This is a genomic window from Bradyrhizobium jicamae, assembly GCF_018130695.1.
In the GTDB taxonomy this organism is placed as follows: domain Bacteria; phylum Pseudomonadota; class Alphaproteobacteria; order Rhizobiales; family Xanthobacteraceae; genus Bradyrhizobium; species Bradyrhizobium jicamae_B.
In genome coordinates this window covers 113905-167702 of sequence record NZ_JAFCJX010000018.1, presented here as the reverse complement: position 1 = coordinate 167702, position 53798 = coordinate 113905, and the positions used below count along the sequence as shown (strand labels likewise).

Below are 53798 nucleotides of genomic sequence, written 5' to 3'. Positions count from 1 at the left end.
CAGTGAGGTTTGCTACTTAGCCGACGGAACCGATTCTTCAGGGAATTTCACATGCGCACGCTTTGGCTCTGCCTGTTCGGTCTGCTCACGGTGTCCGATCTCGCCCTCGCCCAGACCAAACTCCCGGGCAAGACCACGCCGGGCGGACCCGAGACACGCTACTTCACCGCAATCGACGGGCTGATGGACGGCAATGCCGATGTGGTGCTGAAGGAGACGCGGCAGGGCAAGACCGTGACCGCGGCCGTGCTCGACGTCTGCTATCCCGCCGACAAGACCTCCGACCGCAAGGACCGCTTCGTCGCCAACCTCACGGTCAACGGCCAGACGCTGACGGGCAGCACGCAGAGCCTTGCCGACAAGCAGCCGGTCACCATCAAGCTGACGCGCAAGCAGAGCGGCGACAGCTTTGAATTCCGCGGCCAGATCACCATCGGTCAGGCCGTGACCGAGGTCGCCTCGTCGGACAATTCCGACCTCAGCGAGAAGGAATTCCAGGAGAACCAGACCACCGACGACGGCATCACGCCACAGCCGAAGGATTTCACCGAGGTCTCGCCGGAATCCGTCGGCGTGCGGATCAAGCTCGACACCGCGCTCGATTTCCTCAAGAGCCTGAAGGGTGAGCCGGTCGAGGTCGGCGTCTCGAGCCTTGCAGTGTCGTGCGATGCGATGCGCGCCGGCGAGCAGACCATCAACCTCACCGTCGATCCGGAGCGTGCGAGCGCGCTGATCGCCAAGGCGAAGTCGACGCCCGGCGTGGTCGCTGCGGGGTGGACCAGCGGGTCGGTGGAGATGGACCGCACCATCCGTATTGCCGCTGCCGACTGGCGCGACGGCGACAAGATCAACAAGGACAAGATCGCGACCGCGATCGCAGGCGTGCTGAGCCGGACGCTCGCCGCCAAGCCTGCGGCGGCCACCTGGAACGCCAACACCGGAAAGCTGAAGCTGACCCTGAAGCGGCCAAGCCAGGTCTATCCGGCGCTCGGCCTCACCGAAAATCTCGAGATCACCGCGCTGGTCGCGCCCGACAAGCCCGGCAGCAGCGACCGCCTGCTGCTGTGGGTCTCGAGCCCAGTGACCTCGACCTCTGACGAAAGCGCGGGTGCGAAGCTGAACCTGTCGGAAGAGAGCAGCGGCGACGAGGAAGGCGGTGAGCCCAAGGACGACAACGGCGCGATCGAGGCGCTGGCCAAGGAGCTGAAGGGCCAGCGCTGGGATGCCGACAAGTCGGTGTGGAAGTAATCGCTCGCCGTTGTGCGGTTAGGCCGGGAAGATCAGGCACGTCGTCGTGCCGTGGGCAAGCAAGCGGCCTTGCGCGTCAGTCACACGTCCATCCGCCGTGCCGATGCGACGGCCGCAGTTGAGAATCCTGCCCTCAGCCCTGATCTCGCCGGTTTCCGGCGTGATCGGGCGGATCAATGAAATCTTGAACTCGAGCGTCGTCTGCGCGGTGCCCTTCTCCAGCGTCGACTGCACAGCGAGCCCCATGCAGCTGTCGAGCAGGATCGCCGTGAGTCCACCATGCACGGTGCCTGCCGGATTGAGATGCGTCGCGTTCGGCACCAGCGTGATGACGACGCGGCCGCTCTCGGCTTCGACCACGTCGTAGCCGAGGGTTTGCGCGATCGTGTTGAGCGGCAGCGCGCCGCTCGCGAGACCCTGGACGAACTCCAGTCCGCTCATCTGCTGGCGTTGTTCGGTGCTGACGGTGCCGTAGGTCTTGCCGGTCATCGAGGATCTCCTTCGAGCGCTGCCGGATGGTCTCACGGCATGCCTTCGCCATAGCGGCTCGCATCTGTCGTGACGACCCGATTTCCGACGCGGATTCCACCGGGTCAGAGGCGCTTGGTCATGAACAGGCTGAGCGGGTCGGGCCGGTAGTCTCCGAATGGCGGGCAGTCCTCATAGCCGGACGTGCGATAGAGCCCGATCGCCTCCGGCTGCCGGATTCCCGTCTCCAGGCTGATGCGGTCGATGCGCTGCTCGCGCGCCACCTGCTCCAGGGCTTCGAGCAGGCGCCGGCCAAGCCCGCTTCCGCGTGCCTCGGCCCGCACGAACATGCGCTTCATCTCGGCATGGCCGGGCGTGATGATCCGGAAGGCGATCGAGCCGACGGCCTCGCCGTCACGCCGCGCGACCAGGAACACCGTGTCGGCGGAAGCCAGCGCATCGACGCTGACGAGGTGATTGCTGTCGGGCGGATACAGCGCCTGCATCAGAGCATCCGACTCGGCGATCAGCCGCCGGGCGTCCGCCTGCCTCGGGTCTTCGGGGGCGATGCTGATCTCAGGCTTGCGCATGCGTCGCGGACATCATTTGCCACAGTTCGGCCGCCGAACGTTAAGGGCTGATTCAGAACAAGGGAACATCATCGCCTTGTCCGAATCCCTGGTCCGACCCCTTGGCGATGCCATGCACGACCGCGAGCCGACGTTTCCCGGAAGCATCTGGCCAAATGACGCGGCCGGCGCGCCGACGCCGTCGGCGGACCTTTGGGACCTCTCGAACGCCAATCACGATGCCGCAGCCCTGCTGCAGGAGCCCGCGCGCGATCGCATGCGCATCGCAGCCCTCGGGGCTGCCGCGCTGGCGGCAACCTTTGCGCTCGGCTGGGCCGGTGCGCTGAGCTGGCACGAATTCACCGATACGCCGGCGCCGAGCCAGGTTGTGCAGAAGGCTGCGCCCGTGCCGCGCGTGGCCGAGGTGCGGCCGAGCAGCAAGAGCGAGGGCCCCCGCCGCGCCGTCCCCGCCTCCGGGCCATCGATCACCGGCAGCATCCCCAAAACCTCCGCCAGTCCGCGCCTGCCGGCGCTCGCTGCCGCGCCCGCGACTGCGAATGCGCCGAGCATCGCGCTGGCGATGCCGCAACCTCTGGCGCCGGCGCCGGAGACGCGGCCGAGCACCATCCCCGGATGGTCGGTTGTCGAAGTTCGCGACGGGACTGCCGTGCTCGAAGGGCCCGACGGCGTCCGGATGGCCGCCCGCGGCGATGTCGTTGCCGGGCTCGGTCGGGTCGACTCGATCGTGCGCTGGGGCAATCGCTGGATCGTCGCGACCGCAAGCGGATTGATCGCGACGCCGTGACGCGCGGTGCCCCTCGCCAAATCTCTAGTTAGTGTTGATCTGGAAGCGCAGCGTCCTGGTGCCGATCAGCGTGACGAAGTCGCCCTGCCGCTTCCAGGTCGCGATGCTGTTGAGTGCAGCCAGCAGATCGTCGTCGGCCTGCTTGCGGTCCGGCGGGCAGTTGCGGTTCTCCATCGCGCCGGGGACGAAGATGATGGTGTTGCCGGCGACCGAGAACTGGCCCTTGCCGCCGTTGCACCACAGCTCGATCGAGACCTCGCCATTGTCGCCGATGTCGAGCGAGGGGATGCGCTTGGAGCCCGGCATGCGCGCGGCATCCAGCGTCATCGGAAAGCCGAATGGAAATTCCTCCTGGGCCTGCGCCGGGATCGACGCCACGCTTGCGGCAATCATCGCCATCGCGGCCATGCCGCATCCCCAAACCCGTCCGGCTGAAATCATGCACCCTCGCAATGTGTCGACGTCGAACGCGCGCCTTGTATGGGATGCGAGCGCGATTGGCCAGATCGGCGGCGGCAGAAAAAGGCCTTGAAAAAGCAGAACCCCGCGAGCAGCGCCCGCGGGGTTTGGAGTTCGTTCCTCGATGGCCGGCGTTATTTGATGACCATCAGCGTGAACGGATAGACATAGGCCTGCAGCGTCACCAGCACGCCGACCAGACAGGCCAGCACGATCGAGTGCAGGAAGACGTAGCGCAGGATCGAGCTTTCATGGCCGTACCAGTTGGTCGCGGTGGAGGCGACCACGATCGATTGCGCGTCGATCATCTTGCCCATCACGCCGCCGGAGGAGTTGGCAGCACCCATCAGGATCGGCGACAGGCCCAACTGTTCCGACGTGATCTTCTGCAGATTGCCGAACAGCACGTTGGACGCCGTATCCGATCCGGTCAGCGCGACGCCCAGCCAGCCGAGCAGCGTGCCGAAGAAGGGATACAGCACGCCGGTCGCGGCAAAGGCGAGACCGAGCGTGGCGTCGACGCCGGACAGCCGCGTCAGCGTGCCGATCGCCAGCATCGCCGAGATCGTGATCAGCGACACCGCGCAAAGGCGGATGGTGCGGCCGTATTCGGCGATCAGCTTGCCCGGGCCGAAGCCCATCAGGAAGCCGGAGATGATCGCCGCGATCAGCATGCCGGTGCCGGTGAACGACAGGTAGGTGAAGCCGAACACGGCGCCTTCCGGCGTCGGCTTGGCCGCCACCGGCGGCACCTTGGCGATCATCTTGTCGAGCTCGGGCACCGGATAGTTCCAGACGAAGTTCGCGTTCGCCCAGGTCTTGAAGGCGCCGTTGCCCCAGATCAGCATCAGGATGCAGACGATGATCCACGGCAACAGCGCGCTCCACATTTCGCCCTGGGTCAGCGGCGTCTTGTCGAGCGGCTTGGCCGCCGTCATGGTCGCCGCCGAATCGTCGCGGCTGCGCAGCGCCGGCGAGGTCCAGAGCACTTTCGGCTGCCAGACCTTCAGGAACAGGATCAGCGCGCCCATCGAGATCAGCGAGGCCCCGATGTCGACGATCCAGGGATTGATGTAGTTCGAGATCACGAATTGCGGGACCGCAAACGAGATGCCGGTGACCAGGATCGCCGGCCAAACCTCCTTCATGCCGCGCCAGCCCGCGAACGCCCACACCACCCAGAACGGCACGATCAGCGAGAACACCGGCAATTGCCGGCCGACCATCGCACCGAGGATGTAGGGGTCGAGCCCGGTCACGGACGCCAGACCCTGGATCGGGGTGCCCAGCGCGCCGTAGGCGACGGGTGCGGTGTTGGCGATCAGCGACAGGCCTGAGGCCGCGAGCGGCGAGAAGCCGAGGCCGATCAGGACCGCACCGGTGATCGCGACCGGCGTGCCGAAGCCGGAGGCGCCCTCGAAAAACGCGCCGAACGAGAATGCGATCAGCAGCAGCTGCAATCGCCGGTCCTCGGTGACGCCGCCGACCGCGCGCTTGAGCAGCTCGAAGCGCCCGGTCGCGACCGTGACCTGGTAGAGGAAGATGACGTTCAGCACGATCCAGCCGATCGGGAAGAAGCCGGTGACGACGCCGAGCAGCGTGGCGCGGATCGACATGTTGGCCGGCATCGTGAAGATGAAGATCGTGATCAGGTTGGTGACGATCACGGCGATGATCGCGGCGATATGCGCCTTCACCTTGCCGCTGGCGATCAGCACCAGCAGCGTGACCACGGGAATGGCGGCTGCGATCGTCGACAGCGCCGCATTGCCCAACGGATTGTAGATTTGATTCCACATTTTTTTGTTCCTCCCCACGCCAGGATGCAGCACGCCGGCCGGCGTGAACGCCCGACGCCCCCGACCGCGATAGCGACTGTCCTTGAAATATGCGAAGTGGCATTGCGGGTAGCGCCGCCGCAATGCTCACAACCTCGCGAAATCTGGTGGTCCAGTGCCCCTGCGACGTTCTGTCCATGCTAGGGTTGACTCGAACACCGGGACAAGCCAACGCTTGCATGCCAGATCTACGACTTTAGTCTAGACACGTCCTGATTGTCCCGATTTTTCAGGCCCTTAAAGGGCCATCCCCCGGAGACGCTAATCTGTGAACAACATTCGCTCGACGCTCGCGACGGTGTGGCGCATCTCCGCGCCGTATTTCTCATCCGAAGACAAATGGGCCGGCCGCGGCCTGCTCGCCGCGGTGGTCGCGATCGAGCTTGCGATCGTCGGCATCAACGTGCTGATCACGCAGTGGAACAACCGCTTCTACAACGCGCTGCAGGAACGCAACTGGGATTCCTTCGTCAGCGAGATCATCTATTTCTGCGTCGTCGTCACCTTCTTCATCGTGCTGGCGGTCTATCAGCTCTATCTGAACCAATGGCTGCAGATCCGCTGGCGGCAATGGATGACGTCGCGCTATCTCGGCGACTGGCTGCATCAGGCCAATCACTACCGGATGCAGCTGCAGGGCGACGCGGCCGACAACCCGGACCAGCGCATGACCGACGACGTCAAGCTGTTCGTCGACCGCACCCTCAATCTCGGCCTCGGCCTGTTGAACTCGGTCGTCACGCTGGCGTCCTTTCTCACCCTGTTGTGGAGCCTGTCGAACGCTGCACCGCTGCACATGTTCGGCCAGGAGTACGACATCCCCGGCTACCTCGTCTGGGGTGCGCTGATCTATTCGGTGCTCGGCACCTTGCTGACCCATCTGATCGGCTGGCCGCTGGTCGGCATCGATTTCAAGCAGCAGCAGTATGAAGCCGACTTCCGCTTCAACCTGGTGCGGGTGCGGGAAAACTCCGAACAGATCGCGCTGCTGCACGGCGAGCCGGCCGAGCGCGCACGCCTGATGGACCGCTTCGGACGGGTGGTGGAGAACTGGATTGCCATCATGAACCGGACCAAGAAGATCACGGCGTTCACCGCGAGCTACAATCAGGCCTCGGTGATCTTCCCCTACGTCCTGGTGGCGCCGGCCTATTTTGCGCAGAAGATCCAGCTCGGCGGCATGATGCAGACCGCCTCGGCGTTCTCGAACGTTCAGGGCGCGTTCTCATACTTCGTCACCATCTATCGCCAACTGGCCGAATGGCAGGCCGTGGTGAATCGTCTCGACGGGTTCGAGGCCGGGATTGCAGCGGCGGACGACATCGCCAAGCGCGGCGACCGGATCGACATCGCCGCGGCACAGGGCGACGGTGCCATCCACCTGCAGGACCTGGTGGTCCGGTTGCCCGACGGGACGCCGCTGGTGCACGTCGACCGGCTCGGCTTCCGCAAGGGCGAGCGCACGCTGATGACCGGCCCCTCGGGCGCCGGCAAGTCGACGCTGTTCCGCGCGATCGCCGGCATCTGGCCGTTCGGCCAGGGCTCGGTCACCATCCCGGCCGGGACGACATCGATGACGCTGCCGCAGCGTCCGTATTTCCCGATCGGAACGCTGCGCTCCGCGATCGAATATCCGGCCAGGGAAGGCAGCTTTACCGACAGCCAGATCGCCGAGGCGCTGCAGGCGGTGGGATTGCCCCGGATCGCGTCGGCACCCGGCGAGCACGGGCACTGGAACCGGACGCTGTCGCTCGGCGAGCAGCAGCGGCTCGGCATTGCGCGCGCGCTGCTACACGCCCCGCAATATCTGTTCCTCGATGAGGCCACCGCCTCGCTCGACGAGGCCGCGGAGAAGGCGATGTATCGCCTGCTCGAGGAGCGATTGCCGGCCACCACGATCGTCTCGATCGGCCACCGCTCGACCCTCGACGCCTTCCACCAGCGCAACATCACGCTGGTCCGCGACGGCGACCGATTCGCATTGCGCGAGGCGGTGAACGCGACGGCGGGGTCTTAAGCAACACTGGAGCAACACGCTCATTGGCCTCTCCCGCTTGCGGGGGAGGCCGCCACGCATCGAAGATGCGTGGCGGGTGGGGGTCGCTCCGCGGTGGGATTCCCAATGCGGAGACACCCCCTCCCCGCCCTCCCCCGCAAGCGGGAGAGGGAGACGACGATCGGTGCCCACCTTACGCAAACTCCCAATCCACAGCCTTCCCCCCAAAACAAAAGGGGCGGCAGATTGCTCTGCCGCCCCTCAAAGGTCCGGAGGAGAACCTTACTTCAGATTGGTCATCGCCGTCAGGTCAGCCGAGAGCTTGGCGATACCGGCCGCGCCGCACCAGTTGGAGCCGACGCCAGTCGGGTTGATGTTGCTGAAGCTCGAGTTGAACGAGGCGGTGTAGTCGCTGGTGAAGGCGTTGCAGTCAGCCTTCGACAGGTTGGTGTCGGAGTAGCGCAGGTCCAGCGTAAACACCTTGTAGGTGAAGCCGATGCCGATGTTCCAGGTGTTGTAGTCGGCGTACTTGATGCCGTTCGGGAACGGACCGGCGAAGCCGGGCGCTGCGAAGGCGGTGCCGTAGAAGCTGTCGGAGGTGCCGAACCACTGACGGCCGAACTCACCCGACACATACATGCCGACGCCGGAGGTGCCGAAGATGGTGCTGGGCGCGGTGTACTTGCCGATGATCGAGGTGTAGTTGCCCCAGGCGCCGCTGTTCAGGAAGTTCGGCGAGTAGTATTCGCTGAGGGTGAACGCCCAGTTGTCGTTAATCGTCCAGGTGCCCTTGCCGTAGACTTCGAAGAACGAGACGTCCTTCTTCATCACGTTGCCGTTGGGCAGGAAGTTGGCGGCGCACTGCGCGCTGAGCGGGTTGCCGGCGGTGTCAGCGGCAGCGCCGTAGTAGCAGGTGCCGCCCGGATACAGGTAGCCCCAGACGCCGATGTCGAAGGCGAAGGCGCCGAAGGTCGGGCGGATACCGCCATAGACGTCGACTTCAGCCGCGGCGCGGTTGGCGAACGAGATGCTCTCGGCGGAGAGGCCGACATAGAGCTGCAGGTCCTTGGTGACGTTGTAGCGCGGCTCGAAATAGGCGGCGACCGACGGCTTGTGGTTGGACTGGGTGACGCCGCGGAAGATGTAGTCGCTCACGATGGCGCTACCGAAGGCGATGTCCCAGGGATCGAACGCGGCCGGCGGCGGCGCCTTGAGCGCCTTCACTGCCATATCGGCAGCCATTGCCGATCCCGTGAACATTGTCAGCGCCGTTGCCAACAAAGCCAGTTTCTTCATGACGGTCCCCATCACTTTCAAGAACAGCCCAGCCTCGTGGCCCCCCAGGGCAAAGCGAAAACCGGTGCATCCAAATTGCGTGTGGCCAATGTGAAACGCGGGCTCATCGCGGTGAAGCGAAAAAGACAAGCAGCTGCTGACTTTTTAGGCGTTTTGGCAGTTTCGCGTAAGGTTGTCGGGCGGTGTTGCATTCCCACAACAGACTCGCGTGCAACGCGTGTCGGTTGGGTGACAGCAGGAACCCAGCACCAGCGCGATCGGCGTTCTTCCACGCCCGTCGTGGCGCGAATCAACCATCCGTAGAACCACGCGATTCGGCACGCGACCTGCTCGCGCGAGACTCGCCCATGAGAAGACTTGCCCATGAGAAAAACCACTTGCCCATGAGAAAAGCCGCAGCGGCGACCCGCTGCGGCTTCCTGGATTCTGTTCGATCGTCGCCGTGAGCAGCCTGGAGCTACCCGCCGGCACCATCGGACGCGCCACCCATGGAGGGCGCGGCCTCCTGGGTCGGGCTGGCCCAGCTCGGAGCCGGCTGCGGCTCGGGCTGCGACGCAGCAGGCGGAGGCGCTGCAGGCTTCGGCGCCTTGGCCTTGGGAGCTTTGACCTTGGGAGCTTTGGCCTTGGGAGCCGCCTTCTTCGGCGCGCTCTTCTTGGCGGCTTTCTTCGGAGCCGCCTTCGCCGCTTTCTTTGCAGATTTCTTGGCCGCCTTCTTGGCGGCTTTCTTCGGGGCCTTCTTGGCCTTCTTCGCCGACTTCTTGGCAGACTTCTTGGCTGCTACCGCCTTCTTGGCCTTTTTGGCCTTCTTGCTTTTCTTAGCCTTCTTCGCCTTCGCCATCATGGTCCTCCTGTTGCCGCAGATGAAGGGTCGCCGGGCGCAGCGAACTGAGCGAATGCCGGAACGGAGTGGCGGCCTCGCAAGACCGATCTCTCATCGCGTGTCGGGCATCATCCTGTCGGAGCGAGGGTCCCCACGTTGCGTCAACGCAAAGCTCCAGGTCCGGATCATGCTCGAGTGGCAGTCGATCAATTCAATCCTGGCCGGGGACCTCCTGTCGCCCAATCGAGAAGCTCAATCGTGTGCACAACAGGAACTGACGTACCACCGGCAATCTGAACCATGCAGCCAATATTGCCCGCAGCGATCATGTCCGGTTTGACGCTAGCGATGTTGGCGACCTTGCGATCGCGCAATCTGCTCGCAATGTCTGGCTGGAGAATGTTGTAGGTCCCCGCCGAACCGCAACACAAATGGCTCTCAGGCACATCTTTCACCACGAATCCATTCTTGGAAAGCAATTCTTTCGGAAGTTCTCTGATTTTCTGTCCATGCTGCAGCGAACAGGCTGAGTGATAGGCGATGGTGACGTCGCCGTTCTGCGTCGACGGCGTCAGCTCGAGGCCTGCGAGATACTCGCTGATGTCCTTGGTCAGCGCCGAGATCCGCGCAGCGGACGCCGCGAATTCGCGGTCCTCGCGCAAGAGATAACCATAGTCCTTGACCACCGTGCCGCAGCCGGAGGTGGTGACCAGGATGGCGTCGAGCCCGCTCCTTTCCGCTTCCCTTTGCCACACGGTGACGTTGGCCCGCGCGCGCGACAGCGCATCCTCGTCCTGCCCCATGTGATGGGTCAGCGCGCCGCAGCATTGCTCGTCCTTGACCAGCACGACCTCGATGCCATGGCGGGTCAGCACGTTGATCGCGGCCTGGTTGATGCGTGGCGCCAGCACCTGCTGGGCACAGCCCTGCAGCAGCGCGACGCGGCCGCGCCGCTTGCCTGAGGGCGCGAACACGGTTCCCCCTGCTGGTCCCGGCTGCGGCAGGCCGCGCGGCGCCAGCGCCAGCATCGCCTTGATGCGTCGCAGAAGGCCCGGGCTCGATGCGCTCATGGCCGGGGTCGGCAGCAGCGCCGCGACCGGTCGCGCCAGCCCCGCCAGGATCATGCTGATGCGAAACAGCCCAGGCCGCGGCAGCACGAACGCCAGCACCGACCGCAGCAGCCGCTCGGGCAGCGGCCGCGAATAGTCGCGCTCGATCCGGACCCGGGCCTGGTCGACGAGGTGCATGTAATTCACCCCCGACGGGCAGGTGGTCATGCAGGCCAGGCACGACAGGCAGCGGTCGATATGCTTGACCACGTCAGCGGTCGGCGGCTTGTTCTTCTCCAGCATCTCCTTGATCAGATAGATGCGCCCGCGCGGGCTATCGAGCTCGTCGCCGAGCAGGACGTAGGTCGGACAGGTCGCGGTGCAGAAGCCGCAATGCACGCAGGCGCGCAAGATCTTGTCGGCTTCCTTGATGTTGGGATCGGCGAGTTGCGCCAGCGAGAATTCGGTCTTCATGCGGCCCCGCCTCGCCGCATCCGGCCACGGTTCAGGATGGTCTTGGGATCAAAACTGTTGCGGACGCGCTCGCCGAGCGCGGCAACACCTGCCGCCTGCGGATGGAACACGTCGACGTTGCGGCGCACCTCGTCGGCGGCGCGGATCAGCGTGGCGTGGCCCCCGGCGGCCTCGACATGGCCGCGCACCGAGGCAGCATGGGCATCGGCCTTCGGCGGCAGCGCAAGCCAGATCAGCCCGCCGCCCCAGTCATAGATCACGTCGCCACCGGTCTCGTGCACCAGCCTTTGGCCGAGCGTGCCGCCGGACGCCGGCGGACAGACGATGCGCCAGACCGGGCAGGCCCCGAGCGCGCCATTGGCGGCAAACGGCTGCACGTCGCGCAGCGCCGCCCAGGCCGCCAGCGAAGGGCCGTCTTCGAGCAGGTCGACGACTCCGAACGAGGCCAGCGTCTTGGCGAGCGAAGCGGCACGATGCGCGGCGGAGGCCGCGATGCCCTCAAGCCGGACCAGCGTCACCGATTGTTCCGACGAGGCGAGCTCGGCCAGCGCCCCTGTCCCTGATCGAAACGCCTGATGCAGCAGATGCGCCGCGCCGGAGACATCGAAGGGCGAGCCGAGCGCGGCCGTCATCGCCTTGTTGGCCGCGATATCGTCGAGGCCGCGCAGGACCAGGGTACGCTCGGCCTCCGGCTTCGGCATCACCTTCAGCGTCACCTCGGTCATCACGGCGAGCGTGCCCCAGGACCCCGCCAGCAGCTTGCAGAGGTCGTAGCCGGTGACGTTCTTCACCACCTTGCCGCCGGTCTTGAAGCTGTCGCCGAAGCCGGACACCGCATGCGCCCCGAGCAGATGGTCGCGAGCGCCACCGGCCCGGATACGGCGGGGTCCGGCCAGTCCCGCCCCGATCATGCCGCCAATGGTGCCTGATACCGACGTGCCCAGCAGCACCGACGTATCCATGGGCTCGAAGGCGAATTGCTGGTTCTTGGCGTCGATCATCGATTGCAGGTCGGCCAGCGGCGCGCCCGCCTGCACCGTGACGATCAATTCATTCGGCTCGTAGCCGACGACGGCATTCAGGCCCGAGAGGTCGAGCACCGCATTGGTCGCCATCGGATGACCGATCGCGCGCTTCGATCCATGACCGATAATCTCGAGCGGCTGCTCGCCGGCGATCGCCGCGCGCACCGCATCCTCGACGTCTTTGGCGTCTCTGACCTTGAGCGTATCCACGCCTTTGACGGGTAAAGAAAGTCGGCGCCGAAATCAAATGCGCGCGCCGAACAGTGTCCTGAATGCCGTGAGCCCCGCATCGGTGATTTCGACGGAACGGCCCTGCGGCCGGCGGCGGATCCAGTCCCGTTGCAGCGCGAGGTCTGCGATGGCGGCCCCTGCCCGGCCCGCCAGATGTGGCCGTCGTTCGCTCCAATCGAGACAGGGCCGGCACAGCAGGCGGCGGTGACGCGCCGCCGGACGGAGATCGACGCCGAGGCCGCTCAGGAATGCCGTGCCCGCAGCGGTCAGTTCGCCGCTCTCGTGATCGAGAACGAGATGGCCGTGCTGGCACATCGCGTCGGTCACGGCGACGCCGAGCTCGCCCGCAAGATGGTCGTAGCAAGTCCGCGCCCGCCGCATCTGGGCGTCGATCCGCGCCGGCGGCCGCGCCGCTTGCGGACCGGTGGCGGCGACCGTCATCATGCCCTCGAGCATTTGCGCCACCAGCGGGGTGGCGAGGCGGTAGAGCCGGCGCGGGCCGCGCCGCTCGGCCTTCAGAAGAGCCTGTCGTGCAAGTTTCGCAAGATGCCAGCTCGCCGTCTGCGGCGTGACGCCCGCAACCTGCGCGAGCTCGCTCGCCGTCTGGGCGCGCCCGTCCATCAGCCGTGACAGGATCAGCGCGCGCCCGGGATCGGCGATCAGCGCGGCCAGTTCGGCAAGCTCGCGTGCGATGGTCGGCATGGCCTCCTCCCGACAATAATCCATCCTGCTTGTCGCACGGCATCCGGCTGCGACGCTTCGATCATGATCGAACTGTTCACGACATCGACACTTCGATGCCGGGCGAACCGAGCGCGCCGACCGATCTCCTATGTCCTGCACGCGGTTCGATCCGCGAGACAATGGAGATGATGATGAAGCGTTCGAAAGTCGCGTTCACGGCGATGCCCTCGAGACGATCGGCCATCGGCAGAATCGCCGCGATGATGGCAATCGCCGGCGTCTCGCCCTGGATCGTGTCGCAATCCCGATCACAGCCGAGCAATGGAGGAACTGGCATGAAGCACTATGCGATGAGCACAAGGACGATCAGCGACGCTGTCAACACCGGCGGCCTGCTGGTGGTGGCGCAGTGGGAAGCCAAGGACGGACAGGCCGACAGGATCGCCGAGATCCTCGACCGCTTCCTGCCCGAGGCCCAGAAGGATCCCGGCGCGAAGCTGTTCCTGATCGGCCGCAACAAGGACAATCCGGCGCAGTTCCTGTTCTACGAGCTGTTCCAGGACGAGGCGGCGCTGAAGGCGCACATGGAGAGCGCCTACTTCAAGACCTACATCGCCGAGCAGGCGCTGCCACTGCTGGCGAAACGCGAACGCGCGCAATACGCGCTGCTGTAAGCGTTGCGGCTTGAACCGGGTGGCGCGGCCTCCGCCGCGCCATCCGGGGTTAGACGATGGCGCGCAACGGCGATTTGCGCAGCACGAGGGCGGAGGCCGCGAAACTGCCTGCGGCCGCGACCGCCGTCAGGAGCAAGGCCTTGGCAAGTCCGTTCCATGCCAGCGTATGCAGCAGGATCGCAGCGCCGATCAGGATCGGTGGATGAATCAGATAGACGCCGAAGGCGTTGTCCGACAGCCATTTCGAGATCGGCCCCTGCCAATCGAAATGGCGCCGGTAGACGGCGAGCATCATCAATCCCATGCCGACGCAGATCAGCGCCTCCCACAGGCACTTGCATGCGCTGACAAGATTGAAGCCGCCGGAATAGCGCGCGGTGTCGCCCTGCAGGCCGCCACCGAACAGGATGAGCGCAGCGATCAGCGGGACCGAAGCCGCCAGGGCAAACCACGCCGTGCGGACACAAACGCGCTCGGGCAAGCCCACAAGCCAATTGCCGCGATGGCCGAGCACGCCGGCGGCGAACATCAGCACATATTGCGGCAGGTCGCCGGGATGGACGTTGAGCACCGAGGCGCCGCCGTCGATGACGACCCGGACCAGGAATGTCGCGGCCGCCATGACCGTGACAAAGCCGGCGATCCCCAGGCGGCTCGCGCGGTCATCGCCCAGCGTCACCTTGGGTTCGCGCCATCCCGTCATGCGGCCGAGGCCGTAGAGAATCGAGAACAGCAGCAGCACGGCGCAGAACCACATCGGCCCGGTTTCCGAGAGCCATTCGCCGTCCCTGAGGTGCTTCAGCCATTGATGGCCAAAGCCGCCATTGCCCCAGGTCCAGGACAGGAAATACTGGGTCAGCGGACCGATCACGAACATATAGAGCAGCGTCGGCACGCCGAGCCGCAGGCAACGGTCGCGGACGAAGGATGTAAATCCCTTGCGATCGAACGCCGCGGCCGCGAAATAGCCCGCGATGAAGAACAGCGCGGCCATGAAGAAGGCCTGCAGAAAATTCTGATAGACGCCGAACGCCAGCATTGTGCCAAGCCCGCTCGCCGTCCGGTCGACATAGTACCAATTGCCGAACGGGCTGTAGGTGTCGCAGGCGTGCATGCTGAGCACGAGGATGATCATCGACCAGCGCATGTTGTCGATGAACAGGAGCCGCGAGGAGCGCGGTTGAGGCGTCGCCGCCGTCGCGTCCGGTGAGATGTCAGCCATGGCCTGTCACCGCACCGACGTCCTCATCTGCTCAGAACCGCGGAATATCCGGAAACGCCAGCCTGCCCGCATGCACGTGGACGCGGCCGAGTTCGGCGCAGCGGTGCAGGGTCGGGAAAACCTTGCCCGGATTGAGCAGGCCCTGCGCGTCGAAGGCGCATTTCAGGCGCTGCTGCTGGTTCAGATCGACCTCCGAGAACATCTCCGGCATCAGATCGCGCTTCTCGATGCCGACGCCGTGCTCGCCGGTGAGCACGCCGCCGAGCTCGACGCAGCAGCGCAGAATGTCGGCGCCGAAAGCTTCCGCCTTCTCCATCTCGCCGGGCTGATTGGCATCGTAGAGGATCAGCGGATGCAGATTGCCGTCGCCGGCATGGAACACATTGGCGACGCCGAGGCCGTATTTTTCGGAGAGCTCGCGGATGCGCGCCAGCGCTTTCGGCAGCGCGCCGCGCGGGATGGTGCCGTCCATGCAGAGATAGTCGGGCGAGATCCGTCCGACCGCCGGGAAGGCCGCCTTGCGGCCGGCCCAGAACAGATTGCGCTCGGCCTCCGAATTGGAGATCTGCAGCGTCACCGAGCCACAGCGCTTGGCGATGGTCTCGACCCGCGTGATCAGTTCGTCGACCTCGACCTGCGGGCCGTCGAGCTCGATGATCAACAGCGCCTCGACGTCGAGCGGATAGCCGGCATGGACAAAGGCTTCCGCGGCGTGGATCGCGGGTTTGTCCATCATCTCCATGCCGCCCGGGATGATGCCGGCGCCGATGATGTCGGCGACGCATTGGCCGGCGGCCTCGACCTCGGCAAACCCGACCATCAGCGCCCGCGCCGTCTCCGCCTTCTGCAGAATGCGTACGGTGATCTCGGTGATGACACCGAGCAGCCCTTCCGAGCCGGTGATGATGCCCATCAGGTCGTAGCCGGAATTCTCGCACCCCTTGCCGCCGATCCGCAGGATCTCGCCGTTCATCAGCACGATCTCGCAGCCGAGCACGTTGTTGGTGGTCATGCCGTATTTCAGGCAATGCACGCCGCCGGAATTCTCCGCGACATTGCCGCCGATCGAGCAGGCGATCTGCGACGACGGATCGGGCGCGTAATAGAAGCCGGCATGCGCCACCGCCTGGCTGATCGCAAGGTTGGTGACACCGGGCTCGGTGACGACGACGCGGTTGTCGAAGTCGATCTCGCGGATGCGCTTGAACTTGCCCAGGCCCAGCAGCACGCCATCGACGAGCGGCAGCGCGCCGCCCGACAGCGAGGTGCCGGAGCCGCGCGGCACCACCTTGATGCCCTCTGCATGGCAATATTTGAGGACGCGCGACACCTGCTCGGTGGTGTCGGGCAGCACCGCGACCATCGGCGGCTGCCGATAGGCGGTCAGGCCGTCGGACTCATAGACCTGCAGTTCGGCGGCAGAGTCGATCACCCCCTCGCCCGGCACGATCGCCCGCAGCGCCGCCACGATTTCGGCGCGGCGGCCCAGCACCGCCTGGTCGGCTGCGGGCATCATGATGGACATCGGGAATTCCTCGTCGATTTGTTAGCGCAATCAACCACGTCTGCCGGGTTTTGGGTAGGCCGACCGAAGGTCGGATTGCCTTCCCGCGCTAGCGCGAGTTCTCTCTTGGGCAAGCCGTGGCCCGCGGAACCTGTCAAAGTTTCGTGGCTTGTCCAACCAAAGCGGGCCGTGCCACAAGCGTCCGCGTCATCCATATGGGAAGAAACGAAGAGCTCCACATGAAGATATCGACCTTGAGTGTGCTGGCGGTCGTGACATCGCTGGCTTCCGCGTCCTCCGCGCTGGCCCAGGACGTCGCCGCCGGCAAGACCTCCTTCAACAAGTGCCTCGCCTGCCACGCGATCGGCGAAGGCGCCAAGAACAAGGTCGGCCCCGAGCTCAACGGCCTGAACGGCCGCAAGTCCGGTAGCGCGCCGGACTACAGCTATACGGACGCGAACAAGAATTCCGGCATCACCTGGGACGAAGCCACGTTCAAGGAATACATCAAGGATCCGAAGGCCAAGATCCCCGGCACCAAGATGGCCTTCGCCGGCATCAAGAGCGAGAACGAGATCAACAATCTCTGGGCCTACGTCTCGTCGTTCGACAAGGACGGCAAGCAGAAGTAAGGGCGCGTAATGCCCTCGAACTGCAACGCCGGTTACACGGCGTTGCAGTTCTGTACCATAGCGTGGTACACTGGATCATCAGGGGCCGATATCCGATGATCCTGAGCTTCCGGGACGAATGGCTGCGCGCATTCTTCACCGAAGATGTGAGATCGCGGAATATCCCTTCTGACCTGGAAGGCCGGCTGTTCCGTAAACTCCAGATGCTTGACGACGCGACGACCGATCAGGATTTGCGGGTCCCACCCAGCAATCATTTCGAGAAATTGCGTGGCAATCTGGCAGGGCTGCATTCGATTCGCGTGAACCGTCAATGGCGCCTTGTTTTTCGGTGGTCGGGAGCTAGGGGTGAAGCGCAGGACGTTTACCTCGACGACCACAGCTACCGATGATGCAGGAACAGGGCCATGCTAACGACCAAACGCAAACCCGCCACTGTCGGTGAAATTCTCCGCGAAGAGTTCATGACCCCATTGGGTTTGACCCAAGGCGCCCTTGCCGAGGCGATGGGCGTTCAGCGCAGGCACGTCAACGAACTCTGCAACGACCGTCGGAATGTCACCGCGGCCACCGCGCTCATTCTCGCTCGCGTCTTCGGCAATAGCCCGGAATTCTGGCTGAACGTTCAGCGGCGCACTGACCTCTGGCAAGCGATGAACTCACCTGCCGAGCGCAAGCGTATCGAGCGCGCGAAGCCGATTGGAAAGGCCGCGTGATCCTCAACGTTCGTCCGCTTGGCTGAGCGACCGCTCGTCCTTCGTTGCCTTGCCGCTCAGAGACCGAGCCATCGCCTCGATCTCCGCCACCACCAGATCCGTCGCCGCGTACTGCACCATGTGGCCCATGCCGGGCAGCACGATCAGCTTTACGTTCGGCGCGGTAGCGGCGAGCGGGCGGGAGTGGATGTTGGTCGACACCGTCTTGTCGATATCGCCTATGATGATCGTGATCGGCGCCGTGATCTCGGCGTAGCGCGGCGACTGCCCGGCGACGGCAGCCTTCAGCGTCACGAGATCGCGCGCATTGGCGATGAATTCGCGCGGGCGCAACAGCAGCTGCGTCGCGCTGCTGCCGACAAAATCATCCGGCATCGGCTGCGGCGCGAACACGCCGCGCACGCCTGATGTCGTCGCCAGCAGACCGAGCGGCAGCGTGATCGTGTGTGCGAGCAGCGGGCCGATCACCGGCGTCGAGATCCAGTTGTTGTAGCGTCCGACGCCGCCGCTCCAGGGATAGGCCACCGGCGCGAGCAGCACGAGGCCCGCGACGCGCCCGGGATCGTCAAGCGCCATGCGCAGGCCGAGCGCGCCGGCCCAGGAATGCGCCACCACGATCGCCTTGCCGACGCCGAGTTTTGCCAATGCCTCGGTAATCATCCGGCTCTGGATCGCAGGCGTGGAATCCTCGACATGCGCGCGCGTGCTCCAGCCGTGGCCGGGACGATCGATGAGGATCACGCGGTGGGTCTTCGCCAGGCCATCGGCCAGCACATCCATCGCGTGAAGATTGGAGCTGGCACCGTGCAGCAACACGATCGCGGGTCCAGCCTCGCGCGAACCGCGCTCGACGACATGCAGCGTGGCGCCGGCGACCTCGATCATCTTGCCCTGTGCGGGAAAGGCGCGCTCGAGCCACACAACGCCGATCTGCGTTGCCAGCGCCAGGGCCCCCAGCGCGACCACGGCAATCACAATCAGCATCGACAGCGTCCGGATGATGTTTTGCACCAGCGAATTACGGCGCTCCCGCGGGCCGGTTTCGCTGGTTTTCGGCCAAAACCGGTCGAATCCGCTGCGATTGGCCGACTTGTCCACAGTACGCCCGGCCTGTGGATAGCGGGTTCATACCAGCGTCATTAGCAATTTCATACATTGGCGGTGGCAATTTTGCCATCAGACGCACTGCTTGATCACAAATGAAAGATTTCCGGACCTGTCCACTATGTCCACAGGAACGGGAATTTGGACCAAGAGTTCACCGGGACTCATCGGAGGAGTAGCAAATGATTACCGATCCCAGCGATGCGGCCATCGATCAGATCGTGGCAAGCTGCAATGGCGACCTGCGCGGAGCCCTCAAGGCGCTGTTGATGGTCAACGAGCACCTGGAAGCCGAGCTGCAGCAGTTCTATGCGGCTATCGGCGAGGACGCCGCCGCGCGCGGCAAATTCCTGCACTAGGTCTCAAGAGTTCGACTTAACGCGCTTCGCCCTCGTTTTCGTTCTCGCCGCCGTTCTCAGACGGCTCGTCCTTCGGTTCATCCTTGGGACAGGCTCGGATCGTCGAGCGCGCGAGCTTGGCGTCCGCCATCGACCTGTAGGGCCCGTCGCCGAACCAGATGTCGCCGATGATGACGGGATTGCTGGTGACGATGTCACAGCGACCCGAGGCGCGGTTGCCGACCACCCAGAACAGTCCGTCGGCGAATGCGCATGTTGCACCGGCTAGCAGCATCGCACTGACCAGCAGCACCGATTTCATCGCCTTGCTCCTGCGCATGGTTAGACGGCGCGGATTTTACGGCGCGACGACGCGCCCGCGTGAGTCACGTTCCCGCAAGGCGCCTGTGGACTGCGATTTGTAGTTAATGGCGGGCGATCAGATATCGCGGCCTTCGATCTTTTCGGAGAGCTGCTTGACCATGCCAGGCACCTTCTCCAGGTACGGATTGACGGCCAGCGCCTTGCGGAACGCCTCCAGCGCCCGCTTCTCCTCGCCGAGATCCTGCATGATCATGCCGAGCCCTGCCAGCGCGCCGAAATGGCGGGGCTCGCGCGCCAGCACCTGGCGGATATCCTGCAGCGAGTGCGCGTAGTCGTTCTTCAGATAGTAGATCGTGGCGCGCCGGTTCCAGGCCTCGATGTAGTCGGGCCGGAGCTTGATCACGGCATCGAGCAGTTTCAGCGCGACATCGATATTCTGGGCATCGAGCGCGGCTTTCGCCCGGGTCATCAGCAGCGAGGCGGTGTCGCTCGGCGTCTGCAGCCACATCGCCCAGATCCGCGCCTCGACATGCTTGGCGCTGGCCTCATCGGGGGCAGCCTTCAGCGCGCCGAACAGGAAATCCAGCCCGCGGGTGCGGTCGGCCGGCACCTTCGGCAGCTTGCTCGGCGCTTCCGGCAGCTTCTTCTGGGTTCGAGGCGGCGGGATGACCCGCGGGTCTTCCTGGGCGGAAGCCACGACAGGCGCAACGAGAAGCGCGGCGATGACGATCGCAAGCCGGCGGGCGCTCAGCCCAAGGAGATTCAATCCCATGGACCGAAGTCTAGACGCACAAAGCCGCACTGCAAAGCAGCGCGGCGTCAAAGACCTGTGAAAGCGTGAGAGGTGGCGGGCCGCTTAGCCCTGGCGCGCCTTGAAGCGGCGCTGCACCTTGTTGATCACGTAAACCCGGCCCTTGCGACGGACCAGACGGTTGTTGCGGTGACGGCCACGCAGCGATTTCAGCGAGTTACGGACCTTCATGGGACCAATCCTGTTGCTTCGAAAGGCCCGTGTTGGAGGCCGAACCTGATCAATGCCACCGGATCAGTGCCGATTGATCGGCTCCCGAGTGTGGCAAAATGGGATTTATCCCGAAAAGCGGCCTGCCGCCCGGGACGGGGCGGTTTCTAAGCCATCGGACGGCCGACTGTCAACCGAAGGGCTTAAGGATTCCACGCCTGGCCGGCGGTGGAACCGGACTTGGCGGCCTTGAAATCACTGGAAGAATCCAGGCAGCCGGGAGATCGACCAGCTTCTCCCGGCTGCCTGTGAGGCCACCATTCGCCGGGGACAGGCCCGGCGTCACGCCATGGCGGCCGTCAGAACGCCACGAATCGTGCCGTCCCGTGCAGGGGATGGACCGTGTAGAGCTCGGTCTGCCCGACCGGCGGGCCGATGATCGAGAATTTGTGCAGCGTGGTGATGCCCTCGGTCGAGATGTTGGCGCTGTCGGCGGGCGGCAGGCGGACGTTCGGCACCAGCAGCGTGAATGAAGTCGAGGGACCATCGATGGTCCGCATCAGGAAGACGCTGACCAGCTTGCCGAGGATCGACTCCTGGACCTGGATCTGGTCGCCGGAAAAATTCTTGGTCTGCGCCGCGTCGTGATAGTTGAACAGCGGCTTGCCGGTGATGCTCGTCGTCGAATAGGTGACGTGGATGCCGTGACCGTGAACCTCATAGAGGTTGGGCTCTGTGTTGGCCATGATGCGAACCTTTCATGCCATGGGTTTAGCAATTAAAGGTTGCATCATGACGCGACAATTACCTCGCCCGTATGATTTGCCTCACACGCGGCGGACACTCTCCCGAACACGATTTCGCGATTGAGCGCCTCTCAGTCGTGCGGGAACTCGACCATCGCCTCGCCGGTGGCGACCTTCTCGTCGTTCTGGTTGCGCACCATGACATCGAGCAGCACCCAGCGCGACTTCGCGCTCGCCTGTTTCGATTTGACGATGCCGGTCGGCCGGATCACGTCGCCCGGTTTCACCGGCTTGATCCAGCGCGTCTCCAGCCGGCGATGGATGGCGCCGAGCGGATAGGCCCAGTCGGTGATCATGCGCGAGATCAGCCCGAAATTGTTCATGCCGTGCATGATGATGCCGCCGAAATGGGTCTTGCCGAAATTGCCCTTCATGTAGTCGTCGTCGAGATGCAGCGGGTTGTAGTCGAGCGACGCATCGCAGAACAGGCGGATGGATTCGCGGCTGACGGCGAATGACGGGCCGTCGATGACGTCGCCGGCGGTGAGGGTTTCGAACGTGGTTGTCATTTGCATCCCCATCACATTTGCTTTTCATTTGGGCCGGATGGTCCAGCCGCGGCCCGAGCAGATCACGTCGCCGTGCTGGTTGAAGAAGACGTTGTCGTGCACCACGAACAGCCGTTCGCGCTTGATGAACTTGTCGAGCGCGCGGGCGTGCAGCGTGATCACATCGTTCGGCCGCGCCGGGATGTTGTAGCTCCACGACTGGCCGGCATTGACGGTGCCCGGCGAGCGCATCCAGTCGTCCGCCGGCGTGCAGGAGAACATCAGCAGGATATGGATCGAGGGCGGCGCGATCAGCCCGCCGTAGCGGGTGGTCTTGGCATAGGCCTCGTCGAAATAGAGCGGATGGGTTTCGCCGACCGATTTGCAGTAGAGCGCGATCGCCTCGGGGGTCAGCGTATACGGGATGGTCTTGCGCGGCTCGCCGGGGACGATGTCTTCCCAGACCTTGCGCAAATTGGCGTCCTTCCAGAAATCGGTCTCGAATCCTGCCGGTTCGGCCATACCGCCCTCCCCTGTTGCTCCGCCAATTTTATTCTGTCGTCTTGCGGAATTCGTTATATAGTATAATCAATTTGCCAGACCGAAAAATCAAGCGCCGGGGAAGCCCTATGCCCAAGCTCAAACTGCCCGATATCGAGAAGGTCACAGCCATCGACATCCACACCCATGCCGAGGAGCCCTGCGGCCTGCATGGCGACGACGGCTATGACGACTTCCAGGAGCGGATGGCGGAATATTTCAAGTCGCCGCACAAGCATCCGCCGACCGTGCCGGAAACCGCGGCCTACTATCGCGCCAAGAACATCGCGGCGGTGATCTTCCCGGTCGACGCCGAGCGCGAGACCGGCTTCCGCCGCTACAACAATTACGAAATGCTCGAGGTCGCCTCCGACCATCTCGACGTGCTGATCCCGTTCGTCTCGATCGACCCGCACAAGGGCAAGCTCGGCGTGCGCGAGGCGCGCAAGCTGATCGAGGAATACGGCGTTCGCGGCTTCAAATTCCACCCGACCATGCAGGGCTTCTACGCGAACGACCGCATGGCCTATCCGCTCTATGAAGCCATCAACGAGGGCGGCGCGATCGCGCTGTTCCACACCGGCCAGACCGGCGTCGGAAGCGGCATGCCGGGCGGCATGGGGATGCGGCTGAAATATTCCAACCCGATGTACATGGACGACGTCGCGGCCGATTTCCCCGACCTCAAGATCATCCTCGCGCATCCCTCCTTCCCCTGGCAGGAAGAGGCGCTGTCGGTCGCGACCCACAAGCCGAACGTCTATATCGACCTGTCGGGCTGGTCGCCGAAATATTTCCCGCCGATCCTGGTGCGCTACATCAACTCGATCCTGCAGGACAAGATGCTGTTCGGCTCCGACTGGCCGGTGATCACGCCGGACCGCTGGCTCGCCGATTTCGCCAAGCTCGACATCCGCGAGGAGATCCGGCCCAAGGTGATGAAGGCCAACGCGCGGAAGATTTTGGGCATCTAAAGGCGTATCATCGGCGGCAAGCTTGCGAGGTGGTTCGCGATGACCATCGCCAGACTTGCCGCCGCCCTCGCCGCACTCCTGATCGGGAGCGCGAGTACGCGCAGTGTGGCCGCCACCGACGCGCCCGCTGCGCTGGTCGAATTCGAAAGTCCGCTGGCGACCCCGCAAGCATTGCAGGGCTATCTGCGCCGGCCGGACGGGCCCGGCCCTGCGCCGGCCGTGGTGCTGCTGCACGGCTGCAGCGGGCTGTGGCGGGAGCTCGACGAACGCTGGGGCAAGCGGCTTGCGGCGCTCGGCTACGTCACCCTCACCGTCGACCGGTTCGGACCGCGCGGCATCAGCAACGCCTGCACGACCGGCGCGTCGGCTGCGACCGTCCATGACGCCTATCGCGCGCTGAGTTATCTGGCGCAGCAGCCGTCGGTCGATCCGGCCCGCGTCGCGGTGGTCGGATTCTCGCAAGGCGCGTGGCTCGCGCTGTTCTCGGTCGAGCGCGGCGCGATCGAGCGCAACGCCACGCAGAAATTCCGCGCCGCCGTCGGCTTCTACCCGCCCTGCATCGGCATCCAGGGCAACATGACGGTGCCGACCCTGATCATGGTCGGCGAGCTCGACGACTGGACGCCGGCAAAGGACTGCCGGAACCTCGCCGAGGGCCGCGACGATTACGGCATCTCGCGCCAGAAAGGTCAGGGCCATCCGATCGAGCTGATCGTCTATCCCGGCGCCTATCACAATTTCGACGTGCCGCAATACCGCACGCCCGGGCAGTTGCTCGGCCACCGCCTCGAATTCAACGAGGTGGTGCGGGATCAGTCCATCGACGCCTTGCGCAAATTCCTGTATGCGACGATCGGCGGGCAAGAGAAACCACAATGACCATCAAAGCCGTCGTCTTCGATGCCTATGGCACGCTCTATGATGTCCAGTCGGTGGCGGACGTCACCGAGGATGCGTTCCCCGGCTATGGCGAGCTCATCACCCAGGTCTGGCGCATCAAGCAGCTCGAATACAGCTGGCTGCGCTCGCTGATGGGACGCTACCAGGATTTTGCGGTCGTGACGCGCGATGCGCTGGTCTACACGCTGCGCTCGCTCGGGCTGCAATATGACGAGCCGACGTTCGCGCGCATCATCGACAAGTACCAACATCTCGCGCTCTATCCGGATGCGCTCTCGATGTTCGAGGCGCTGAAGGATCGCAAGCTCGCGATCCTTTCCAACGGCAGTCCCGACATGCTGAACGCACTGGTGCGCAACACAGGGCTCGAGCGCGTGCTCGACGCGACCATCAGCGTCGATGCGAAGAAGGTCTTCAAGCCCGATCCCGCCGCCTACGCGCTGATCGAGAAGGTGCTGCACACCCCGCCCGCTGAGGTGCTGTTCATCTCGTCAAATCCCTGGGACGTCTGCGGCGCCAAGGCGTTCGGGCTGAACGTCGCCTGGATCGAGCGGGTGACGCCGGAGGCGATGGCGCTCGCCTGCGTCGAGAGCGAGACCGTCGCCCCGTTGACGATGTTCAAGACGTTGCGTACCCAGATGGACGAACTCGGTGTTCACCCCGATCACCGCATCCACGCCCTCTCCGAGCTTCCCGCTTTGGTGTCCGCAAGGTCTTAAGGTCAATGAGCATCGCCTCCGTCCGCGCCTTCTTCGCCGAGAAGGCGCCCGACATTTCCGTGATCGAATCCGACATCAGCTCCGCGACCGTCGTGCTCGCAGCCGAGGCCTACGGCGTCGAGCCGGCGCGGATCGCCAAGACACTCAGCTTGCGGGTCAACGACCGCGTCGTGCTGATCGTCACCAGCGGCACCTCGCGGATGGACAACAAGAAAGTGAAGGCGCTGTTCGGGGGAAAGCCGAAGATGCTCGGGCTCGACGAGGTCGCCGAGATCACCGGGCATGAGGTCGGCGGCGTCTGCCCGTTTGGGCTGAAGGCACCGCTGCCGATCTATTGCGACGTCTCGCTGAAGGCGTTCGACGTCGTCGTGCCGGCCGCGGGCTCAACCCACAGCGCGGTGCGCATCACGCCGGAGCGGATGGCGGAACTGACATCGGCCGAATGGGTCGATGTCTGCGAGCACAAGCCGCAAGACTCGATGCCTCAGGTCTAGTCGTCCTCGTCGTACGACCGCGGCGGCGGCGCGACCGGCGCCGGTTGGGTTGCACTTGGGCGCATGGACGGCTGCCGCATCGACGGCTGTTGTCCGCGCCCGACGGGCGCCTGCTGTTGCGCGCTGGCATTGGATTCGAACACGGCGCGGCAGCCATTCGAAAGCTGCGGCGTATTCTGTCGCAGGCAGGCCACAATGCGGCCGACGTCCGGGACCTGATCGCTGCACAGGCGCCACACATCCGGCGTGCAGGCCATCTGCTGTTCCCAGGTTCCGCGATATTCTTGCGACAGGACTGGGGTCATGGCGGCAGCCGTGCCGCCGATCGTGATCGCAAGGCCGAGGGCAATCCGCTGCGCTGGCATGATCGGGTCCTCTCACTGATTCCAATGGGCGCGGAGGTTCCGCGCGACGCTTTGAGACGCATGTTGGCAAATGAATGCGGCCAAGGATCGTTCGCGCGCACAACTAAACGTGAAGGAAATTTTTCGGTTTCAGTCGCCGCGGATCGACGGTCCCGCAGCGACAACCACCGGTCCGAAGCGCGACGTTATGAACCAGTTCACGCGCACGGATCAATTCTATTTGTGGTTGCTTCGTTGCGGCACGTATAGCATGCTCGTCGCAGTCAATTGCCGAGCATCCGACGATTTTCGATTCCACGACAGGCTGTTCAACGACAAGTTCTTCAACGACAGGTTCTTCAACGACGCTCTTCAACGACAAAGTGGGAGCACTCCCATGGCGGATTCGATCCAGGCCCTTTTCGTCACGCCCGCCCTCGCCTTTGCGCGACTCGGCGGCTCTTCCACACCGCAATTCGCCTATGACTGGATCGACACCAGGGCGCCGCGCGCAGATGGCGAGACCTCGATCGCGCCGGCCTGGACCATCGCGGTGCAGCCCGACGGCTCGCCGGCGCCGTTCATGCCTGACAGCGTCACGTTCCGCGACGGCGATTTGATCCGGCCGGTCGCACCGTTCTATGAGATCTGGGCCCGGATCGGCGATGCCGGCGATCCACCGGCGAACTGGCGCGACGTTCCGCTGACGCCGGCACTGCTGCAGGCGAATGGCCTTGCGCTGGCGGCGTTGCAGATCAAGGTGACCGCGCAGAATCTCAAGGCGGCGCGGCGCACCAGCAACAAGCAACTGGCCTTCGGGACCTTTCCGCCACTTGCGGTCAGCGCGACCAACAATGCGCGCATTCCGATTCTCGGCACCAGTCCAACCACGGCGACCAACCCGATGATCCCGGTGGGCCGCAGCATCCCGCTCGGCAGCATTCAGATCCTGCGCAGCGTTCCGCAACCCGGCAACGAGCCGTGGTCCGATTCCGTCAACGTCGAAACACTTCGTTTCCGCTACATGCCGGCGACGGGTCTGTTCTACGGTCCGCCGGAAGCGGCACAGGCCCTTCCACAAAACGGGCGGCCGGCCCCGGCAGTACGTCCGGAGAACGCCTTTCTCAACCGGAATGCCGGCTGGCGCGGAACGTCAACCAATGACCTTGTTGAGCCGGGCGACACCTACGATGTGATCAATCAACGGCAAAGCCCGGTTCAGGGCCAGCCTGCGGGCAGAGGTCCGTCGCTGGGTGTCGTCGACGATACCTGCGAGGTGCATTTCGAGGTCTCGCTGCAACGAGGTGCGGCCCTGCCGCCATTGACGGCAAAATCCGTGGCGTTTGTCGGCCCACCCGATTTCGCTCCGGACCGCCGTCCGTTCCTCTCGACGGCCGATGAGCTGAATGACCGCGAAGCGGATGCGGCCGCGCGCAACAACAATCTCGACGACGCGGCACTCGATCGCTGGGTCCAGGATCTGTTCGAGCGCATCTACGAGACGGTTTCGCTCTTCAATGTCGACTTCAATCGCCGCGAGATACAGGTCGGCGGACACGGAGCGACTCTGCCGCCCGGCAAGCTCCGAGCCAACGACATCGACGGCGGCGCTCGCGATCGACCGACCGGCGCGATGGGCGGGCGCGACGCGCTGCGCAATCCGCTGTTCAAGCTGCCGGCACCGACAACGGTCGATCCGCTTCCACTCAGCGCACATGCGCGAATGCGGCATCGCGCGCTTTCGGACCTGCAAAGCCTGATCGAGCTTGTTTCGCTCGACCAGAACCGCCTGAGGACGCTGGTGCGCCCTCCGTTCGAGGTCGAGGATTTCGAAAGTCCAAGTACGCCCGCCACATCAATGCGGATGCCGCCGTTCATGCGCCAGTCCAACGCGCAGCCGCTGACGCTGGCGAACTGGCAGTACGACCTCTTGATGCGCTGGGTCGACCGCACGGTGCAGCGTGCGCAACTGCAGGGCGCGGCATTCGCGCAACCGGCCGGCCAACCGCCGCCGCGCAAACTGTCGGGCTCCGCGGCCGCGAGACGCGCGAACGTGCTGGCCCGGATCAACGCCGCCGCGGGCACGCCCTGATGCACAATGTCGCGACCATCGCGGCCGATGCGGCGGCGCCACTGTTCAGGCGCTTCCGATCGGCCGCCGGCGATCACCTGCTGGTGGTGCCGTACACGCGAATTTTCGACCTGCCGCCCGATCTCGCCGAACGCCTCGACGACGATCCACAGGAGACCGGGCGGCTCGCCGCGATGCTCGGTCAGCCCTCCGCGCAAGAGCATGATCTCGGTGCCGTCGTCGTCCCGGCACCGCAAAGCCTGTCGCTCAACGTCAGCTCATCATGCAATCTGAGCTGCGGTTACTGCTACGCCGACCGCGGCGGGTTTGCAGGCGCGCAGGCCGCGACCATGACCTTTGATGTCGCACGTGCCGCCGTAGAACGGTTGATGGCGGAGGCCGACCCCTCCCGCCCCATCACGATCGGCTTTCTCGGCGGCGAGCCGCTGCGGAGCCGTAGTCTGATCAACGACATCGTCGCCTTTGCCGGCCGTCATGCGGAGCAATCCGGCCTCGACGTTCGCTATTCCATGACCACAAACGGTACACTGATCACGGCGGCCGACATCGCGCTGTTTCGCAACAACCGTTTTGCAGTGACCGTCAGCATCGATGGCGATGCGCTCGTCCACGATGCCCAGCGTCCGCGCCTGAACGGCGCGGGCAGCTTCGCGCAACTGGTGAGACGCGTCGCACCGTTGCTGGCCGATCCAGGACAGGCAAAGGTTGCGGCGCGCATGACGGTGCGTTCCGGCTGCCCCGATCTTGGCCGCCGCATCGAGGGCGTGTGGTCACTCGGATTCCCCGAGGCCGGCGTCGCCCCGCTGCGGATCGCGCGTGACGGCAGTGAGCTGCACGATGACGATTGGCCGCGCTACCTCGCTCAACTGATCGGCGTCGCTCAAGGCGAACTTGTCCGCGCGAAAAGCGGCCTGCCGATCCGGCTGACGAATCTTGCCATCGCGTTGAAGCAGATCCATGCCGGCGCCAGCTCGCCCTATTCCTGCGGAGCCGGCGGCGGCTACTTCTCGGTCGCGGCCGATGGCGACTGGTACGCCTGTCACCGCGCGGTCGGCGATGCGGACTATCGCCTCGGCTCGGCGTCGCAGCTCGATGCCGAGCGACGCCGCGCGTTTCTCGTGGAGAGACATGTGCACGCCAAGACGGATTGCCGCCTTTGCTGGGCCCGCTATCTGTGCTCGGGAGGCTGTCACCAGGAAGCCAGGGCGCGAAGCGTTGCCGGCTGCGATTTCATCCGCGCCTGGCTCGACTTCTGCCTTGCAAGCTATTGCGAACTGTCCAACGCAAGGCCCGAACATTTCCATCAACCGCTTTTGGGAGCCGCATGATGGCATCGCTTCAGCCACCCAAACTGGTCGCACGCAACGTCGCCGCGGTTCGCCGATTTTCCGATCCGCTGACCGTCACCCGGATCGCACCGGGCAATCCAGCTTCGACACGGCTGGAATCCGGCATTGGCAACTGCTTCCCGGGGCTGGAGTGCGATCTGCGCAACCTCGAGCGGCGTTTTTTTCCGTTCCTCGAGGTCGACATCAGCGACCGGATGGGCCTCGCAAGCGTTGACAGCGAGGGCATCGCGCACGCGCGCGCAGCGGGAACCTTGTCGCAGGCTGATGCCGCGGTCTATTCCACGCTTGCAAGCCAGCTCGTTGCCGGCCGATCCGTCCAGGTCTCGCGGCTCGCCGGAGATTTCGGCGCTCTCGGATCGCTTGCGGTCAATCTGGATTTGCCCGACCTGAACGTCGGTGGCGATCTCGGCACACCCAGTACCGGCCCCGGTCGGCGGCCGCCGGACATTTGGACAGCCGTCAGGCTGCTGACGGAGGGCAGCGACGTCACGCTCACCTTCGTTAGAGCCAACGGAACCCAGATTGCGACGCTGACCGGCAAGCGCGCGCGCTATCTCGACGACAACGGCGCACTCGCTGCAGCGTTCTCACCCGGTGAACTCTCGCAATCCCTGTGCAGCCCGTGGACCCATGATTTCCGCGACTGCGGCTGTTTCTACTGGGCATCGAACCACCCGGATATTGTGCAACCCGCACTGCCTGCCAACACGCCGCCAAGCCAGCCCTGGAATGCGGCAGTGCCATGGGAACGTGGCGGTCCGCGGACCATCAACACGACGCCACCGGACCCGGCGACGGAGGATTCGCCCGACGAACTGCGCCATTACGAGATCAACAATCGCTGGCAGGAGCTGCATTTCGTGGTCGGCCGTCGCGAGATCACCGCGCCGTTCGTGCAGAACCCGGTGGTGGGCACGCCATTCGCCGATCATGCCGAGCTGATGGCCAATCTCGTCTACGCCGCCGGCGTCGAGCTCGCGGTGGCGCAGGAATATCTCGCCGCTGCCTATTCGCTGAAGCCGGACAATGATGCCTCTCTCGGTAACCCCGCCGACCTGCGCGACGATGTCCGAGCGGCGCGGGCCGAGCTGCTGCGGATCGCGATCGGCGAGATGCGCCACATCCGCGCCGTCAACGACGTGATCCGCGGCCTGTCGAATGCCGGCACATTCACGCCGGCGCTGCGCGTCGCCAGCCAGTTGCCGCACCAGCCCGGGCCGTTCCGCGCCGTCAATCCGCGCGCCGCGACACGCGCTGCGATCGCCGACTTCATCCAGATCGAGGCGCAATCGACCGGCGTCGACGGGCTCTACAACAACATCCTCGCCACGCTGACCTTCCCGCCGGCCGATGTCGCCCCGTTCGTCACCGACGAATGGAAGCAGGCGATCCGCTCCGTGATCGCGGAAGGCGAAGACCATTTCGAGACCTTCCTCAACATCCAGGAATGGCTGAGCAACCATCCCGAGACGGCCTATCTGCGCGCGACCAATTTGCAGAAGCCGCCCGCCGGCAACGCCGCGAATGCCAACCTGCAGACCGCCTATGTCGCGCTGCTGAACAATCTGTTCACCGGCTACCAGAAAGGCCGCTTCCTCGGCGCCACCGAGATCAACGCGGCGCGCGCCGCGATGGTCGGAAACACCGGAATCGTCGCCAAGGCCGAGGCGGTGGCGCGACAGAACTTCCTGGTCGTGTTCGACACCCCGGCGGATGCGCGCTTTGCACCGGTCGATGCGCCGGGCGTTGCTATGGTTTGACCCAACGAGCCTACTCGACCTTGCCGATCTTCTTCACTGCCGCGATCAGCCGCGCGCTGTCGTCGGCAACGAACTTCGAAAATTCCGGCGCGTCCATGTAGGCGACCGGGCTGCCCGCGGTCTCGAAAGTCTTGATCACCTCGGGCGCCTTCACCGCGTCCGCCATCGCCTCGCGCAGCCGCGTCATGATCGGGCCCGGCAGCGCGCTCTGCGCGAACAGCCCGGCCCAGATGTAGAACTCGACGTCCTTGTAGCCGAGCTCCCGGAACGTCGGCAGGTCCGGAAAGCTCTTGATCCGCTCGGCGCCCCAATTGGCGAGCACGCGCATCTTGCCGTCATCGACCTGCTGCTTCAGCGTGCCCGGCGCCGAGGCCAGCGCCTGCACCGTGCCGGAGAGCAGCGCTGTCAGCGCCGGCCCCGCGCCGCGGAACGGCACGTGCAACAGTTTGATGCCGGCACTTGCTGCAAACATCTCCATCGCGACATGCAGCGTGCCGTAGGGACCGGACGAGCCGTAAGGGATCTGTCCCGGGCGCTTCTTGGCATCCTCGACGAACTCCTGCAGCGTCTTCCACGGCGCCGAGGCCGGCACCGCGAGCAGCGTCGGATCGGCCAGCACGCGTGCGATCGGCGCGAATTGCGAGACTTCATATGCGACGGGACGATCGAACAGCCGGTCGGCTTCCGGCAGGACCGCGAGCGAAGACAGCGTCATCAGCAGCGTGTAGCCGTCCGCGTCAGCGCGCGCAGCCTGCGCATTGCCGATCGAGCCGCCGGCCCCTCCGGCGCGGTTGTCGACGATCACGGGCTTGCCGAGGATCCGCTCCAGCGCCGCAGCCACCGGCCGCGCCGCGAGATCCGCCTGCCCGCCGGCCGGGAACGGCACGATCATCGTGATGTTGCGGTTGGGATAGGCGGATTGGGCGGACGCGTTGCGCGAGAGCGCGGCGGATGCCAGCGGAACGGCGGCAGCGACGCGCAAGAGTTCGCGGCGGTTCATCGGCAGTTTCTCCCCGGGATCGCTGTTGTTTGCTTTGTCGAGGCAGGTTAGCTGAACCGATGGCGACCGCAAGAAAGTCACCACTTATCCCGGCCGAGAACGCGGATTGAACTTTAGATATAGACCACCGGCCGCAATCATCAGCCACGCCACGATCGGATGCCAGAGCGGTATGGCGAACGCAGCAAACCAGCTTTGCGCAATCGGGGGCACTTTGGCCTGGCTGGCATAATAGCTCGAATCCGGCATCCGTCCCTGGTTTGAGACGCTGGAGCACGGCCCGCGCGGGCCAATCTCGTTGCCGTCCTGATCGTAGGTGATGAGGGCACGGGCGCGCAGCGAACAGATCAAGATGTGACCTGACGGTGAAACGCCTACGTCAAAAACGCCGCCATGGGTATCAATCGCAAAGCTGCGCTCAAAACCTGAAGGCCCGTATCGCTGCACTCTGCCGAATGGCTGGCTTGCGATGAACACACGACCATCGGGCGCCGTTACATGAACCGACCCAATAGAATTCGGAAGCTCGATACGATTGAGAAATTCTGTTGGGAGTATCCACATCCAAAATGGCTGAAGAAAGCCAGCCACTCCAGCCGCAGCGACGACGATCGCAATTCTTCTTAAGTTCATTATCGCCGGACTCTGATCACGACGCAATTTCGGACTCGGCTCGAAAGTATCAGATATTCGATCTACATCTTCCTCCCTCTTGCAAAATGTTTCGCGAGAAAATCCGCCAGCACCTCGACGCGGGCGGGGCGCGGGCCGCCGGGGGGCGTGACGAGGTGCACGGCGCCTTCGGGCTGCTTCCAGCCTTTCAGGATCACCTCGACCTCGCCGCGCGCGATCGCATCGCCGATGATGAAGTCGGGCAGATCGGCGATGCCGAGACCGGCGAGCAGCGCGGGCATCACGGCCTCGCCATTGTTGACGCGCAGTTGCCCGGCGGGTCGGACGCTGGCCTGCTCGCCGGCGGCGTTGGTGTATTGCCAGACGTTTGGCGTCGAGAGGTAGGCGTAGCCGAAGCATCTGTGCTCAGCGAGATGCATCGGATGGGTCGGCCGCCCGTGCTTCTTGAGATAGGACGGCGCCGCCACGGTGTGGCGCGGCATGCCGCAGAGCCTGCGCGCGATCAGCGATGAATCCGGCAGCCGCGCGATGCGCAAGCCCGCATCAAAGCCCTCGCCGATCAGATCGACGGTGGCATCGCTCAGATGCAGGTCGATCGAGACCTCCGGATACGCCTTGAGGAATTCCGGCAGCAGCGGCGCCACCGTCTTGATGCCGAAGGTCATGGGGACCGCGAGCCGCACCAGCCCGCGCGGCGTGGTCGATTGCGCCAGCGCCTCGTTCTCGGCGGCTTCGCCATCAGCGAGCAGCCGCGCCGCGCGCTCCGACAGTTTCTGGCCGGCATCGGTGAGCGCCAGCCGCCGCGAGGTGCGGTTGAACAGCCGGGCCCCCAGCCGCTCCTCCAGCCGGCTGACCGCCTTGGAGACGGTGGCCTTGGACAGCGCGAGCTCGGCCGAGGCGGCGGCAAAGGAGCGGAGCTCCACGACCTTGGCAAAGATCGCGAGCGCCTCGAAATCCGGGAGTTTTGACATGACGACCGCCTCACGAGCTCAATATCAGAAACAATGTGTTTCGATAGTTTCTATTTCTATACCACAGCGGAAGGCATATCCAAGAGCCAACGAAGAGCCAACGAACTTCAAACCACGGAGAAATCCAATGACCAAGAAGCTCTTAGGCAAGGTTGCCCTCGTCACCGGCGGTTCGCGCGGCATCGGCGCGGCGTCGGCCCGCGCGCTGGCTGCGGAAGGCGCCAATGTCGCGATCAGCTACGTCGCCTCTCCCGAAAAGGCCGAAGCGGTCGTCGCCGAGCTGAAGGCCAACGGCGTCAACGCCCGCGCCTACAAGGCGGACCAGGCATCGTCGGTCGATGTCGATCAGCTCGTCAGGAACGTCGCCAAGGACTTCGGCCGGCTCGACATCCTCGTCAACAATGCCGGTGTCGCCGCCGGTGGTGCGGTCGACGATCCGAAGGCTGATACTGCGGCGCTCTCCCGCCTCGAAGCCGTCAATGTCGACGGCGTGATCACCGCGATCCGCGCGGCGTCGAAGCTGATGGGTGAAGGCGGCCGGATCGTCACCGTCGGTTCGATGCTGGCCGACCGCGCCTCATTCCCCGGTCTTGCGGACTACGTCGCCACCAAGGCCGCCGTCGTCGGCTACACCAAGGGCGCAGCGCGCGATCTCGGACCGCGCGGCATCACCGTGAACGTGGTGCAGCCCGGCTCGATCGACACCGACATGAACCCGAAGGACGGCGGCGAATTCGCCGAGACGCAACGCCTGCAGCACGCCCTGCAGCGCTTCGGCAAGCCGGAGGAAGTGGCCGCCGGCGTCGTGTTCCTGGCGAGCCCGGAAGCCTCCTTCGTCACCGGCACCGTGCTCAACGTCGATGGCGGCTTCGGCGCCTGAGCGAATTCCCTGAGATGCCGGGCGCGCGGCGCCCGGCTCCTCCCCAACATTCAAATTGAGGACAATCCCATGATCGAACTAAAGCCCTTTGCAACGCTTGGCGGCGCCGACCACGGCTGGCTGAAGGCCAAGCACCACTTCTCGTTCGCGAGCTACTACGATCCCAGCAACATGAGCCACGGCGCACTGCGGGTCTGGAACGACGACGAGATCGCGCCCAACACCGGCTTTCCCGCGCATCCCCATGCCAACATGGAGATCATCACCTATGTCCGTGAAGGCGCGATCACGCACCAGGACTCGCTCGGCAATGAGGGCCGCACCGAGGCCGGCGACGTCCAGGTGATGAGCGCCGGCAGCGGCATCCGTCACTCCGAGTACAATCTGGAGCCGGGCAAGACCAAGATCTTCCAGATCTGGATCGAGCCGACGACGCGCGGCGGCCAGCCGACCTGGGGCTCGAAGCCGTTTCCGAAGGCCGACCGCTCCGGCAGGCTCGTCACCATCGCCAGCGGCATCGACGGCGACAAGGACGCGCTGCCGATCCGCGCCAATGCGCGGGTGCTCGCCACCACGCTGAAGGCCGGCGAGAGCGCTGAGTACGAAGCCAGCAAGGCCCGTCACCTCTATCTGGTGCCGGCCGCCGGCAGCATCGAGGTGAACGGTGTGCGGGTGAATGCGCGTGACGGCGCTGCAATCCGCGACGAGGCCAAGCTCAAGATCACCGCGCTCGAAGACTCCGAGCTGGTACTAGTCGACGCCGCCTGACCTTCCCTTTCATGCGCGGACCACGGTCCGCGCATGTCCCCTTTCCCCCATCATCCCATCTGCAAATCCAGAGGAGGCCATCATGGCCAAGGTTCTCGTGCTCTATTACTCGTCCTACGGTCACATCGAGACGATGGCGAACGCCGTCGCGGACGGCGCCCGCGAAACCGGCGCCACCGTCGACATCAAGCGCGTGCCGGAGCTGGTGCCGGCCGAGGTCGCCAAGGCGTCCTATTTCAAGGTCGATCAGGCCGCACCGGTCGCCAAAGTCGAAGAGCTCGCCAATTACGATGCGATCATCGTCGGCACCGGCACCCGCTTTGGCCGCATGTCCTCGCAGATGGCGAACTTCCTTGATCAGGCCGGTGGCCTCTGGGCCAAGGGCGCGCTGCACGGCAAGGTCGGCGGCGCCTTCACCGCGACCGCGACCCAGCATGGCGGCCAGGAGACCACGCTGTTCTCGATCATCACCAACCTCTTGCATTTCGGCATGACCATCGTCGGCCTGAACTACGGCTTTGCCGGCCAGATGAAGCTCGATGAAGTCACCGGCGGCGCGCCCTATGGCGCCACCACCGTCACCGGCGGCGACGGCAGCCGGCAGCCCAGCGAGAACGAGCTCGCCGGTGCGCGCTATCAGGGCCGCGCAATCGCGGAGACCGCGAAGAAGCTGCATGGGTGAGACTTGTAGGGTGGGCAAAGGAGCGTAGCGACGTGCCCACCTTCATGCGATCGGTGCAAGAAAGGTGGGCACGCTTCGCTTTGCCCACCCTACGCATCCGAGATCGCGTCAGCCCTCTTCGCGTGATGGCGGCTTGCCGAGGGCTTGCTTGATGCGTGCCGTGAGCTTCGGATAGCGCCGCAGCTCGCGCGCGGCGCGATCGCGTAGCGCATGGCGCCAGCCGCGCCAGCTCAGCGCGGCACTGAGATCGAGCAGCGGCATCCGCACAGGGCCGAAGCGGCGCTTGTAGGCGTAATTGCCAACCGAGAAATCGAACTCGCGGACGCCATCCCTGTGCAGCGCGGCCATGGTGCGCTCGATGATCAGCCGGCCCGGCGAGCAGTTCGACCATTTGTCTCCGGCATTGCTGATGCGGATCATGACATAGCGCGCGCCGGTGCGGATGCCGAGCAGCGTCGCGACCACCTCCTCGCCCGCCATCAATGCTGTCACCAGCGCATAGCCGCTGCCGATGCCGTCACGGACCAGGCCGCGATAGAACTCGGCGCAGCTTTCGTCATTGAGGACGAAATTGATCCCGAGGCTCTGCATCCGCGAGCCCTGCTGCACCTCGGTGGTCGACAGGATCTTCAGAGCTTCGTCTGCGTCATCAGCGATCTTGAACGTCGCAGAGGGATCGCGCGTGAACACGCGCCAGCTCCGCTCCAGCTCCTTGCGCACGGTCTTCTCCAGCGTGTAGCGCCAGGCGTCGTAATCCTCGCCGGTGAAGACGGGGTTGCCGTTCAGCGAGCACGGACCGGCGGCGTTGAGCAGCGCCAACGGATTTGGCTTGCCGTCGAGCTCGGCCGGCACCTTGTACAGGCGAATGAGATCGGCACCACCGGGCGTTTTGCGCAGCGCCCGGCGCAGCTCGCGCCAAAGGTTTCGCACCGCGGCGGCATCGCGCGGCGCGGCGGGGCCGAGCAGCGGCGCGTTGTAGTCAGTGAGATCGAAATCGGCGAATTCGACGACGCGAAGGCCGTTCTGCCGGCGGCGGATCAGCGGCAGCAGCGCGGCGCGCTCGCCGGTCGCGGCGTCAGTGATGACAGCGATCAGCGGCGTGACGCCCTCGGCCGCCGCGAAGGCGCGGTACCAGGACGTGTACCATTGCGGATGCTGGAACGCGGTCGGCGGATCGAACGTGCCCCAGCGGGCCGCCGCCTGATCCCAATCCGACAGCAGCTCGACGCGAAAGCCCGCCGTGCGGGACGCCGTCCCCGCGGCAAGTTCTCCCGCCGATGTCGTCAGCACGGTCATTGCACGACTCGCAGCTCAGGCAGCCTTCGGCAGATCAACGATCTTGCCGAGATCGGTCTCATCGAGCCGGAAATCGATCGGACGGCGCACCGAGCGCTCGCGCTTGACCCATTTGCCGTCACGCAGCAGCTTTTGCATCACCTGCTTGGCGAAGAAGGCGGGGCCGCGGATGTTGCGGCTCTTCGGGGTGTAGCCGAAGCGATGACGCAGCATACCGTTGGCAAGGTGCAGGATCTGGGCACGACGGATATCGTCGTTCACATAGGACACCGTCATCGAGACGTTGACGACGCCGAGATTCTCCACGCGATGCGGCGCGTTCAGCGGCCAGTTCAGCATCTGGCCGGGCTCGAGATCGATCACCTGCGCATGCTGGTCGTACCAGGCGTGATAGGGGATATCGACCTCGACATCGAACAGCGCGATGTCTTCGAGATGCTCGGGACGGATGAAGGGCGGCGTGTTCGGATAGACGTAGACGCGCTTGCGGCCGGCGATCTGGATCAGGCCCTGGCCCGGCAGATCGGCATGGTAATAGACCTGCGCATCCGGCGACGAAATCAGGATGCCGGCCTGATGGGTCGGCGCCTCGAAGCCCGGCACCTTGGCCGCGACCTCGGCAAACATCCGGTCGACCATGTCACGATAGCGGCGATCGATGGACGTGACGTTCCGCAGATTGAGCCAGAGCCCGCCGCGCGAAATCGCCTCGATAACCTCGCGTCCGCTGAGCTTGCCGATCTCGCCCTCGCGCCAGACCCGGCTCGATCCCTTCAGTCCGGTCTTGACCAGGCTGTAGTGCTCGCGCGGATAGCTCTCGATCAGCCTGGCCAGATCGTCCATCGAGAATGCCGGCTGCCTGTGCATGGTGTGCTCGAGCCGGATCGGCTGATGGCTCCAGAGCTCGGAATGGGTTGCGTCCCAGTTCGCGAAGATCTTGCTGGTCGTCATTGTCGCTCCTGCCGGCCCTGCGCCGTTTTGATCGTCCGATGTCCCATTCCGGGACGATCGGGCGGCTTTTGCTGAGGAATTGGCAAGAAGGGTGCCATGGCGCGCCGTAGCCACTTACCCGAAGCTTAAGAGTTGACGCTGTAAGGCTGACGCCGATGATCGAAACTCCCCGATATCGGGCGCTCTTCCTCGGCGCAGGACCGCAGATGCTGTGCGGGGTCGGGCAATTCACCCGCCTGTTGCAGGACGCGATCGAGAAGATCGAGCCCGGCGCCGGCACGGCGTTCACCCTGACGCGGATGGAAGGGCCGATCGGCCAGATCTGGCGCGCGGTCGGCGATGCCCAAAGCGTGGTCTGCAACTTTCCGATCGTGGCGTGGAAGCGGGTGATCGTCCGTCCGCTGCTGGCGCTCGCCTTTGCAAAGCTGCGGCACCGCAAGGTCGTGCTGATCCAGCACGAATGGGCCGGGCTGAACTGGATGCGGCGGATCACCTACGCGCCGGCACTGTGGCTCGCCGATACGATCGTGATGTTCTCGCCGCTGGTGCGACAGGAGCTCGCCGACGATCCCGTGATGCGCACCATGGTGCGGAAATGCGTGCTGGCGCCGCTGCCACCCAACATCGAGGCGCCGCCGGGCATCCAGGATTCCAGACTGCGCCATCGCCTCGCCGAGGCCCGCGGTAACGGCCGGCTCGTGATCGGCCATTTCGGCTCGATCTATCCGGGCAAGCAGCCCAACGCGCTGCTCGAGATCGCCGCCGTGCTGAAGGCGCGCGGACTGCAGCCGCTGATCGCCTATGTCGGCTCCTTCATCCGCGGCGTCGACAAGGTCGAGGAACAGTTTCGCGCCCGCGTCGATGAGCTCGGGCTCAAGGATGACGTCATCGTCTCCGGCTTCGTCGCGTCCGACCATGAGGTGTTCGGCCTGCTCAGCGAGGTCGATGCGTTCTGCTATCCGCTCGACGAGGGGCTGACGGCCCGGCGCTCCAGCGTGCTGGCCTGTGTGCAATCCGGCCGTCCGCTTGTCGTCACCGGCCCCGCGCTGGGAGACGAGTTCGATCATCATCCGCGGTTCAGGGAATTGATCAGTCACGGCGCCATCGTGCTGGTGCCGCGCGGCTCCGACAGCACCGCCTATGCCGACAGGATCGTCTCCGCGCTGAAGCGGCCGATGGTGCACTTCCCGTTCGATTTCGACGGCTGGTGGACAGATGTCGCGAACGCGGTTCGCGCAGAGCTCTAGCCTTCGCGCGCGCGGAAGCGCGCGAAGTAATGCAGGCCGAAGACGGCGATCAGGAACGTCACCCAGATCGGATCGGCGCGGTCGAGGAAGAAGCTTTCCATCGACGACAGATAGAGCCCGAACAGCCAGATCCGCAGGAACAGCATCGCCATCGGGCCGTTGTTGCCGCCCTCGTCGGCCGACTGGAAATCCCTGAGCGGCGTGAAGACCAGCGCAGCAATCAGCAGCACGAGGCCCGGCAAGCCCATGCCGAGCGCGGTGTCGAGGTAGCCGTTGTGGCTGTGCGCGGCGAAGGCCGCCCATTCCTTGCCCTCGGGCAGGTTCTGGATCGCGCTCGATCCCCAGAACGCGGCATAGCCGTAACCGGTCAGCAGCTTCGGCTGCAGCGATTGCAACGCAAAGCTCCAGATGTCGGTACGGCCCGTGAAGCTGGAATCGAGCGGCAGCAATTGCGCGATCTGCGCCAGCGTGTCGCTCATCACGGTGCCGATGCTGAGCATGTTGAGCAGCACCAGCGGCGTCAGCAGCATGATGGCGCGGCCCCAGAACGAGCGGACCAGCGACGTCAGGGAGGAGAGCACCAATACGGCGAAGCACAGGGTCAGCGAGCTTTTGCCGGCCGCATTGAGCAGGAACAGCGACGCCATCGCAATCACGGCGACGCCTGAGATCCAGTTGCCGGCCTGAATGAAATAGATGCCGAGAAACAGCACCATCGCGATCACCGCGGCGGCGAGATTCTTGTGACCGAACACGCCGCGCCAGTTGCCGGCGAGGCCAGGCTCCTGCGGATCGGTCGCCTGATGAATCGACAGATGCGGCGCCAGGAGAATGCCGAGAAAGCACGTGACCAGCAGCACGATCGCCGCGATCGAGAACCAGTGCATCAGCTCGCGCTGGGTCCTGGCGAGCAGCGGCATGCAGGCGGTCACCACGATCACGAAGGCGGTGAGCGAGAAGCGGCGGATCGAGGTGCCGGGGTCGAACGAGATCAGCACGGAGACGCAGAGCCAGCCGGCGAACAGCAGGAAGGCAGGCGAGGCCAGCGTGGCAAGCCCGGGCGCGTTGTCGCGCAGCACGATGACCAGGGTCAGCGCGGCGAGCAGGCCGTAGACGGCATAGGTGGTCGCATTGCTGCCCAGCGTGACGTCACCGACGCGCATGTCGCTGAGATCCTCGAACGGCGTCAGCGAGATCCAGGCAAGCAGCAGCGCGCCGATGAAGACGACACCGCGCACGATGTCCATCACCTCGGTGCGCCGGATTTCGCCGGCGACCACGGAAAATTCCGAGGTGGTGATGAGGCGGCTCAAGAGACGATCTTCGAGGCTTTATAGGCGTGCGGCTCGATACCGACAGCGGCGAGCGCGCTGCCGAGCGCCACCGTCATCGGATGCATCGCGACGATCGCCTTGCGCTCGATCAGCACCGCGCGCGCGGCATGGAAGAGCGATAACGGCAGCGCGGCGGCGAGCTTGAGACCGAGCTTCATCCGCGAGAGCAGCGTCGGCGTCGCCTTGCGCTGCACGTGATAATTGATCGCGCCGATGCGCAGGCCGCGCGTGATCAGCCAGCCGAGCCGGGTGCGGGCCTGCGGCACGGTCTCGCTGATGGTCGCATCCGCCGCCCAGTGGAAGCGCAGGCCGAGCCGCATGCACCGATAGAAGAAGTCGGTGTCGCCGCCGCCGAGGAAATTGAACCGCAGGTCAAAGGCCGGCGTGCCGACCTTTTCGAACACCGCGCGCCGGACCAGGCAATTGCCGGATCCATAGATCACCGGCACCGGACCGCTGGCGCGATAGGCCGGCGCGAACGCCGGATGATCGCGCAAGGCCCGCTTTGCCTTGTCGTGGAAATCCGGCCAGACCGGCCCGCCGATAAGGTCCGCGCCGGTCGCCTCGGCCGTTGCGACCATGCGCTCGATCCAGCCCGGCGAGGCGATCTCGTCGTCGTCGATCATCAGGAAGTGCTCGGCGCCGGGAAACGTCGCCAGCGCCAGCTCGAACGCTGCGTTGATCGCGTAGCAATTGCCCTGGCGCGGCTCGACGACGCAAAGGCCGTGGATTTGGCCGGACGCCAGGAACTCGGCCGCGACCGGTACGCTGCCGCAATGCGCCGCGTCGTTGTCGACGATGACGACGGCAAAGCGGCGTGCCGTGCGCTGCGCCGCCAGCGACTCCAGGGTCATGCGCAGATGCTGCGGACGGCGGAAGCTCGGAATGCAGACGACGATGCCGATGGATGGATCGAGCGTGTCCGATGCTGCCGCCCAGGCACGTTCGGGATGGCCTGATGTCACGGAGCGTTCAAGCAATTCCGTCGAGGTCATTGTAGCGTCCAAACTCGCGCTGTCTCAATATGGGCTATTGCGCCCATATCGGGACATCGGCGTTTCGATCTGGTTGCCCCGCTTCGATCAATCAGGGCGTACGCGGACAATGTTGCAATATCCGGTCCGGGTGCATGCCGTGTCGCATATCATTCGCGACAAGGTTAACCGGTGCGGTTAAGCGGCGCTTAAGCATCCTCGGTCGGCCATTTGCGCGTGACCGTATCGGAAAACCGCTTCGCACTATTCCGGGTCATGCGCGCCCGAACAACTTGCGAAACAGCTTTTCCGATTGCGGAAAGCGACCGGTGTCGATCTGCGTCGGCCACAGACCGTCGACATCGAAATAGGCGGCATGAGCCATCTGCGCGCGGTTCTCGGCCATCCAGTCGTGCATTTTCTGGATGAAGTAGGGATTGTCGCCGGCCTGACCGACGCCCCATTCCGGGTAGCTGATCCGCTTGCGGTGAAGTTTTGCAAAATCGCGCTGCCATTCCAGGCCAAACGGCGCCTTGAGATAGAACTTCTGCCAGCGCTCCTCGACGCTGCCCTCGAGCTTGAAGTCGTAGACATCGAGCCCGATGATGTCGACGACGTCGTCGCCGGGATAGGAGAGATCGGCGGACGTATCCTGTGGGCCCCATCCCGGACACCAGTCGAAGCTGAAATCGCGCGAGGCACGGCGGAAGATCGCAACCACGCGGCGGAAGGCACGGATGTAGTCGTCCTCGTGTCCCTTGCTGAACCAGCCCATGTTGGAGATGTTCATCTCCCAGCCGAGCCGGATGATCGCCTTCGGCTGTCCCTCCGCAATCGCCCGCGCGGCCGCCTCGAATTCAGCGTCATGCTGACCGTCGGCGACCTCGGCGAGCGGCGTGCCGGTGATGGTCAGCGGCACCGACCAGATCACATTGCGCGCCGGGTTGAGCTTCTTCCAGATGCCGGGCACCCAGCTGAATTTGTGGAAATCGTCCCAGGTCTCCTGGCCGTAGAAGTCAACGCCGATCACCGACGACGGCGGTTGCCTCAGCCATTTCTCCCAGGCCTGCAGCCGATGCTCGCGGCCAGTCTCGCCCCAATTGACGAAGGCGCCGGCGAAGCGCGCCGAATTTGGCCCGAGCCGCGATGAAGGCGCGGCGTGCGCAGCCGGTCCGGCGAGCGTGGCAGCGGCCATCGCGAGGACGGCACGCCGCGACAACTGTCCGCGCTCGATTGGCATCACACGCTCCTGCCCGGGAATGTCGCGGGAGCGTGGCTCGGCCAACGGCCGAGTCCCGTCACGACATCGGCCGTCTCAAAAGCGGACAACGCTGCTGTGCCGAAATGAACTGACGGCACAGCCTTCGCTCGTCCCATGTCGCGATCCCGCCGGGATTGGCCAATGATTCTCATGTGGGTCTCACCTGCGCCGACCGCGATCGGCCATGCTGGCGCAGGCTCTGCAATATCCAGGCTAGCCGCGATCTTCAGCAAAATCGGCGCATCCGCATGGTTACTCCGCGCCGTTCATCAACCTTCGACGATCGCGTTTACGAAGCATTAACTACCGGGCGGCGCGGCAGACGGCGCCCGCGATGGTGCGGCACCGATCTTGCTGAACGGGGTAACCAAGGACATCAAGCGGCCCCGACGTACCGGCCTGAGACGGCGTTGCTGGAAAGAATATTGGAATGAACCCTGTCGCGTTGCTCACCCCGACCTACGGGCGCGATCTGGAGATCTGCACTCTGCTTTGCGAGAGTGTGGATCGCCACGTCACATCTTTCTCGAAGCACTATCTGCTGGTCCCCGACTGCGACCTCTCGCTGTTCGCGCCGCTCGCCAGCGAACGTCGCGTGATCGTTCCAGCCTCCGCTTTCCTGCCCGACTGGCTGCGTCCGCTGCCGCGGATCGTGCAGCGCAAGCGCCGCCAGTTCTGGTGGTCGCTGCGCGCCAAGCCGGTGTCCGGCTGGCACGTCCAGCAATTCCTGAAGATCGCCGCGACCATCTCGCTGCCGCATCAGCGCTACTGCATCCTCGATTCCGACATCGTGTTCTTCCGCGATTTCGACCTGGCGCGTTATGAATACCCCAACACGATTCCGCTGCTGCAGATGGACGGCGCCGTCACCGCCGACCAGCCGCGGCATTCGCGCTGGCTCGAGACCAGCCACCAGCTGCTTGGCCTGCCGACCCCGCCGTTCCCGGCGCCCGACTTCATCGGCCACATCATCTTCTGGGACCAGCAGACCACCCGCGCGCTGACCGAGCGCATCGAGGCCGCGACCGGGCTGAGCTGGATCGAGGCGCTGTGCAAGACCCGCGAATTCTCCGAATATCTGCTCTACGGCTTCTTCGTGCAGAACGATGCCGCCTCCGCACTGCGCCACACGGTTGCGCCGAACACGCCCTGCATCAGCTATTGGGACGACCCGACGCTGAGCAAGGATGAGCTGACGCGGCTGCTGCTGCGCGCCAACACCGACGACGTCGCGTTCTCGATCGCATCCTTCTCGGGAACGCCGGTCGAGACTATCCGCGAGGTCGTCGCCGAGAGCGACGCCATCCTCGCACACAACGCGCATTTCCAACCCGCGGGGCTCGCCGTCTAATGCTGCTCGGACAGGCCAGCATCAATCTGACCGCGAACATCGCCTCGGCGCTGCTCGGGCTGGTGAGCGTGTTCATCTTCACGCGGCTGTTCGCGCCGCATGATTATGGCGTCTACCTGCTGGGCGTCGGCTTCGCCTCCGTGATCTCGGTGTTCCTGGTCGGCTGGTTCCGCAATCTGATCCTGAGCGGCCACGCCCGCAACGACGGCACCGACGTCCGCGGCCTCGTGCTGTCCGGCTACCTGCTCTGCTGCCTCACAGCGCCGATCGCCTACCTCCTCGCACGCCTCGTCGGGCTGGATGCAACGGCGGCGCTCGCAACCGTTGGCCTGTCGATCGCGATCGGCCTGTTCGAGCTCACCCAGGATCTGCTGCGCGCTCGCCTGCAGGCGCTTTCGGTGATGAAGGCGACGCTGGTCCGCGCCGGCGCCCTGCTCGGCTTTGGCGCCGCCGTCGCGCTGGCTGAGCCGACCGGCGTCCTGCTGCTGCTGGCGGCCTCCGCTGCCTATCTGCTCGCCGTGCTGGTGCAGACCCGTCGCGCCTGGCACGGCACCGTCGTCAGCTTCGCTCGCGCCGACCTCTCGGTGCTGGTCAGGACCGGCCTGCCGCTGACGGTCTCGCTGACGCTGCTGGCGATCTCCAGCGTCACCGACCGCTTCATGATCGCCAACCTCGTCGGCGCCGCCGACGCCGGCAAATATGTTGCCTCGCTCGATCTCGTGCGTCAGACCCTGATGATGCCGGCGATGAGCATGGCCGCAGCGTTCTTCCCGATGGCGGTGCAGATCCATGCCAAGCAAGGCGACGGCGCGGTGCGTTCCCATCTCTCTGAATGCTTCGAGCTGCTGCTCGGCGTGACGCTGCCGGCCTGCCTCGGCTTTGCGGCGATCTCGGCGCATGTCGCCAACATCATCCTCGGCGCCGATTTCCGCGAGCTCGCCGGCCAGATCATGCCGATCATCGCGGTCGCCGTGATCTTCCAGGTGCTGACCCAGCAATATCTGCATGCGAGCTTCCTGCTGTCCGGCCGCAACTCCTTCTACCTGATCAACACCGCCTCGATCATCGCGGCCAACGTGCTCCTGTCCTATCTGCTGGTCAGCCAGCTCAGCACGATCGGCGCGGCCTGGGCGCGGCTCGGCGCCGATGTCACCGGCTTTGCCTGCGCGCTGGCGCTGAGCCGCTTCGCCTTCAACATTCCGATCCCGCTCGGCCGCCTCGCGCTCGTCGTGATCGCAGCACTTGCCATGGCGCTGACCGTCACCGCGCTCGACCGCGTGCTTCCGATCGCCGATCTCCCAGCCGTGATCGTGCTCGCGGGCGCGGGCTTCACCGTCTACGCCGCGCTGTGCTGGCTGTTCGATATCGCCCGCATCCGCTCGCGGCTGCGGCAGGGCCTCGCCATGTTCCGTTCCAAACTCGCAAACAGCAACATTGGATAAACCAGTGACCAAGACCTTTGCGCTCGATACGATGGATGCTCCGCTCGCCCATGTGATGGCGACGCCCGCGGCCCCGCTGCACCCGGAATCGCTGCTGGCGCTGCCGCCCGGCGAAGCCAAGCAGAGCCTGCTGACGGTGCACAGCATCCTCGAAGCCAAGCTTCCCGCCGGACCGCTGTCGATCTACGAGGCCGGTGGCGGCTCGACCAGCTTCCTGCCGCTCGGCGTGATCGGCCGTGCCCATGTCACCGTGGTCGACATCGACGAGGACCAGATCCGCAACAATGACTATGCGCAGCAAGCGATCCTCGGCGACATCCAGACCTACCGCTTCGCGCCCGACAGTTTCGATCTCGTGATCTGCTACAACGTGATCGAGCACGTGCCCGACGTCGAGGCCGCATTGCTCGGCTTCTGCGAGGCGCTGAAGCCCAATGGCCTGCTGCTGATCGGCGCGCCGAACCCGCAGTCGCTGTCCGGTATCGTCACCAAATATTCGCCGCACTGGTTCCACGTCTGGTTCTATCGCTATATCCGCGGTGAGAAGCATGCCGGCCTGCCGGGCGAGGCGCCATTCCCGACCCATTTCCACCCGCTGGTCACGCTGCCGAACCTCGAGGCGTTCGCGAAGGCGCACGGCCTGCAGGTGATCTATCGCAAGAAATACGAGAGCCCGCGTTACCCGGAGATGCGGCGCCGCAAGCCGTGGTTCGCGTCCCTGATCGATACCGCCGCCAAAGCGATGAATGCGCTGCTGCCCGGCAAGACCGATGTCCGGCACGGCGACTACCATGTGATCCTGCGAAAGCTCTGAAAATGAACGCGCTCTGGTCAGAGGCTATCGTCAAGGTCAGCCACCGGTTGGCGATGCATGTGCAGGTCGATCACGTTCGCCTGCACAATGCGACGCCGATGGTGACGTTCACCTTTGACGACCTGCCGAAGAGCGCGGCGACCGTTGGTGCCGACCTCCTGGAAGCGCACGACGCGCGCGGCACGTTCTATGTCTCGGGCGGGCTCGTCGGCATCGACACGCCGGAATGGCCGACGGGCGATGCCAACGATGTCCTGGCGCTGCATCGCCGCGGCCATGAGATCGGCTGCCACACCTTCTCGCACCAGCGCGCCTGCGATCTCGACGAGGCCTCGCTCGGCGCGGAGATCGCGCGCAACCGCGATTATTTCCGGTCGCTCGACCGGTCGATCGCGATCAAGACCTTCGCCTATCCGTTCGGCTATGGCTCCTATCCGCGCAAGCAGCAGCTGCGTTCCGAATTCCTGACCTGCCGCAGCATCGTGCCCGGCGTCAACAGCGGCGAGGTCGATCCGCAATTCCTGCGCGCGATGCCGCTGATCGACCGCCAGACGACGCGCGACCAGATCGACCGCACGTTCGACGAGGCGCTGGGCACTAACGGTTGGTTAATTTTCTACGGCCACGACGTCGCCGAACGGCCGAGCCTGTATGGCTGCACGCCGGATTTGATGGCCTACGCGCTCGACGCGGCAATGCGGCGAAATATCCCGATTTTGACCATGGCGGAGGCATTCCAATGCGCCCGTCCTTAAACGGTTTGTTTGCCTTTTCGGTGAATAGTTCCTCAATCCGTATGGTTAATTTTTCCTGTTGCGTTGAGTTCGCGTTGACCACCAGCGCGCGTGGCGTGACCCGAAGAGTAACCCCTCGGCCGATGCACGCGGCACTTCACATGGAAGCTGGGGTCAATGCTTAATTACGACCAGCCGATCAACCAGGCCAAGCCTGAACCTCGCCAGGCGCGTGCTTTGGCGGGCTTCAACGTGCTCGACTTGATCAAGCTGCTGTGGGCCCGCAAGATCGCGATCATCTCCGCGGCGCTGATCTGCGCCTGCATCGCGGTTGCGATCGGCAAGAGCCTGTCGGCGAAGTACACTGCATCCGCGCAGCTCTATGTCGACCCGCGCGAGCTGCAGCTGGTCGAGCGCGAGTTGACCCCGCGCGCGCAGGATGTCTCCGGCCTCGCCATGGTGGTCGAGAGCCAGTCGCGCCTGATCACCTCCAACAACGTGCTGCTGCAGGTGATCCGCGACACCAATCTCGACAAGGATCCCGAGTTCGGCGGCGGCGCTGCCGGCAAGAGCCTGTTCGCATCGCTGCTCGGCCTGTTCGGCATCGAGGTCAAGCCGACCGCGGAACAGCAGAAGCAGATCGAGATGGGCGCGCTCGATGCGCTCAACCGTCACATCAACGTCAAGAAGACCGATCGCACCTTCATCGTCGACATCGACGTGTGGTCGTACGAGCCGGCCAAGGCCGCGATGCTCGCCAACGCGATCGCCAAGGCCTATCTCGCCGAGTCCAAGCAGTCGCAGTCGGCGGCCGCGCGGCGCGCCACCAACGACCTGTCCGGCCGGCTGAAGGAGCTGCAGCAGCGGTTGCGCAACGCCGAGGAAGCGCTGGCGACCTACAATGCGCAGAACAATTTCGTCGGCTCGCAGGACACCCAGATGAGCGACCAGCAGCTCGCCGCGAGTACCCAGCGGCTCGCCGCCGCGCGCGCGCTGACGCTGGACGCGCAGGCCAAGTTCGACCAGATCGACGCCAGCCGCCGCTCCTCGGGCGATCCGGGCGCGTTTCCCGAAGCACTGCAGTCGCAGACCATCGCCAATCTGCGCGCGCAATATGCCGACGCCAAGAAGCGACAGGCCGAGCTGCAGGCCGAACTCGGACCACGCCATCCGGCGCTCCGCCAGGCCGAGCAGCAGGTCGAGGACCTGCGCCGCACCATCAAGGAAGAAGTCGACCGTTTCGCCATTGCTGCGAAGAATGACCTGACCCGCGCCCGCGACTACGAGGCCGGGCTGACCAAAGCGCTCGACGCGCAGAAACGCCAGAGCGTGCAGATGAGCCAGGCCTCGGTGCGCCGGCGCGAGCTCGAACGCGATGTCGAGGCCAGCCGCGAGGTTTACCAGTCCTTCCTGAAGCGCTCGCGTGAAACCGAGGAGCAGGAAAGCCTCAACACCTCGAGCGCGCGCGTGATCGGCGATGCGACCGTCCCGCAGCGCCGCACCTTCCCGCCGGCGATGAGCCTGCTCGCGATGCTCGGCTTCATGCTTGGCGGGCTCGCCGCCGCCGCCTGGGTCATCGCCGTCGACCGCCTGGCGCCGGATGCCGACCCGATCCGGCCGCGGGAGCAGCCGAAGACCGTCAAGCCGGTCGAGAAGCAAACCGTCGCCGCGATGGCCAAGCCGCCGATTGCAGCGCCGCCGAAGGCACGACCCGCGACCGGCATGGTCGAGAAGCCGCTGATCGTGCGCCTGCAGGAATCCGACGTGATGCGCACACTGGGCGGCATCCTGACCGGCGACACCACCGCCGACGTCACGCGGTTCGGCTGGCCGACCGTGCGCCCCGGCGCGTTCCTCGACACCATGCACACGATGAGCGAAGGCCTTGCGGATCGCACTGCGACCGGCACGGCTCCCGTGCTCGCGGTGATCGGCCCGAGCGACGGCGAGGGGCGCAGCGTCGTTGCGCTCAACATCGCGCTGTCGGCCGCGCGCGACGGCGCCAGGGTGCTGATGATCGATGCCGATCACACGGCGCACCCGCTCTCCGACAAGGTCGCCCATCTCGGCAAGAAGGAAGCGAGCCGCTACGGCTGGCTCAGCATCGGCAACAAGGCGGCCCGCGCGGTCAACACCGCCAACGGCATCGCCATCCTGCCCACGGTCAAGGGCAGCGACGCCAAGGCCGGTGATGCCATCCGCAAGGCGATCGCGCAGGCCCGCACCGCGGGCGGCTACGATCTGGTGATCCTGGACGGTCCCGCGATGCCTTGGGGCGCTGCGGACCGCAAACTGTTCGACGTCGCCGACGGCCTCGCCGCGGTGCTGCCGATCGATCTCGATATCAATGACTGCATGGAAGACATCATCACCGCGCTCGGTGGAGAAGAGCGCAAGCTGGTCGGTGTCATCCTCGATGAGCTCAATCCCCTGGTCGTCAACTTTCAGCGAGACAAACAGTATGCGTGAACGTCGCGCCAACCCGATCGGACGAGCGGTCACCGCCGGCGTCCCCCGTGTCACCATCGGCGGTCTTCGGCTCGCCGTGCTCGATCTCGAACAGACCGCCAATTTCATGGTCGACTGCGTGTTTCCGCAGCGTCGCGCCGAGCGGCCGCTCTACATGACCTCGGCCAATGGCGAGGTGCTGGCACGTTGCTCGACCGAGCCGATGACCGACCGGCTGTTCCGCGCCGCCGATCTGATCAATGCCGACGGCCAGCCGCTGGTCACGATGTCGAAATTCCGCACGGCACGCGCGCTGCCCGAGCGCGTCGCCACCACCGACCTGTTCCACGTCGTGGCGCGCAAAGCCCAGGCCAATGGCCTGACCTTCTACATGTTCGGCGCCGACGAGGCGGAGAACGCCGCGGCCGTTGCCAGTGTCCGCAAGATGTATCCGAACCTCAAGATCGTCGGCCACTCGCACGGCTATCTGCGCGGCGATGCGCTGAAGGCCAAGGTCGACGAGATCAACGCGCTGGCGCCCGACTATCTCTGGGTCGCGCTCGGCGTGCCCTATGAGCAGGCCTTCGTCGAAGAGTACACGCCGCATCTGTCGAAGGTCGGTGTCATCAAGACCTCGGGTGGGCTGTTCAACTTCCTGTCCGGCTCGCGCCCCCGCGCGCCGCAATGGATGCAGGCCGTCGGCCTGGAATGGGCGTGGCGGATCTGGCTCGAGCCGCGCCGCCTCGCGTGGCGCTATTTGACCACCAATCCGCGCGCGCTCTATCTCCTGGTCAACAGGAACGAGCGGCCGAAGCGCGGCTAGATTTGCGCTCTTCTCCAATAAGAAAGGGTCCCGGCCGCATCGCGTCCGGGACCCTTTGTTGTCGCGCGTCAGAGCGGCTTGATCTGCACCTTGCGGAACTTGACCACGCCCGAGCCGTACTGGAGCGCGATGTGGCCGCTGGCGTGCTTGGAATCCTGCGCGTCGACCGTCTTCTGTCCGTTCAGCGTCACGACGAAATGCGGGCCCTGCGCCGTGATCTCATAGACATTCCACTTGCCCGCCGCCTTCGGCATCGGGTCGACCTTGCCGACGTCGACAATGGCGCCGGTGCCGTAGGTCGGATCCGGCCGCTTGTCGAAGATGTTGACCTCGTAGCAGACCTTGGAATCGATGGTCTTGTTGGTCTCGCAGCGGATGAAGATGCCGCTGTTGGCGTCCTCGTCGGTCCAGAACTCGGCGCGGATCTGGAAATCCCTGTAGGTGTTCTTGCTGACGAGATAGGACAGATCCTTGCCGTCGAGCTTGTCGGCGACCAGCGCGCCGTCCTTCATGGCCCAATTGGCTTTGCCGACCTCGTCCCACTCGCCCTTGTTGGAGCTGTCGAGCAGCGTGACCCAGCCGTCGCTCTGGCCCATGGCGGTGGTCGAGAATTGCAGCACGGCGGCGCCGATCAAGAGGCCGGCGGCGAGTGTCGAGACCGATTTCATGAAGTTGATCCTCCCAAGGGTTGTTCTAGTTGGCGCGCAACCTAGCATCGCCGCGCGCAAGGACAATCCCGTTTTTCATGTTGCAGCTGCGTGACGAGCGTCCTCGTTGTCGCATAGTTGGATGATCACGCATGCGCGTGCGCCGCCTTGCCTTGACTGCGGGACGGGCTAGCATTCCGGCCAAACAACAAGGCGCCGACGGGCCGGCGTTCACAGGGGAGAGCACGATGACGATTTCGAACCGCGCGTGGCGATATCTGCTGATCCCCCTCATCTTCGCCGGCATGCTGAGCATCAGCTCGGCCGCCGAGCTCAATCCCGCCGCCGTCACCTACAAGCTGCCGGACCAGATCCCCTGGGGCCCGGTCGATGCACGCGGCGCACAGAGCGCGGTGGTGGTCGGTGATCCCACCAAGCCCGGCTTCTACATAGTCTACAACAAGTGGACCAAGGGCAATCACTTCAGCCGGCCGCATTTCCATCCCAACGACCGCTACATCGTGGTGCTGCAGGGCACCTGGTGGGTCGGCTCCGGTCCGAAATTCGATTCCGAGCACGGCACCGTGCCCCTGCCGGCCGGCAGCTTCATCACCCATTACGGCAAGCAGGTGCATTGGGACGGCGCCAAGGACGAGGACGCCGTGCTGCTGATCATGGGCGAAGGGCCGGCGACCTCGACGGCGGCGGAAGAGAAATAGCAGCTAGCAACCATTCCATCAGCGACGCGTTTCGTCTCCATCATTTGCAAGGAGATGGAACATGGCTATGGCTTCCGAAATCCGGGAACATATGGACGTGATCTCGTCCGACAGGAAGACGGTCGGCAAGGTGGATCACATGGAAGGAACCGACAAGATCAAGCTGACCAGGCAGAGCTCGCCTGACGGCCAGCACCATCATTTCATTCCGCTGTCCTGGGTCGACCATGTGGACCAACACGTCCATCTCAACAAGTCGGGCGCGGACGTCACCTCGCACTGGCAGCACGGCCGCCAGTAGGCGCGTTGCACCGGCCGCAGCCGCTGCTATCATCACGCCCCAGGAATGAGGCCTTCGATGCATCCCGCTGCGCAACTGCAATTTGCCCGTATCGTCGACGAGTTCGTGCGCTGGCGCGCGATATCGGAACCCGAGCGGCCCCCGGCACCGGCATGGTGGTGGGGGCCGGCGTTCGAGGTACGCGGGATCGACGTCAAGCTGCCGCGGCACTGGTGCCGGCAACTACGGCTCGCCGAGGACGCGACCTATGCCGACGGCGCCGAGGTGCTGCGGCGCGCGCTGGCGGGGCAGACCGTTCAGCCGTGGCCGTATGACTTCTCGCGCATGATCGACTCGACCGATTCCGACGTCCGCGACCTGCACGTCCAGCCGTCAGACGACAGCGCGTTTCCGCCGTAGATCTTCCACGTCTCGCGGCGCCGGGCGCAGCAATTCGGCGAGATCGCGCGGCGGCAGCGGCCGGCTGAACAGGAACCCCTGCATCTCGTCACAGGCGTGCGCGCGCAGGAATTCCTGCTGCTCGGAGGTCTCGACGCCCTCGGCGACGATGGTCATGCCGAGCGCCTTGCCCATGCTGATGATAGCTTGTGCAATCGCGACGTCCTCGGAATCATTGGGCAGGTCGCGCACGAAGGAACGGTCGATCTTGATGGTGTCGATCGGGAACTGCTTCATCAGCGACATCGACGAATAGCCGGTGCCGAAATCGTCGATCGCCAGCCGAATGCCGCGGCTCTGGATCGCATCGAGCACGCGGACCGCGCGGGTGACGTTGCGCATCACCATGCTCTCGGTGACCTCGAGCTGCAGCAGCACCGCCGACATGCCGCTCGCCCCCAACGCCTCGTCGACGTCGTTGAGCAGATGCGGATCGGCGAATTGGCGCGGCGACAGATTGACCGCCATGGTGACCGGACGCAGGCCGCGGCGTTGCCAGGCCATGTTCTGCGCACAGGCTTCCTTCAGCACCCAGCGGCCGATCGGCACGATCAGGCCGGTCTCTTCGGCCAGCGGAATGAACTGCCCGGGCGACACCATGCCGAGCTCGGGATGGGTCCAGCGCAGCAGCGCCTCGACGCCGCTGATCTGGCCGCTCGCCATGTCGACCTTGGGCTGATAGTGCAGCGAGAACTGCTCGCGCTCGAGCGCGCGGCGCAGCGCGTTCTCCAGGGTCAGGCGCTCGATCGACTGCGCCTTGATCTCGCCCGAGAAGAAGCGGAAGCCGTTCTTGCCGTCCTCCTTGGCGAGATACATCGCCAGGTCCGCGTTCTTGGTCAGCGCCTGCACGTCGGCGCCGTCGGTCGGGTACATCGCAATGCCGATCGAGGCCGTGGTGTGGCATTCATGGCCGCTCAGCAGCATCGGCTGGCTGAGCACCGACAGCAGCTCGCCGGCGATCCGCTCGACGTCTGCGCGCTCCGTCGTCTCCTCCAGAATGACGACGAATTCGTCGCCGCCGAGCCGCGCCACCACGTCGCTGGCGCGCAAGGCTCCGCGCAGGCGGTTGGCGATTTCGACCAGCAGCATGTCGCCGGCATCGTGGCCGAGCGAGTCGTTGATCACCTTGAAACGGTCGAGGTCGATGAACAGCACGCCGAACTGGCGCTGATGACGGTCCG

General features: G+C 64.9%; 58 protein-coding genes (1 of these 58 running past the window's edge). 28 read left to right on the top strand and 30 right to left on the bottom strand.

The genetic code is table 11. The annotated features are described in order from the left end of the window. The first annotated feature begins 51 nt into the window (after positions 1-51). Entirely contained in the window at positions 52-1248 is a 1197-nt protein-coding gene (locus tag JQ604_RS25615; RefSeq protein WP_212363311.1) for a hypothetical protein, read from the top strand. Positions 1249-1266: 18 nt separating this feature from the next. Here JQ604_RS25615 and JQ604_RS25610 read toward each other — a convergent pair whose 3' ends face one another. Together JQ604_RS25610 and JQ604_RS25605 are read right to left on the bottom strand one after the other, a co-directional pair. Beyond that, complete coding sequence (locus tag JQ604_RS25610) at positions 1267-1737, bottom strand: PaaI family thioesterase (RefSeq protein WP_212363310.1); 471 nt, start codon at positions 1735-1737, stop codon at positions 1267-1269. 104 nt (positions 1738-1841) lie between these two features. Continuing rightward, positions 1842-2306, bottom strand: coding sequence for a GNAT family N-acetyltransferase (locus JQ604_RS25605; RefSeq protein WP_212363309.1), 465 nt, complete (start codon positions 2304-2306; stop codon positions 1842-1844). Positions 2307-2418: 112 nt separating this feature from the next. Between JQ604_RS25605 and JQ604_RS25600 the strand changes: the two genes are divergently transcribed. After that, positions 2419-3090, top strand: a complete 672-nt coding sequence (locus JQ604_RS25600; RefSeq protein ID WP_212363308.1) for a hypothetical protein — start codon at positions 2419-2421, stop codon at positions 3088-3090. A gap of 24 nt (positions 3091-3114) precedes the next feature. On the opposite strand, the gene JQ604_RS25595 is transcribed toward JQ604_RS25600, so the two are convergent. Further along, a complete protein-coding gene (locus JQ604_RS25595; RefSeq protein WP_249158633.1) occupies positions 3115-3498 on the bottom strand; it encodes an META domain-containing protein in 384 nt (127 codons plus the stop codon). A 185-nt stretch (positions 3499-3683) separates the two neighbouring features. Next, positions 3684-5348, bottom strand: a complete 1665-nt coding sequence (locus JQ604_RS25590) for an L-lactate permease (protein ID WP_212363306.1) — start codon at positions 5346-5348, stop codon at positions 3684-3686. A gap of 307 nt (positions 5349-5655) precedes the next feature. On the opposite strand from JQ604_RS25590, the gene JQ604_RS25585 reads away from it, so the two are divergent. Next, a complete protein-coding gene (locus JQ604_RS25585; RefSeq protein WP_212363305.1) occupies positions 5656-7404 on the top strand; it encodes an ABC transporter ATP-binding protein/permease in 1749 nt (582 codons plus the stop codon). 261 nt (positions 7405-7665) lie between these two features. Here JQ604_RS25585 and JQ604_RS25580 read toward each other — a convergent pair whose 3' ends face one another. The 6 genes from JQ604_RS25580 to JQ604_RS25555 form a co-directional block, all read right to left on the bottom strand. Beyond that, positions 7666-8679, bottom strand: a complete 1014-nt coding sequence (locus JQ604_RS25580) for a TorF family putative porin (RefSeq protein ID WP_212363304.1) — start codon at positions 8677-8679, stop codon at positions 7666-7668. A gap of 457 nt (positions 8680-9136) precedes the next feature. Next, a complete protein-coding gene (locus JQ604_RS25575; RefSeq protein ID WP_212363303.1) occupies positions 9137-9517 on the bottom strand; it encodes a histone in 381 nt (126 codons plus the stop codon). Positions 9518-9705: 188 nt separating this feature from the next. Then, a complete protein-coding gene (gene glcF / locus JQ604_RS25570; RefSeq protein WP_212363301.1) occupies positions 9706-11022 on the bottom strand; it encodes a glycolate oxidase subunit GlcF in 1317 nt (438 codons plus the stop codon). After that, positions 11019-12257, bottom strand: coding sequence for an FAD-binding protein (locus JQ604_RS25565; protein ID WP_212363300.1), 1239 nt, complete (start codon positions 12255-12257; stop codon positions 11019-11021). Before JQ604_RS25565 ends, glcF begins: the two co-directional genes overlap by 4 nt. Positions 12258-12290: 33 nt before the next feature. After that, positions 12291-12980 (bottom strand): ArsR/SmtB family transcription factor, encoded by a 690-nt coding sequence (locus tag JQ604_RS25560; RefSeq protein WP_212363298.1) that lies wholly within the window; start codon positions 12978-12980, stop codon positions 12291-12293. A 76-nt stretch (positions 12981-13056) separates the two neighbouring features. Beyond that, positions 13057-13299, bottom strand: coding sequence for a hypothetical protein (locus JQ604_RS25555; protein ID WP_212363296.1), 243 nt, complete (start codon positions 13297-13299; stop codon positions 13057-13059). Between JQ604_RS25555 and JQ604_RS25550 the strand changes: the two genes are divergently transcribed. After that, entirely contained in the window at positions 13298-13636 is a 339-nt protein-coding gene (locus JQ604_RS25550; protein WP_212363294.1) for a putative quinol monooxygenase, read from the top strand. The genes JQ604_RS25555 and JQ604_RS25550 overlap by 2 nt on opposite strands. A 49-nt stretch (positions 13637-13685) precedes the next feature. Here JQ604_RS25550 and JQ604_RS25545 read toward each other — a convergent pair whose 3' ends face one another. After that, positions 13686-14858: an acyltransferase family protein gene (locus JQ604_RS25545; protein WP_212363292.1), complete on the bottom strand. Its 1173-nt coding sequence runs from the start codon at positions 14856-14858 to the stop codon at positions 13686-13688. Positions 14859-14889: 31 nt separating this feature from the next. Continuing rightward, on the bottom strand, positions 14890-16383 hold the full coding sequence (locus JQ604_RS25540; protein WP_212363290.1) for an FAD-linked oxidase C-terminal domain-containing protein: 1494 nt from the start codon (positions 16381-16383) through the stop codon (positions 14890-14892). A gap of 218 nt (positions 16384-16601) precedes the next feature. Here JQ604_RS25540 and cycA point away from each other — a divergent pair, with 218 nt between their 5' ends. The 3 genes from cycA to JQ604_RS25525 all read left to right on the top strand — a co-directional run bounded on the left by cycA (position 16602) and on the right by JQ604_RS25525 (position 17710). Further along, the gene (gene cycA, locus JQ604_RS25535) at positions 16602-16994 is read left to right on the top strand and encodes a cytochrome c-550 CycA (RefSeq protein WP_212363288.1); all 393 of its coding nucleotides are present in this window, start codon (positions 16602-16604) and stop codon (positions 16992-16994) included. 95 nt (positions 16995-17089) lie between these two features. Then, a complete protein-coding gene (locus JQ604_RS25530) occupies positions 17090-17386 on the top strand; it encodes a type II toxin-antitoxin system RelE/ParE family toxin (protein WP_212363286.1) in 297 nt (98 codons plus the stop codon). A 15-nt stretch (positions 17387-17401) separates the two neighbouring features. Then, positions 17402-17710, top strand: a complete 309-nt coding sequence (locus JQ604_RS25525; RefSeq protein ID WP_212363284.1) for a HigA family addiction module antitoxin — start codon at positions 17402-17404, stop codon at positions 17708-17710. Positions 17711-17713: 3 nt separating this feature from the next. Here JQ604_RS25525 and JQ604_RS25520 read toward each other — a convergent pair whose 3' ends face one another. After that, positions 17714-18694, bottom strand: a complete 981-nt coding sequence (locus tag JQ604_RS25520; protein ID WP_212363350.1) for an alpha/beta fold hydrolase — start codon at positions 18692-18694, stop codon at positions 17714-17716. Positions 18695-18996: 302 nt separating this feature from the next. On the opposite strand from JQ604_RS25520, the gene JQ604_RS25515 reads away from it, so the two are divergent. Further along, positions 18997-19173 (top strand): hypothetical protein, encoded by a 177-nt coding sequence (locus JQ604_RS25515; protein WP_212363281.1) that lies wholly within the window; start codon positions 18997-18999, stop codon positions 19171-19173. A gap of 16 nt (positions 19174-19189) precedes the next feature. Here JQ604_RS25515 and JQ604_RS25510 read toward each other — a convergent pair whose 3' ends face one another. The 6 genes from JQ604_RS25510 to JQ604_RS25485 form a co-directional block, all read right to left on the bottom strand. Next, positions 19190-19474 (bottom strand): hypothetical protein, encoded by a 285-nt coding sequence (locus tag JQ604_RS25510; protein WP_212363279.1) that lies wholly within the window; start codon positions 19472-19474, stop codon positions 19190-19192. A 117-nt stretch (positions 19475-19591) separates the two neighbouring features. Beyond that, entirely contained in the window at positions 19592-20248 is a 657-nt protein-coding gene (locus JQ604_RS25505) for a tetratricopeptide repeat protein (protein WP_212363277.1), read from the bottom strand. Between the two features lie 84 nt (positions 20249-20332). Continuing rightward, positions 20333-20458 (bottom strand): type B 50S ribosomal protein L36, encoded by a 126-nt coding sequence (gene ykgO / locus JQ604_RS25500; protein ID WP_002718645.1) that lies wholly within the window; start codon positions 20456-20458, stop codon positions 20333-20335. 338 nt (positions 20459-20796) lie between these two features. Next, positions 20797-21183, bottom strand: a complete 387-nt coding sequence (locus JQ604_RS25495) for a hypothetical protein (RefSeq protein ID WP_212363275.1) — start codon at positions 21181-21183, stop codon at positions 20797-20799. A gap of 131 nt (positions 21184-21314) precedes the next feature. Then, entirely contained in the window at positions 21315-21752 is a 438-nt protein-coding gene (locus tag JQ604_RS25490) for a MaoC family dehydratase (RefSeq protein ID WP_212363273.1), read from the bottom strand. Between the two features lie 24 nt (positions 21753-21776). Next, entirely contained in the window at positions 21777-22253 is a 477-nt protein-coding gene (locus tag JQ604_RS25485; RefSeq protein WP_212363271.1) for a MaoC family dehydratase, read from the bottom strand. 107 nt (positions 22254-22360) lie between these two features. On the opposite strand from JQ604_RS25485, the gene JQ604_RS25480 reads away from it, so the two are divergent. The 4 genes from JQ604_RS25480 to JQ604_RS25465 are packed head-to-tail and all read left to right on the top strand — an operon-like array spanning position 22361 to position 25358. Next, positions 22361-23245 carry an amidohydrolase family protein gene (locus tag JQ604_RS25480; protein WP_212363269.1) on the top strand — a complete coding sequence of 295 codons (885 nt, stop codon included), beginning with the start codon at positions 22361-22363 and terminating at the stop codon, positions 23243-23245. A gap of 39 nt (positions 23246-23284) precedes the next feature. Continuing rightward, complete coding sequence (locus JQ604_RS25475) at positions 23285-24124, top strand: dienelactone hydrolase family protein (protein ID WP_212363267.1); 840 nt, start codon at positions 23285-23287, stop codon at positions 24122-24124. Continuing rightward, entirely contained in the window at positions 24121-24864 is a 744-nt protein-coding gene (locus JQ604_RS25470) for a haloacid dehalogenase type II (RefSeq protein WP_212363265.1), read from the top strand. Before JQ604_RS25475 ends, JQ604_RS25470 begins: the two co-directional genes overlap by 4 nt. Before the next feature lie 5 nt (positions 24865-24869). Further along, positions 24870-25358, top strand: coding sequence for a YbaK/EbsC family protein (locus JQ604_RS25465; protein WP_212363263.1), 489 nt, complete (start codon positions 24870-24872; stop codon positions 25356-25358). Here the strand turns inward: JQ604_RS25465 and JQ604_RS25460 are convergent. Next, positions 25355-25723: a cysteine rich repeat-containing protein gene (locus tag JQ604_RS25460; protein WP_212363261.1), complete on the bottom strand. Its 369-nt coding sequence runs from the start codon at positions 25721-25723 to the stop codon at positions 25355-25357. The two genes, JQ604_RS25465 and JQ604_RS25460, sit on opposite strands and share 4 nt — an antisense overlap. 376 nt (positions 25724-26099) lie before the next feature. Here JQ604_RS25460 and JQ604_RS25455 point away from each other — a divergent pair, with 376 nt between their 5' ends. From JQ604_RS25455 to JQ604_RS25445, 3 genes are read left to right on the top strand one after another with little or no spacing between them, the layout of a single operon-like run. Next, positions 26100-27794, top strand: coding sequence for a hypothetical protein (locus JQ604_RS25455; protein WP_212363259.1), 1695 nt, complete (start codon positions 26100-26102; stop codon positions 27792-27794). Continuing rightward, positions 27794-29122: a radical SAM/SPASM domain-containing protein gene (locus JQ604_RS25450; protein ID WP_212363257.1), complete on the top strand. Its 1329-nt coding sequence runs from the start codon at positions 27794-27796 to the stop codon at positions 29120-29122. The genes JQ604_RS25455 and JQ604_RS25450 overlap by 1 nt, the downstream gene beginning before the upstream one ends. Beyond that, positions 29122-30903, top strand: coding sequence for a ferritin-like domain-containing protein (locus tag JQ604_RS25445; protein ID WP_212363255.1), 1782 nt, complete (start codon positions 29122-29124; stop codon positions 30901-30903). The genes JQ604_RS25450 and JQ604_RS25445 overlap by 1 nt, the downstream gene beginning before the upstream one ends. A 10-nt stretch (positions 30904-30913) precedes the next feature. Here the strand turns inward: JQ604_RS25445 and JQ604_RS25440 are convergent, their stop codons facing one another. The 3 genes from JQ604_RS25440 to JQ604_RS25430 form a co-directional block, all read right to left on the bottom strand. Continuing rightward, a complete protein-coding gene (locus JQ604_RS25440; RefSeq protein WP_212363253.1) occupies positions 30914-31903 on the bottom strand; it encodes a tripartite tricarboxylate transporter substrate binding protein in 990 nt (329 codons plus the stop codon). Positions 31904-31987: 84 nt separating this feature from the next. After that, complete coding sequence (locus tag JQ604_RS25435) at positions 31988-32563, bottom strand: hypothetical protein (RefSeq protein ID WP_212363251.1); 576 nt, start codon at positions 32561-32563, stop codon at positions 31988-31990. Between the two features lie 35 nt (positions 32564-32598). Then, a complete protein-coding gene (locus tag JQ604_RS25430; RefSeq protein ID WP_212363249.1) occupies positions 32599-33507 on the bottom strand; it encodes a LysR family transcriptional regulator in 909 nt (302 codons plus the stop codon). Between the two features lie 127 nt (positions 33508-33634). Between JQ604_RS25430 and JQ604_RS25425 the strand changes: the two genes are divergently transcribed. From JQ604_RS25425 to wrbA, 3 genes are all read left to right on the top strand, one after another. Then, positions 33635-34387, top strand: a complete 753-nt coding sequence (locus JQ604_RS25425; protein WP_212363247.1) for an SDR family oxidoreductase — start codon at positions 33635-33637, stop codon at positions 34385-34387. A 69-nt stretch (positions 34388-34456) separates the two neighbouring features. After that, positions 34457-35155: a pirin family protein gene (locus JQ604_RS25420; RefSeq protein WP_212363245.1), complete on the top strand. Its 699-nt coding sequence runs from the start codon at positions 34457-34459 to the stop codon at positions 35153-35155. A gap of 82 nt (positions 35156-35237) precedes the next feature. Next, positions 35238-35837: an NAD(P)H:quinone oxidoreductase gene (gene wrbA, locus JQ604_RS25415; protein WP_212363243.1), complete on the top strand. Its 600-nt coding sequence runs from the start codon at positions 35238-35240 to the stop codon at positions 35835-35837. 108 nt (positions 35838-35945) lie between these two features. Here wrbA and JQ604_RS25410 read toward each other — a convergent pair whose 3' ends face one another. Beyond that, a complete protein-coding gene (locus JQ604_RS25410; RefSeq protein WP_212363241.1) occupies positions 35946-37133 on the bottom strand; it encodes a GNAT family N-acetyltransferase in 1188 nt (395 codons plus the stop codon). Between the two features lie 15 nt (positions 37134-37148). Beyond that, positions 37149-38084, bottom strand: a complete 936-nt coding sequence (locus JQ604_RS25405; RefSeq protein WP_212363239.1) for a cupin-like domain-containing protein — start codon at positions 38082-38084, stop codon at positions 37149-37151. Between the two features lie 155 nt (positions 38085-38239). Here JQ604_RS25405 and JQ604_RS25400 point away from each other — a divergent pair, with 155 nt between their 5' ends. Beyond that, positions 38240-39331, top strand: a complete 1092-nt coding sequence (locus JQ604_RS25400) for a glycosyltransferase (RefSeq protein ID WP_249158632.1) — start codon at positions 38240-38242, stop codon at positions 39329-39331. Here the strand turns inward: JQ604_RS25400 and JQ604_RS25395 are convergent. The 3 genes from JQ604_RS25395 to JQ604_RS25385 all read right to left on the bottom strand — a co-directional run bounded on the left by JQ604_RS25395 (position 39328) and on the right by JQ604_RS25385 (position 42879). Next, on the bottom strand, positions 39328-40644 hold the full coding sequence (locus JQ604_RS25395; protein ID WP_212363237.1) for an O-antigen ligase family protein: 1317 nt from the start codon (positions 40642-40644) through the stop codon (positions 39328-39330). The two genes, JQ604_RS25400 and JQ604_RS25395, sit on opposite strands and share 4 nt — an antisense overlap. Then, positions 40641-41660, bottom strand: coding sequence for a glycosyltransferase family 2 protein (locus JQ604_RS25390; protein WP_212363235.1), 1020 nt, complete (start codon positions 41658-41660; stop codon positions 40641-40643). The genes JQ604_RS25395 and JQ604_RS25390 overlap by 4 nt, the downstream gene beginning before the upstream one ends. A gap of 253 nt (positions 41661-41913) precedes the next feature. Next, a complete protein-coding gene (locus tag JQ604_RS25385; protein WP_212363233.1) occupies positions 41914-42879 on the bottom strand; it encodes a glycoside hydrolase family 26 protein in 966 nt (321 codons plus the stop codon). 451 nt (positions 42880-43330) lie between these two features. Between JQ604_RS25385 and JQ604_RS25380 the strand changes: the two genes are divergently transcribed. The 6 genes from JQ604_RS25380 to JQ604_RS25355 all read left to right on the top strand — a co-directional run bounded on the left by JQ604_RS25380 (position 43331) and on the right by JQ604_RS25355 (position 50512). Continuing rightward, positions 43331-44251 (top strand): DUF6492 family protein, encoded by a 921-nt coding sequence (locus JQ604_RS25380; protein WP_212363230.1) that lies wholly within the window; start codon positions 43331-43333, stop codon positions 44249-44251. Further along, positions 44251-45693 carry a lipopolysaccharide biosynthesis protein gene (locus JQ604_RS25375; protein WP_212363228.1) on the top strand — a complete coding sequence of 481 codons (1443 nt, stop codon included), beginning with the start codon at positions 44251-44253 and terminating at the stop codon, positions 45691-45693. Before JQ604_RS25380 ends, JQ604_RS25375 begins: the two co-directional genes overlap by 1 nt. Positions 45694-45697: 4 nt before the next feature. Continuing rightward, on the top strand, positions 45698-46507 hold the full coding sequence (locus tag JQ604_RS25370) for a class I SAM-dependent methyltransferase (RefSeq protein WP_433996283.1): 810 nt from the start codon (positions 45698-45700) through the stop codon (positions 46505-46507). Positions 46508-46509: 2 nt separating this feature from the next. Continuing rightward, entirely contained in the window at positions 46510-47262 is a 753-nt protein-coding gene (locus tag JQ604_RS25365) for a polysaccharide deacetylase family protein (RefSeq protein ID WP_212363227.1), read from the top strand. A gap of 156 nt (positions 47263-47418) precedes the next feature. Beyond that, positions 47419-49710: an exopolysaccharide transport family protein gene (locus JQ604_RS25360; protein ID WP_212363225.1), complete on the top strand. Its 2292-nt coding sequence runs from the start codon at positions 47419-47421 to the stop codon at positions 49708-49710. Continuing rightward, entirely contained in the window at positions 49703-50512 is an 810-nt protein-coding gene (locus JQ604_RS25355; RefSeq protein WP_212363224.1) for a WecB/TagA/CpsF family glycosyltransferase, read from the top strand. The genes JQ604_RS25360 and JQ604_RS25355 overlap by 8 nt, the downstream gene beginning before the upstream one ends. A gap of 68 nt (positions 50513-50580) precedes the next feature. Here the strand turns inward: JQ604_RS25355 and JQ604_RS25350 are convergent, their stop codons facing one another. Further along, positions 50581-51180: a 3-keto-disaccharide hydrolase gene (locus JQ604_RS25350; protein WP_212363223.1), complete on the bottom strand. Its 600-nt coding sequence runs from the start codon at positions 51178-51180 to the stop codon at positions 50581-50583. A gap of 227 nt (positions 51181-51407) precedes the next feature. Between JQ604_RS25350 and JQ604_RS25345 the strand changes: the two genes are divergently transcribed. From JQ604_RS25345 to JQ604_RS25335, 3 genes are all read left to right on the top strand, one after another. Then, on the top strand, positions 51408-51878 hold the full coding sequence (locus JQ604_RS25345) for a cupin domain-containing protein (RefSeq protein ID WP_249158631.1): 471 nt from the start codon (positions 51408-51410) through the stop codon (positions 51876-51878). Between the two features lie 61 nt (positions 51879-51939). Beyond that, the gene (locus JQ604_RS25340) at positions 51940-52179 is read left to right on the top strand and encodes a DUF2171 domain-containing protein (RefSeq protein WP_212363222.1); all 240 of its coding nucleotides are present in this window, start codon (positions 51940-51942) and stop codon (positions 52177-52179) included. A 45-nt stretch (positions 52180-52224) separates the two neighbouring features. Then, positions 52225-52578 (top strand): hypothetical protein, encoded by a 354-nt coding sequence (locus JQ604_RS25335; RefSeq protein WP_349631141.1) that lies wholly within the window; start codon positions 52225-52227, stop codon positions 52576-52578. On the opposite strand, the gene JQ604_RS25330 is transcribed toward JQ604_RS25335, so the two are convergent. After that, positions 52552-53798 carry the end of a bifunctional diguanylate cyclase/phosphodiesterase gene (locus JQ604_RS25330; protein WP_212363221.1) on the bottom strand. It continues 2815 nt past the right edge of the window, so 1247 of the gene's 4062 nt are visible here — the last part of the coding sequence; the start codon falls outside the window, past its right edge — the gene reads right to left on this strand; the stop codon is at positions 52552-52554. The two genes, JQ604_RS25335 and JQ604_RS25330, sit on opposite strands and share 27 nt — an antisense overlap.

Bases quoted from the DNA above. Each gene is read 5' to 3' on its own strand.
- JQ604_RS25615 (WP_212363311.1), top strand. From the start codon at position 52: ATGCGCACGCTTTGGCTCTGCCTGTTCGGTCTGCTCACGGTGTCCGAT.
- JQ604_RS25610 (WP_212363310.1), bottom strand. From the start codon at position 1,737: ATGACCGGCAAGACCTACGGCACCGTCAGCACCGAACAACGCCAGCAG.
- JQ604_RS25605 (WP_212363309.1), bottom strand. From the start codon at position 2,306: ATGCGCAAGCCTGAGATCAGCATCGCCCCCGAAGACCCGAGGCAGGCG.
- JQ604_RS25600 (WP_212363308.1), top strand. From the start codon at position 2,419: ATGCACGACCGCGAGCCGACGTTTCCCGGAAGCATCTGGCCAAATGAC.
- JQ604_RS25595 (WP_249158633.1), bottom strand. From the start codon at position 3,498: ATGGCCGCGATGGCGATGATTGCCGCAAGCGTGGCGTCGATCCCGGCG.
- JQ604_RS25590 (WP_212363306.1), bottom strand. From the start codon at position 5,348: ATGTGGAATCAAATCTACAATCCGTTGGGCAATGCGGCGCTGTCGACG.
- JQ604_RS25580 (WP_212363304.1), bottom strand. From the start codon at position 8,679: ATGAAGAAACTGGCTTTGTTGGCAACGGCGCTGACAATGTTCACGGGA.
- JQ604_RS25575 (WP_212363303.1), bottom strand. From the start codon at position 9,517: ATGGCGAAGGCGAAGAAGGCTAAGAAAAGCAAGAAGGCCAAAAAGGCC.
- glcF (WP_212363301.1), bottom strand. From the start codon at position 11,022: ATGAAGACCGAATTCTCGCTGGCGCAACTCGCCGATCCCAACATCAAG.
- JQ604_RS25560 (WP_212363298.1), bottom strand. From the start codon at position 12,980: ATGCCGACCATCGCACGCGAGCTTGCCGAACTGGCCGCGCTGATCGCC.
- JQ604_RS25550 (WP_212363294.1), top strand. From the start codon at position 13,298: ATGAAGCACTATGCGATGAGCACAAGGACGATCAGCGACGCTGTCAAC.
- JQ604_RS25555 (WP_212363296.1), bottom strand. From the start codon at position 13,299: ATGCCAGTTCCTCCATTGCTCGGCTGTGATCGGGATTGCGACACGATC.
- JQ604_RS25545 (WP_212363292.1), bottom strand. From the start codon at position 14,858: ATGGCTGACATCTCACCGGACGCGACGGCGGCGACGCCTCAACCGCGC.
- JQ604_RS25540 (WP_212363290.1), bottom strand. From the start codon at position 16,383: ATGTCCATCATGATGCCCGCAGCCGACCAGGCGGTGCTGGGCCGCCGC.
- cycA (WP_212363288.1), top strand. From the start codon at position 16,602: ATGAAGATATCGACCTTGAGTGTGCTGGCGGTCGTGACATCGCTGGCT.
- JQ604_RS25530 (WP_212363286.1), top strand. From the start codon at position 17,090: ATGATCCTGAGCTTCCGGGACGAATGGCTGCGCGCATTCTTCACCGAA.
- JQ604_RS25525 (WP_212363284.1), top strand. From the start codon at position 17,402: ATGCTAACGACCAAACGCAAACCCGCCACTGTCGGTGAAATTCTCCGC.
- JQ604_RS25520 (WP_212363350.1), bottom strand. From the start codon at position 18,694: ATGCTGATTGTGATTGCCGTGGTCGCGCTGGGGGCCCTGGCGCTGGCA.
- JQ604_RS25515 (WP_212363281.1), top strand. From the start codon at position 18,997: ATGATTACCGATCCCAGCGATGCGGCCATCGATCAGATCGTGGCAAGC.
- JQ604_RS25510 (WP_212363279.1), bottom strand. From the start codon at position 19,474: ATGAAATCGGTGCTGCTGGTCAGTGCGATGCTGCTAGCCGGTGCAACA.
- JQ604_RS25505 (WP_212363277.1), bottom strand. From the start codon at position 20,248: ATGGGATTGAATCTCCTTGGGCTGAGCGCCCGCCGGCTTGCGATCGTC.
- ykgO (WP_002718645.1), bottom strand. From the start codon at position 20,458: ATGAAGGTCCGTAACTCGCTGAAATCGCTGCGTGGCCGTCACCGCAAC.
- JQ604_RS25495 (WP_212363275.1), bottom strand. From the start codon at position 21,183: ATGGCCAACACAGAGCCCAACCTCTATGAGGTTCACGGTCACGGCATC.
- JQ604_RS25490 (WP_212363273.1), bottom strand. From the start codon at position 21,752: ATGACAACCACGTTCGAAACCCTCACCGCCGGCGACGTCATCGACGGC.
- JQ604_RS25485 (WP_212363271.1), bottom strand. From the start codon at position 22,253: ATGGCCGAACCGGCAGGATTCGAGACCGATTTCTGGAAGGACGCCAAT.
- JQ604_RS25480 (WP_212363269.1), top strand. From the start codon at position 22,361: ATGCCCAAGCTCAAACTGCCCGATATCGAGAAGGTCACAGCCATCGAC.
- JQ604_RS25475 (WP_212363267.1), top strand. From the start codon at position 23,285: ATGACCATCGCCAGACTTGCCGCCGCCCTCGCCGCACTCCTGATCGGG.
- JQ604_RS25470 (WP_212363265.1), top strand. From the start codon at position 24,121: ATGACCATCAAAGCCGTCGTCTTCGATGCCTATGGCACGCTCTATGAT.
- JQ604_RS25465 (WP_212363263.1), top strand. From the start codon at position 24,870: ATGAGCATCGCCTCCGTCCGCGCCTTCTTCGCCGAGAAGGCGCCCGAC.
- JQ604_RS25460 (WP_212363261.1), bottom strand. From the start codon at position 25,723: ATGCCAGCGCAGCGGATTGCCCTCGGCCTTGCGATCACGATCGGCGGC.
- JQ604_RS25455 (WP_212363259.1), top strand. From the start codon at position 26,100: ATGGCGGATTCGATCCAGGCCCTTTTCGTCACGCCCGCCCTCGCCTTT.
- JQ604_RS25450 (WP_212363257.1), top strand. From the start codon at position 27,794: ATGCACAATGTCGCGACCATCGCGGCCGATGCGGCGGCGCCACTGTTC.
- JQ604_RS25445 (WP_212363255.1), top strand. From the start codon at position 29,122: ATGGCATCGCTTCAGCCACCCAAACTGGTCGCACGCAACGTCGCCGCG.
- JQ604_RS25440 (WP_212363253.1), bottom strand. From the start codon at position 31,903: ATGAACCGCCGCGAACTCTTGCGCGTCGCTGCCGCCGTTCCGCTGGCA.
- JQ604_RS25430 (WP_212363249.1), bottom strand. From the start codon at position 33,507: ATGTCAAAACTCCCGGATTTCGAGGCGCTCGCGATCTTTGCCAAGGTC.
- JQ604_RS25425 (WP_212363247.1), top strand. From the start codon at position 33,635: ATGACCAAGAAGCTCTTAGGCAAGGTTGCCCTCGTCACCGGCGGTTCG.
- JQ604_RS25420 (WP_212363245.1), top strand. From the start codon at position 34,457: ATGATCGAACTAAAGCCCTTTGCAACGCTTGGCGGCGCCGACCACGGC.
- wrbA (WP_212363243.1), top strand. From the start codon at position 35,238: ATGGCCAAGGTTCTCGTGCTCTATTACTCGTCCTACGGTCACATCGAG.
- JQ604_RS25410 (WP_212363241.1), bottom strand. From the start codon at position 37,133: ATGACCGTGCTGACGACATCGGCGGGAGAACTTGCCGCGGGGACGGCG.
- JQ604_RS25405 (WP_212363239.1), bottom strand. From the start codon at position 38,084: ATGACGACCAGCAAGATCTTCGCGAACTGGGACGCAACCCATTCCGAG.
- JQ604_RS25400 (WP_249158632.1), top strand. From the start codon at position 38,240: ATGATCGAAACTCCCCGATATCGGGCGCTCTTCCTCGGCGCAGGACCG.
- JQ604_RS25390 (WP_212363235.1), bottom strand. From the start codon at position 41,660: ATGACCTCGACGGAATTGCTTGAACGCTCCGTGACATCAGGCCATCCC.
- JQ604_RS25385 (WP_212363233.1), bottom strand. From the start codon at position 42,879: ATGCCAATCGAGCGCGGACAGTTGTCGCGGCGTGCCGTCCTCGCGATG.
- JQ604_RS25380 (WP_212363230.1), top strand. From the start codon at position 43,331: ATGAACCCTGTCGCGTTGCTCACCCCGACCTACGGGCGCGATCTGGAG.
- JQ604_RS25375 (WP_212363228.1), top strand. From the start codon at position 44,251: ATGCTGCTCGGACAGGCCAGCATCAATCTGACCGCGAACATCGCCTCG.
- JQ604_RS25365 (WP_212363227.1), top strand. From the start codon at position 46,510: ATGAACGCGCTCTGGTCAGAGGCTATCGTCAAGGTCAGCCACCGGTTG.
- JQ604_RS25360 (WP_212363225.1), top strand. From the start codon at position 47,419: ATGCTTAATTACGACCAGCCGATCAACCAGGCCAAGCCTGAACCTCGC.
- JQ604_RS25355 (WP_212363224.1), top strand. From the start codon at position 49,703: ATGCGTGAACGTCGCGCCAACCCGATCGGACGAGCGGTCACCGCCGGC.
- JQ604_RS25350 (WP_212363223.1), bottom strand. From the start codon at position 51,180: ATGAAATCGGTCTCGACACTCGCCGCCGGCCTCTTGATCGGCGCCGCC.
- JQ604_RS25345 (WP_249158631.1), top strand. From the start codon at position 51,408: ATGACGATTTCGAACCGCGCGTGGCGATATCTGCTGATCCCCCTCATC.
- JQ604_RS25340 (WP_212363222.1), top strand. From the start codon at position 51,940: ATGGCTATGGCTTCCGAAATCCGGGAACATATGGACGTGATCTCGTCC.
- JQ604_RS25335 (WP_349631141.1), top strand. From the start codon at position 52,225: ATGAGGCCTTCGATGCATCCCGCTGCGCAACTGCAATTTGCCCGTATC.